Origin of the sequence: Sphingobium ummariense RL-3, from assembly GCF_000447205.1 — a bacterium.
Classification (GTDB): domain Bacteria; phylum Pseudomonadota; class Alphaproteobacteria; order Sphingomonadales; family Sphingomonadaceae; genus Sphingobium; species Sphingobium ummariense.
This window is the reverse complement of the sequence record NZ_AUWY01000019.1, coordinates 111,773-164,043: the sequence shown is the minus strand read 5'-3', so window position 1 is coordinate 164,043 and position 52,271 is coordinate 111,773. Positions and strand designations below refer to the sequence as shown.

Annotated in this window: 44 protein-coding genes (1 of these 44 cut by a window edge); 26 read left to right on the top strand and 18 right to left on the bottom strand. The window is 66.2% G+C overall.

Annotation, left to right across the window (positions count from 1 at the left end; translation table 11 throughout):
* On the bottom strand, positions 1 to 1,012 hold a 1,012-nt coding region (locus tag M529_RS26275; RefSeq protein WP_021316260.1), incomplete at its 3' end, for an MFS transporter.
* A gap of 152 nt (positions 1,013 to 1,164) precedes the next feature.
* Between M529_RS26275 and M529_RS26270 the strand changes: the two genes are divergently transcribed.
* The 5 genes from M529_RS26270 to M529_RS26250 all read left to right on the top strand — a co-directional run bounded on the left by M529_RS26270 (position 1,165) and on the right by M529_RS26250 (position 8,715).
* Complete coding sequence (locus M529_RS26270; protein ID WP_021316259.1) at positions 1,165 to 1,881, top strand: FadR/GntR family transcriptional regulator; 717 nt, start codon at positions 1,165 to 1,167, stop codon at positions 1,879 to 1,881.
* A gap of 71 nt (positions 1,882 to 1,952) precedes the next feature.
* On the top strand, positions 1,953 to 3,683 hold the full coding sequence (locus tag M529_RS26265; protein ID WP_021316258.1) for a PQQ-dependent sugar dehydrogenase: 1,731 nt from the start codon (positions 1,953 to 1,955) through the stop codon (positions 3,681 to 3,683).
* Positions 3,684 to 3,871: 188 nt separating this feature from the next.
* Positions 3,872 to 4,441 (top strand): RNA polymerase sigma factor, encoded by a 570-nt coding sequence (locus M529_RS26260; RefSeq protein ID WP_236617629.1) that lies wholly within the window; start codon positions 3,872 to 3,874, stop codon positions 4,439 to 4,441.
* Positions 4,428 to 5,459, top strand: coding sequence for a FecR family protein (locus tag M529_RS26255; RefSeq protein WP_021316256.1), 1,032 nt, complete (start codon positions 4,428 to 4,430; stop codon positions 5,457 to 5,459). The genes M529_RS26260 and M529_RS26255 overlap by 14 nt, the downstream gene beginning before the upstream one ends.
* 64 nt (positions 5,460 to 5,523) lie before the next feature.
* The gene (locus M529_RS26250; protein WP_084490747.1) at positions 5,524 to 8,715 is read left to right on the top strand and encodes a TonB-dependent receptor; all 3,192 of its coding nucleotides are present in this window, start codon (positions 5,524 to 5,526) and stop codon (positions 8,713 to 8,715) included.
* A 33-nt stretch (positions 8,716 to 8,748) separates the two neighbouring features.
* Here M529_RS26250 and M529_RS26245 read toward each other — a convergent pair whose 3' ends face one another.
* A complete protein-coding gene (locus M529_RS26245; protein ID WP_021316254.1) occupies positions 8,749 to 10,440 on the bottom strand; it encodes a carboxylesterase/lipase family protein in 1,692 nt (563 codons plus the stop codon).
* A gap of 33 nt (positions 10,441 to 10,473) precedes the next feature.
* Positions 10,474 to 11,787, bottom strand: coding sequence for an MFS transporter (locus M529_RS26240; RefSeq protein WP_021316253.1), 1,314 nt, complete (start codon positions 11,785 to 11,787; stop codon positions 10,474 to 10,476).
* A 437-nt stretch (positions 11,788 to 12,224) separates the two neighbouring features.
* Between M529_RS26240 and M529_RS26235 the strand changes: the two genes are divergently transcribed.
* Positions 12,225 to 15,119: a TonB-dependent receptor gene (locus M529_RS26235; RefSeq protein ID WP_236617628.1), complete on the top strand. Its 2,895-nt coding sequence runs from the start codon at positions 12,225 to 12,227 to the stop codon at positions 15,117 to 15,119.
* Between the two features lie 14 nt (positions 15,120 to 15,133).
* Positions 15,134 to 16,372, top strand: coding sequence for a mandelate racemase/muconate lactonizing enzyme family protein (locus M529_RS26230; RefSeq protein ID WP_021316251.1), 1,239 nt, complete (start codon positions 15,134 to 15,136; stop codon positions 16,370 to 16,372).
* A gap of 123 nt (positions 16,373 to 16,495) precedes the next feature.
* On the opposite strand, the gene M529_RS26225 is transcribed toward M529_RS26230, so the two are convergent.
* Positions 16,496 to 18,376, bottom strand: a complete 1,881-nt coding sequence (locus M529_RS26225; protein ID WP_021316250.1) for a patatin-like phospholipase family protein — start codon at positions 18,374 to 18,376, stop codon at positions 16,496 to 16,498.
* A 41-nt stretch (positions 18,377 to 18,417) separates the two neighbouring features.
* Here M529_RS26225 and M529_RS26220 point away from each other — a divergent pair, with 41 nt between their 5' ends.
* Positions 18,418 to 18,612 carry a hypothetical protein gene (locus tag M529_RS26220; protein WP_021316249.1) on the top strand — a complete coding sequence of 65 codons (195 nt, stop codon included), beginning with the start codon at positions 18,418 to 18,420 and terminating at the stop codon, positions 18,610 to 18,612.
* Positions 18,605 to 19,558 (top strand): prolyl aminopeptidase, encoded by a 954-nt coding sequence (pip, locus tag M529_RS26215; protein ID WP_021316248.1) that lies wholly within the window; start codon positions 18,605 to 18,607, stop codon positions 19,556 to 19,558. Before M529_RS26220 ends, pip begins: the two co-directional genes overlap by 8 nt.
* Positions 19,559 to 19,635: 77 nt before the next feature.
* Here the strand turns inward: pip and M529_RS26210 are convergent, their stop codons facing one another.
* Complete coding sequence (locus tag M529_RS26210; RefSeq protein WP_021316247.1) at positions 19,636 to 21,531, bottom strand: NPCBM/NEW2 domain-containing protein; 1,896 nt, start codon at positions 21,529 to 21,531, stop codon at positions 19,636 to 19,638.
* Positions 21,528 to 23,864: a glycoside hydrolase family 95 protein gene (locus M529_RS26205; RefSeq protein WP_021316246.1), complete on the bottom strand. Its 2,337-nt coding sequence runs from the start codon at positions 23,862 to 23,864 to the stop codon at positions 21,528 to 21,530. The genes M529_RS26210 and M529_RS26205 overlap by 4 nt, the downstream gene beginning before the upstream one ends.
* Positions 23,865 to 24,113: 249 nt before the next feature.
* Here M529_RS26205 and M529_RS26200 point away from each other — a divergent pair, with 249 nt between their 5' ends.
* Positions 24,114 to 25,637 (top strand): tryptophan halogenase family protein, encoded by a 1,524-nt coding sequence (locus M529_RS26200; RefSeq protein ID WP_021316245.1) that lies wholly within the window; start codon positions 24,114 to 24,116, stop codon positions 25,635 to 25,637.
* A gap of 79 nt (positions 25,638 to 25,716) precedes the next feature.
* On the opposite strand, the gene M529_RS26195 is transcribed toward M529_RS26200, so the two are convergent.
* Complete coding sequence (locus tag M529_RS26195; RefSeq protein ID WP_021316244.1) at positions 25,717 to 27,078, bottom strand: cation:proton antiporter; 1,362 nt, start codon at positions 27,076 to 27,078, stop codon at positions 25,717 to 25,719.
* 215 nt (positions 27,079 to 27,293) lie between these two features.
* On the opposite strand from M529_RS26195, the gene M529_RS26190 reads away from it, so the two are divergent.
* The 3 genes from M529_RS26190 (at position 27,294) to M529_RS48910 (ending at position 28,521) form a co-directional block, all read left to right on the top strand.
* On the top strand, positions 27,294 to 27,506 hold the full coding sequence (locus M529_RS26190; RefSeq protein ID WP_021316243.1) for a type II toxin-antitoxin system Phd/YefM family antitoxin: 213 nt from the start codon (positions 27,294 to 27,296) through the stop codon (positions 27,504 to 27,506).
* A complete protein-coding gene (locus M529_RS26185) occupies positions 27,506 to 28,003 on the top strand; it encodes a PIN domain-containing protein (RefSeq protein ID WP_021316242.1) in 498 nt (165 codons plus the stop codon). Before M529_RS26190 ends, M529_RS26185 begins: the two co-directional genes overlap by 1 nt.
* A 113-nt stretch (positions 28,004 to 28,116) precedes the next feature.
* Entirely contained in the window at positions 28,117 to 28,521 is a 405-nt protein-coding gene (locus M529_RS48910) for a hypothetical protein (RefSeq protein WP_152522501.1), read from the top strand.
* Positions 28,522 to 28,674: 153 nt separating this feature from the next.
* Here M529_RS48910 and ubiG read toward each other — a convergent pair whose 3' ends face one another.
* Together ubiG and M529_RS26170 are read right to left on the bottom strand one after the other, a co-directional pair.
* Entirely contained in the window at positions 28,675 to 29,409 is a 735-nt protein-coding gene (ubiG, locus tag M529_RS26175) for a bifunctional 2-polyprenyl-6-hydroxyphenol methylase/3-demethylubiquinol 3-O-methyltransferase UbiG (protein ID WP_021316240.1), read from the bottom strand.
* Between the two features lie 54 nt (positions 29,410 to 29,463).
* Positions 29,464 to 29,655, bottom strand: a complete 192-nt coding sequence (locus M529_RS26170) for a hypothetical protein (protein WP_236617627.1) — start codon at positions 29,653 to 29,655, stop codon at positions 29,464 to 29,466.
* Between the two features lie 161 nt (positions 29,656 to 29,816).
* Here M529_RS26170 and M529_RS26165 point away from each other — a divergent pair, with 161 nt between their 5' ends.
* Together M529_RS26165 and M529_RS26160 are read left to right on the top strand one after the other, a co-directional pair.
* Positions 29,817 to 31,082: an aspartate kinase gene (locus tag M529_RS26165; RefSeq protein ID WP_021316238.1), complete on the top strand. Its 1,266-nt coding sequence runs from the start codon at positions 29,817 to 29,819 to the stop codon at positions 31,080 to 31,082.
* 104 nt (positions 31,083 to 31,186) lie between these two features.
* On the top strand, positions 31,187 to 32,200 hold the full coding sequence (locus tag M529_RS26160) for an NAD(P)H-dependent flavin oxidoreductase (protein WP_031294052.1): 1,014 nt from the start codon (positions 31,187 to 31,189) through the stop codon (positions 32,198 to 32,200).
* A 54-nt stretch (positions 32,201 to 32,254) separates the two neighbouring features.
* Here the strand turns inward: M529_RS26160 and M529_RS49605 are convergent, their stop codons facing one another.
* Entirely contained in the window at positions 32,255 to 32,410 is a 156-nt protein-coding gene (locus M529_RS49605) for a hypothetical protein (protein WP_161626313.1), read from the bottom strand.
* Between M529_RS49605 and M529_RS0123990 the strand changes: the two genes are divergently transcribed.
* Positions 32,409 to 33,068 (top strand): hypothetical protein, encoded by a 660-nt coding sequence (locus M529_RS0123990; protein ID WP_161626312.1) that lies wholly within the window; start codon positions 32,409 to 32,411, stop codon positions 33,066 to 33,068. The two genes, M529_RS49605 and M529_RS0123990, sit on opposite strands and share 2 nt — an antisense overlap.
* Before the next feature lie 36 nt (positions 33,069 to 33,104).
* On the opposite strand, the gene M529_RS26155 is transcribed toward M529_RS0123990, so the two are convergent.
* The gene (locus tag M529_RS26155; RefSeq protein ID WP_031294045.1) at positions 33,105 to 33,536 is read right to left on the bottom strand and encodes a winged helix-turn-helix transcriptional regulator; all 432 of its coding nucleotides are present in this window, start codon (positions 33,534 to 33,536) and stop codon (positions 33,105 to 33,107) included.
* A gap of 107 nt (positions 33,537 to 33,643) precedes the next feature.
* Between M529_RS26155 and M529_RS26150 the strand changes: the two genes are divergently transcribed.
* Entirely contained in the window at positions 33,644 to 34,387 is a 744-nt protein-coding gene (locus tag M529_RS26150) for an SDR family oxidoreductase (protein WP_021316233.1), read from the top strand.
* On the opposite strand, the gene M529_RS26145 is transcribed toward M529_RS26150, so the two are convergent.
* Complete coding sequence (locus M529_RS26145) at positions 34,368 to 35,042, bottom strand: winged helix-turn-helix transcriptional regulator (RefSeq protein WP_021316232.1); 675 nt, start codon at positions 35,040 to 35,042, stop codon at positions 34,368 to 34,370. The two genes, M529_RS26150 and M529_RS26145, sit on opposite strands and share 20 nt — an antisense overlap.
* A gap of 127 nt (positions 35,043 to 35,169) precedes the next feature.
* On the opposite strand from M529_RS26145, the gene M529_RS26140 reads away from it, so the two are divergent.
* The 4 genes from M529_RS26140 to M529_RS26125 all read left to right on the top strand — a co-directional run bounded on the left by M529_RS26140 (position 35,170) and on the right by M529_RS26125 (position 37,430).
* Positions 35,170 to 35,616, top strand: a complete 447-nt coding sequence (locus tag M529_RS26140) for a VOC family protein (protein WP_152522499.1) — start codon at positions 35,170 to 35,172, stop codon at positions 35,614 to 35,616.
* Positions 35,617 to 35,649: 33 nt separating this feature from the next.
* The gene (locus M529_RS26135) at positions 35,650 to 36,009 is read left to right on the top strand and encodes a DUF1428 domain-containing protein (RefSeq protein ID WP_021316230.1); all 360 of its coding nucleotides are present in this window, start codon (positions 35,650 to 35,652) and stop codon (positions 36,007 to 36,009) included.
* Between the two features lie 93 nt (positions 36,010 to 36,102).
* Positions 36,103 to 36,900: a VOC family protein gene (locus M529_RS26130; RefSeq protein WP_021316229.1), complete on the top strand. Its 798-nt coding sequence runs from the start codon at positions 36,103 to 36,105 to the stop codon at positions 36,898 to 36,900.
* Positions 36,901 to 36,932: 32 nt separating this feature from the next.
* A complete protein-coding gene (locus M529_RS26125) occupies positions 36,933 to 37,430 on the top strand; it encodes a VOC family protein (RefSeq protein ID WP_021316228.1) in 498 nt (165 codons plus the stop codon).
* A gap of 112 nt (positions 37,431 to 37,542) precedes the next feature.
* On the opposite strand, the gene ftsH is transcribed toward M529_RS26125, so the two are convergent.
* The 6 genes from ftsH to ptsP form a co-directional block, all read right to left on the bottom strand.
* On the bottom strand, positions 37,543 to 39,489 hold the full coding sequence (gene ftsH / locus M529_RS26120) for an ATP-dependent zinc metalloprotease FtsH (protein ID WP_021316227.1): 1,947 nt from the start codon (positions 39,487 to 39,489) through the stop codon (positions 37,543 to 37,545).
* A gap of 60 nt (positions 39,490 to 39,549) precedes the next feature.
* Positions 39,550 to 39,738 (bottom strand): hypothetical protein, encoded by a 189-nt coding sequence (locus tag M529_RS26115; RefSeq protein WP_021316226.1) that lies wholly within the window; start codon positions 39,736 to 39,738, stop codon positions 39,550 to 39,552.
* Between the two features lie 131 nt (positions 39,739 to 39,869).
* Positions 39,870 to 40,832, bottom strand: a complete 963-nt coding sequence (tilS, locus tag M529_RS26110; RefSeq protein WP_021316225.1) for a tRNA lysidine(34) synthetase TilS — start codon at positions 40,830 to 40,832, stop codon at positions 39,870 to 39,872.
* Positions 40,832 to 41,794 (bottom strand): tol-pal system YbgF family protein, encoded by a 963-nt coding sequence (locus tag M529_RS26105; protein ID WP_031294040.1) that lies wholly within the window; start codon positions 41,792 to 41,794, stop codon positions 40,832 to 40,834. Before M529_RS26105 ends, tilS begins: the two co-directional genes overlap by 1 nt.
* A 94-nt stretch (positions 41,795 to 41,888) precedes the next feature.
* Complete coding sequence (locus tag M529_RS26100; protein WP_021316223.1) at positions 41,889 to 42,845, bottom strand: helix-turn-helix domain-containing protein; 957 nt, start codon at positions 42,843 to 42,845, stop codon at positions 41,889 to 41,891.
* A gap of 72 nt (positions 42,846 to 42,917) precedes the next feature.
* Complete coding sequence (gene ptsP, locus M529_RS26095; protein WP_021316222.1) at positions 42,918 to 45,191, bottom strand: phosphoenolpyruvate--protein phosphotransferase; 2,274 nt, start codon at positions 45,189 to 45,191, stop codon at positions 42,918 to 42,920.
* A gap of 160 nt (positions 45,192 to 45,351) precedes the next feature.
* On the opposite strand from ptsP, the gene M529_RS26090 reads away from it, so the two are divergent.
* From M529_RS26090 to M529_RS26070, 5 genes are all read left to right on the top strand, one after another.
* Positions 45,352 to 46,509 (top strand): pyridoxal phosphate-dependent aminotransferase, encoded by a 1,158-nt coding sequence (locus tag M529_RS26090; RefSeq protein WP_021316221.1) that lies wholly within the window; start codon positions 45,352 to 45,354, stop codon positions 46,507 to 46,509.
* Positions 46,510 to 46,645: 136 nt separating this feature from the next.
* Positions 46,646 to 47,812: a pyridoxal phosphate-dependent aminotransferase gene (locus M529_RS26085; RefSeq protein WP_031294036.1), complete on the top strand. Its 1,167-nt coding sequence runs from the start codon at positions 46,646 to 46,648 to the stop codon at positions 47,810 to 47,812.
* 609 nt (positions 47,813 to 48,421) lie between these two features.
* The gene (locus M529_RS26080) at positions 48,422 to 50,140 is read left to right on the top strand and encodes a histidine kinase famiy protein (RefSeq protein WP_021316219.1); all 1,719 of its coding nucleotides are present in this window, start codon (positions 48,422 to 48,424) and stop codon (positions 50,138 to 50,140) included.
* A gap of 266 nt (positions 50,141 to 50,406) precedes the next feature.
* The gene (gene guaB, locus M529_RS26075) at positions 50,407 to 51,864 is read left to right on the top strand and encodes an IMP dehydrogenase (protein WP_021316218.1); all 1,458 of its coding nucleotides are present in this window, start codon (positions 50,407 to 50,409) and stop codon (positions 51,862 to 51,864) included.
* Positions 51,865 to 51,876: 12 nt separating this feature from the next.
* Positions 51,877 to 52,271: the 5' portion of an RsmB/NOP family class I SAM-dependent RNA methyltransferase gene (locus M529_RS26070; RefSeq protein ID WP_021316217.1), read on the top strand. The gene runs 781 nt beyond the window's last position; only the first 395 of its 1,176 coding nucleotides appear in the window; it begins with the start codon at positions 51,877 to 51,879; its stop codon lies beyond the right edge, outside the window.

The window sequence follows — 52,271 nt, the reverse complement described above, 5'->3', positions numbered from 1 at the left end:
TCTGCTGGCCGAAGAAGGCGAGGCTGAAGATGGCGATGACCGCGGCGACCGATCCGGTCGCGGGGGCCAGCATCACCCAGGGCATGCAGGCGGCGCTGAGGCCGAGCGCGATCTTGCGCGCGGCGTTGACGCTGCGCCCGCCGCGCAGCAGCGCGCTGGACAGCCAGCCGCCGCACAGGCTGCCGACGCCGGACGCCGCATAGGGTATCCAGCCGATGGTCGCGGCCAGCTTCAGGTCGAAGCCATGCGCCTCGAACAGATATTTGGGCAGCCAGAAGAGGTAGAAATACCAGGCGCCGTCGCTCAGGAACTTGGCGCCGACGGTGGCGCGGACCTCGCGCCGGGCGAGCAGGGTGCCGATCGCGATCTTCGGGTTGGCCTGTCCCGCCGTCGGTTCGGCCGCGCCGTCGGCCGGGACATGATAGGTCGCGAACCACCAGAGCGCCCAGAGCAGGCCGAGCCCGCCGGTCACGAAGAAGACCCAGCGCCAGCTCGCCAGCCCCAGCCAGCCGCCCTGCGCGAGGATCAGCGCGATGAGCGGCGGGGCGACGACGGCGCCGACCGCCGTCCCGGCATTGACCAGCCCCATGGCGGCGGCGCGGTCCTGCGGCCGGAACCATTCGGCGATGGCGCGGGTGGCAGCCGGAAAACCGCCCCCTTCGCCCACGCCCAACAGCAGCCGGCTGAGCGCCAGCGCGAGCACGCCGCCGGCGAGGCCATGGCTGGCGCAGGCGAGCGACCAGAAGGTCATGATGACGAGGAAGCCGCGCCGCGTCCCGATGCGATCGAGCAGCCAGCCGCCGCCCAGATACATGAGGCCATATGTCGCGAGGAAGGCGGAATCGAGGAACGCCTTGGTCTGGTTGCCGATCGGGATGTCGGCTTCGATGAACTTGATCGCCCAGGGGAGCGTCTGGCGGTCGAGATAGCTGATCGCGATCGCCGCCGCGATCATCGCGGCGATCAGCCACCGGCCCTGCGGCCCTTTCCCTGCTTCCCCGGCGAATCCCATCCGACACAACGCTGTAGATTAATTTCTCGTACTAGATTAGCGCGTCGGGCGATGAAGTAAACCCGCCTTCGCCACCCGTTCCGTCCTGGGCCAAGCGCCGGGCGGGGCGGTTGTCGCTTGACGCGCGGAAGGCTCTGGCCCCACCTGACCGGGTGAGCCATTCCGAAACCTTCCCCCTCGCGCGCGTTCCGCGCAGCGTGCACGACCGGATCGCGCACAAGCTGGGCAAGGCGATCGTGTCGGGGGAGTTGCAGCCGGGAGAGGCGCTCCCCGGAGAGGAGCGATACAGCGCGGAGCAGGGCGTGTCGCGCACCGCCTATCGCGAGGCGATCCGCATGCTGGCCGCCAAGGGGCTGGTGTTCAGCCGGACCAAGAGCGGCACGCGGGTCAGCGAGCGCCGGCAGTGGAGCATGCTGGACCTGGACATCATCGCCTGGATGTTCGAGACCGGGCCGTCGCCGGAATTCCTGAGAGGGATCTTCGAGTTGCGCATGGCGGTGGAGCCTTCCGCGGCGGCGCTGGCGGCCGCACGGCGGACGTCGCAGGACATCGCGGCCATGGGCCATGCGCTGGAGGAGATGCGGCGGCACGGATTGATGACGCCGGAGGGGCGGGCGGCAGACCGGTCCTTTCACCACATGATCCTGGAGGCGACACGCAACGAGCCGCTGATGTCGCTGTCCTCCTCGATCGCCGCGGTCGTCGCGTGGACCACGCGCTTCGCGCGCGAGGAGCGCGGCGAATCCCGCAATCCGATGCCCGATCATGACGCGGTGTTCGACGCCATCGTGGCCGGGGACGGGGCCAAGGCGCATACCGCCATGCTGGCGCTGGTCCGCAACGCATCCCGGGACGCGGGAATGTTGTAGCGGCCGCATTGTATCATTTCTCATACCAGATTAGAAAGCGTCGATCGTCCTGGTACCCGGAGTCCACGCCCATGGTTTTTCCGCTCTCCCCAAGGCTTCCCGTCGCGCTCGCATTCGGTGTCGCCACGCTCGCGCTGGCAGGGTGCGGCACCAAGCAAGGCGAGGGCCAGCAGCAGGAGGCCCAGGCCTGCGCCGGCGACAATGGAGGCCTGTCGCTGCCGCCCGGCTTCTGTTCGTCGGTGTTCGCCGACGGATTGGGGCATGTCCGCCACCTGGTGGTCGCCCCGGACGGGGTGGTCTATGCCAACAGCCAGCCCGGCAATGAGGAGGGGGACGCGGCCGCGTCCGGCCTGATCGTGCTGCGCGACACCGATGGCGACGGCAAGGCGGACGAAGTGAAGCGGCCCCATGCGGGGGAGAAGGGCGGCACGGGCGTGGCGCTGCGCGACGGTCAAGTCTATCTGGAGGATGGCGACCGGATCATGCGCTACCCGCTCGATCCGGCTTCCCACCTGCCCACGGGCAAGGGCGAGGTGGTCCTGACCGGCCTTGCGACCGAGGGCGACCACCGGTCCCATTCGATCGTCATCGCGCAGGATGGTGCGCTCTACGTCAATTCGGGCAGCGCGACCAATGCCTGCCAGAAGGAAAACCGCCAGGCCGGGTCGCCGGGCGAAACGCCCTGCGAGGAAAAGGCCCTGCGGGCGGGCATCTGGCGCTATGAGGCGGGGAAGCTGGGCCAGGCCTTCTCGCCCGCCGGGCGCTACGCCAGCGGCATCCGCAACGCGGTGGGGCTGGCGCTTGACGGCAGCGGGCGCCTCTTCGCCACGCAGCATGGGCGCGACCAGCTGCATGAGAACTGGGGCGCGCTCTATGACGCCGATCAGGGGCAGAACCTGCCGGCCGAGGAGCTGGTGGAGGTGACCAAGGGCAGCGATTATGGCTGGCCCGAATGCTATTATGATTCGAACCAGAAGAAGCTGGTGCTGGCCCCCGAATATGGCGGCGATGGCGGCCGGAAGGTCGAGCAGTGCGCTCAGCGCAAGGCGCCGGTCGCGGCCTTCCCGGCGCACTGGGCGCCCAATGCGCTGGCGATCTATGAGGGCAGCCAGTTCCCCCCAGCCTATCGCGGCGGCGCCTTCATCGCCTTCCACGGTTCGTGGAATCGCGCGCCGGGGCCGCAGGGCGGCTTCAACATCGTCTTCCAGCCGATGAAGGAGGGGCAGGCGTCGGGCTCCTATGTGATCTTCGCCGACGGCTTTGCCGGACCGGGCAAGGAATCGGGCGATGCGGAGCATCGTCCGGCAGGCTTGGCGGTCGGGCCGGACGGCGCGCTCTACATCAGCGACGACAAGGCGGGACGCATCTGGAAGGTCACCTATTCGGGCGACCCGGCGGCCGCCGTCACCGGGGCGGAGGAAGTGGTCGTCGCCAAGCCGAAGGACGTGCCCGCCAAACCGAGCGAGACGCCCGGCGACACGCCCAGCGCTCTGCCGCCTGGTGTCACCGCAGCGATGGTGGAGCGGGGCCGCCTGATCTATTCGGGCGCGCAGGGCAGCGCGACCTGCTCAGGCTGCCACGGCCCCAATGGCGAGGGATCGGAGATCGCACCGAAGCTCGCCGACCAGCAATGGCTGTGGGGCAAGGGCGAGCTGGCGGACATCCGCAACATCATCGTCAAGGGCGTGCCCCAGCCCAAGCGCCACGCGGCGCCCATGCCGCCCTATGGCGGTGCGGAGATGACGCCCGAGGAGGTCGATGCGGTGGCTGCCTATGTCTGGTCGCTGTCGCACCGACGCTAGGGCGTTGGCGCTTAATGTCGGAGTAAACACTGCCGCTGCGAGCGGGGAGGGCTGGCCGCCCTTTGACGTGCTTTTTCGAGGCAATCGGCCAGGCGGGTTGCGCGCCGTCGATTTTTTATCGCGGTCCCTACGGATCGGCTCGCGTTACGCATCTCATCCTACAAAAGATAAATGACATGGGAGGGCCGGTGGACGAGGACAACCGCCTGAAGGTCATGGAGTGGGTGGCCAAGGAGGTGCTCGTGCACGAAGCGCCTCTCAGGTCGTGGCTGAAGCGGATCGTCGACGGCAGCGAAGTCGAAGACATCGTCCAGGAAAGCTATTGCCGCATCGCGGGCCTGACGGATGTGTCGCATATTCGCAGTGGGCGTGCCTATCTGTTCACCACCGCCAGGATGCTGGTGCTGGAACGGATCAGGCGGGCGCGCATCGTGAATATCGACACGGCGCTGGAGCTGGAGAAGATGGACGTGGCCGCAGAGGTGCCGTCGCCTGAGCAGGTTGCGGCGGGGCGGCTGGAGTTGCAGAGGATCAGGCGGCTGGTGGACGGATTGCCCGAGCGCTGCCGCAAGGTCTTCAGCATGCGCAAGGTCGAGGGCCTGTCGCAGCGGGAAGTCGCCGCGACGCTCGGGCTGTCTGAGCATACGGTGGAAAATGACGTGGCGAAGGGCCTGAAGTTGATACTGAAGGCCATCGCTGATGGGGATCAGCAGGCGGAAGCCGCCTTTATCGGTATGGGAAAGCATGGATCGGCGTGACGAATCTGGGATGGTGAACGACCGGGCGGCCGAATGGGTCGCGCGGATCGACGCCGCTCCGCTGGACGCCGCCGCCCAGGCCGAGCTGGACCAATGGCTGGCCAGCGACGACCGGCATCGCGGTGCGTTCCTGCGCGCTTCCGCCGCCTGGCATTTGTGCGATCAGGCGACGGCCTTGGGGGGTCATTTGCGGGATGCGGCCCATGCCGGTTCTCCCGCCTTCGTGACGCGGTCCGTGGTTGAGGCGCAGGACGCGCCCGGCGATGTGCCGGAAGCGGGGCGGCCGCACGCCCTGTCGCGGCGCGGCATGCTGTGGGGCGGCGGCGCGCTGGCGGCTTCGCTGCTGGCGGCGGCCGGGCTGGGCTTCTGGAAGGGCGGGGGCGAGCAGGTCGAGACGGCGCTGGGCGAGATCCGCCGGGTGCCGTTTCCCGACGGATCTATGGCGTCCATCAACACCGCGACCCGGCTGAAGATCGACTTCGCCGCGGACGTGCGGATGGTCGAGCTGGACAGGGGTGAAGCTTGGTTCAAGGTCGCGAAGAACAAGAATCGGCCCTTCATCGTCGCCGCGGGCGAAGCACGGGTGCGGGCCGTGGGCACCGCCTTTTCCGTGCAGCGGCTGGATAGCGGGGCCGATGTGCAGGTGACCGAGGGAGTGGTCGAGATCTGGGCCACGCCGCGCACGGCCGACCGCATCCTGGTGAAAGCGGGAGAGCGGGCGTTCATCCGCTATGATGCCGGCCCGCAGGCGCCGGTGCGCGACGCCGCCGGGATCGCCCGCAAACTGGCCTGGCGCGACGGCGCGCTGAAGTTCGAGGGCACGACGCTGCAGGAGGCAGCGGCGGAGTTCAACCGCTACAACGGCATGAAGATCGAGGTCGACCCAGCCCTGGCCCAGGAAAGGATCGTCGGCCGGTTCCGTACCGATGAGCCCGACGCCTTCGCCCGATCTGCATCGGCCATGCTTGATGCTCGCTTCGAAATGTCGGACAAGAGAATTCTCATCGCGAAAAATTAGCCTATACTGCTCCCATGGACAGGCGGGGGTCGCCCCGACAAGATAAGTCCGATGGGGAGGAGAGATGCGGGCTGCGGTCCCTACAGCGCTGAGGGCGTTGGCGATTGCTGCCGCGGTCGCCGGGACGCCTGCATGGGCGCAGGTACGGGACTTCAACATTCCGTCCCAGCCGGCCCCGCGGGGCATCCCCGAACTCGCTCGGCAGGCGGACGTCCAGATACTGGTGAGCGAACGCGCGGCGAGGGGGCAGCGCACTGCCGCGGTCAGAGGCAGGATGTCGGTCGAGGAAGCGATCCGCCGGCTGCTGCGCGACACCGACCTGCGGATCAAGTCGAGCGACGGACGCACCTATCTGCTTGCACCGCAGCCGGAAGTGCCGCTGGCGCGCGCGGCCGCCATGGCGCCCCAGCCCGACGGCAACGCGCTCCCGCCGCTGCCGGCAGCGAGGGACGAAGAGATCGTCGTCACCGGCTTCCGCTGGAGCCTCGCCACTGCGCTGATGGAGAAGAAGCGCCACTCCGCAGCCGTCGACATGATCCTGGCAGAAGATATCGGCAAATTCCCGGACGCCAATCTGGCCGAATCCATGCAGCGCCTGCCCGGCATTTCCCTGACGCGAGGAGATGGCGGGGAGGGCCGCAATATCACCGTCCGGGGGCTGGCCGCCGAGTTCACCCGCGTGCGCATCAACGGCATGGAAAGCACGTCCCAGACCGGCGCGTCCGACGCCTATGGTGGCAGCAATGACAGCCGCAGCTTCGACTTCAACGTCTTTCCATCGGAGATCTTCTCGTCCCTAGCGGTACGCAAGACCGCCACGGCCGATGTGGAGGAGGGATCGCTGGGCGCGACCATCGATCTCAACACGCCGCATCCGCTGGACTATCGGTCGGACTTCGTCCTGAGCGGCACCGCGCGCGGGCTGCGCAATTCCGTTGCGGAGCGAGTCGACCCGCGCCTGTCGGCGCTGATTTCCAGGAAATTCGCGGACGGCACATTCGGGGTCCTTGCCTCCGCAAGCTATGGCCGACGGCATACGCGGGATGTGGGATATTCCGCGGTGCTGGCCCTTCCGGCCTGGGTGAATGGTAATTTCTGCTCGCCACTTGGCGTCAAGCCGCTCAACCCCGCCCCCAATCCCGTCAAGGGCACGGACGCGCTGAACTGCTCGAACGGCAATCCGCGCACGGGATCGGTGGCGGCATGGAACGAGGTTCAGGGCAGGCTGGGGCCGCAGGGCCAGCCCGGGGGCGGCGCCTTCTTCCCCCGCCTGCCGCGCTATCTCGATTCCCAGCAGGATGCGGAGCGCTATGGCGGCTCGCTCGGCTTTCAGTGGAAGCCGGACGACGACACCTCCGTCAGCCTGGACGGGGTCTATTCCCGGTTCGACGTCAGCCGCGCCGACAGCTATATCTCCGGCCTGTCCTTCGCCCGATCGGCCAGCAACAACGGCCAGCCGATGACGTCGATCCGCGATATCGCGATCAACGACGGAGGGTCGGTAACCTATGGGCTGTTCGACGGGGTCGACATACGCTCCGAACGATGGATCGATCTGTTCAGCACCACGCTGAAGCAGGCCACGCTGGAGGGCAGCCGGCGGTTGAGCGACACAGTGAAGATACATGGGCTGGCCGGCCTTTCGACCAGCATCCTCAATAGCCCCTATCGCGGCTGGGTGAACATCGATGCCGTCGACACGGACGGCTTCTCCTTCGATTTCCGCGACGATGCGACCTTTCCGACGATCGGCTTCGGGATCGACGTGGCGGATCCGGCCAATTTCGCCTATGCGCCGGGGCTGCCCGACGGCACGGTACGCGGCACATGGAGTGCGCGGCAGCTGCGCCGGACCACGCGGAACCGGACCTTTGCGTTGGACCTGGACTGGGAGATCGCGCCGCTGTTCACCCTGCGCATCGGCACCCAGTATCGCGAGAGCGACTATCGGTCGACGGTCCACAATCTCGACCCGGCCAAGCAGGCGACGCAGCAGTTGCCGGCCGGCACGACGCTGGCTGATATCGGGCTGCAGATCCGGGGACTCGACAAGCTGCTGGGCCATGGCGCGCCGGCGAGCTGGGTGGCGGTCGATCATGACAGGTTCCGCGAAGCCGTCGGCTATGACGACAGCTGGTTCTGCGGCATCGAGTGCGGCGCGCCCGACGCGCGCGTGCGGGAGAGGATCAAGAGCGGTTACGCCATGATCGTCTTTCGGACGGACGAGGTGCTGCCCTTCACCATCCGTGGCGACGTGGGGATGCGCTATGCCCATAGCGGGCAATATTCGATGGGCTATATCCCGAGCGCAGCGCCGGCAGGCGCCCCCTTTCCCGTCGTGGGCCAGAGGCTGACGGCGCGGCGCAGCTACGAGGACTGGCTTCCCTCGATGAACCTGGCGGTCGAGCTGGCGTCGGACATGGTCCTGCGCCTTTCCGCCGCGCGGGTGATGTCGCGTCCCCAGCTGGCGCCGTTGATCCCAGGGGCGACCATCGATGCCGTGGGACGGCGGGGGTCAATCACCAATCCCTTCCTCGACCCGATCCGCGCGGCGACCTATGACGCGGCCTTGGAATGGTATTTCGCGCCGGGGTCGCTGCTGTCGCTGGCCTATTTCCGCAAGGACATCAGCACCTACATCCAGAGCATCGATTCGCTGATCCCGTTCAACCAGCTGGGACTGCCCGAAAGCCTGCTGATCAATTCGCAGACACAACCGGAAGAGCTATTCATCATCAACCGCCTGGCCAACACACCGGGCGGACGGCTGACCGGCCTGGAAATCAACGCGCAGGCGCCCCTGCGCTTCCTGCCCGGCTGGCTCGGCAATTTCGGCATCCTGGCGAGCGCGACCTTCGTCCGGTCGAAGATCGATTATATCCTGCAGAGCGTCGACGGCATGCCGACGCTGTCGTCCACCGCTGACCTGATCGGCCTGTCGCGGCGGACGGCCAGCGGCACCTTCTACTATGAGGACAAGGGCTTCAGCGCGCGCATCACCGGCAATTACCGGTCGGGTTTCATCCGCACCATCCCATCGGGCGCGGCCGACAGCGACTATATCGGCAACAAGCCGACCTTCTTCATGGATTTTTCGGCGTCGGTGGGAGTGAGGCCAGGGGTGCGCATCCTGTTCGAGGCGCAGAACCTCACTAACGAGAAGAATGTCCAATATATCGACAGCGTCCGGCAGGATTCGCTGTTCGCGCTGAAAAACGGGCGCACCTTCACCCTGGGCGCGACGTTCCGGATGTAGGGGCGCACGGCGCACCGCGCGCCCCTTGCTCCATCAGGTCAGCAGGATGCGGCGCACAGCGCCTTCGGGGTCGTCCTCCATCCGGCAGCGATTGTCGAAGACCATCGTCTGGCAGCGGGTCGGGTCGCTGGGCGTCCAGGCCAGGCCCGGCTGACTGGGATCGCCCGTCCGCGCGAAAGCGGCGAAGGCCCGCGCGCATTTCGTCGCCAGCGCTCGCGCCTCCGGCGTGTCGCCGGTCCCCTGTTCGCAGCGCTTGGTATTGTCGAAGAAGAAGGCCAGCTCCGCCGTGTGCCAGGCGCCTGCAACCCCGTCGAGCTGGGGCGACTGCCACTGGAAGTGATATTGATAGACCGGTGCGCCCTTCTGCTCATATTTGAGCTTCACCATGCGCTGGACATTGTTGCGCATGGTGAGGCCCTGCACGCCGTAGGACAGGGTGCGGATGGCCTTTTCCGGGTGCGCCTTCTTCATCGCGTCGACCAGCATGCCGGCCTTCTGCGCGCCCATGGTCTTGGCCAGCTGCTCGCGCCATTCCGCCTCGGTCGGGTTCTGGCTGTAGCGCGTGCCTTCCTCGCTGGTGCCGCCGATCATCACCGGAATGTCCTTCGACACCGGGGACACCGCGTCATAATAGGAGCGCAGCGTGATGATCCGGCCGTCCAGGGTCGGACCCCAGCCGACGCGCGGCATGGGCGGCGGCGGGGCGCCGGGGCCGGGGAAGCCGGTGGCCGGGCCGTTGATCTCCGCCGCGACCGCGTTGCCGGTCTCGAACAGCTTGGCCCATTCCATCTTCTGCAGCGCATCGAGCGCCGCAGCGCCGGTGCCGATGCCCAGGCGACGCACGACCTGGCGCGAAAATTCGCGCGTCTGGTCGCCGCTGGGGATGTTGCCGCCGCCGCCGGACATGACGATGGCGCGGTGGTAGAGACCGGCCGCCCGTTCCATGCCGAGCAGGGTGGTCACCTTCGACCCGCCGCCCGACTGGCCGTAGATCAGCACCTTGTTGGGATCGCCGCCGAAATTCGCGATATTCTCGCGAACCCATTTCAGCGCGGCGACCAGGTCGGTCATGCCGACATTGACCGAATCCTCGTAAGCCGCGCCGCCGACCTCGGCCAGGTCGAAGAAGCCCAGCACGTTGAGGCGATGGTTGACCGACACCTGCACGATGTCGTGGTTGCGCGCCATCTGCGCGCCTTCATGCGATGGCAGTTCGTAGGAGGAGCCGAAGCTGAAGCCGCCGCCGTGGAAATAGACCATGACCGGGCGGCTGCCGCTGAGCGAGGGCGTCCACACGTTCAGCTTCAGCATGTCCTCGCCCAGGAAGCCGTCATCCCAGTCCTGCAGGAAGGTATGCTCGATCGAGCGGAAATTGTGCAGCGTCTGGGGGCAGTTCGCGCCATAGACGAGGGCGAGATATTCGTCGGCCCAGGGCTGGGGCGGCTTGGCCGGAAGCCAGCGGTTGGCGCCGCCGGTATCCTGCCCGTAGGGAATGCCCTTGAAATGGAAGACGTCGCCGGCGACGAAGCCGCGGACCTTGCCATATTGGGTCTTCGCCACCGCCGATTTGGGCGTGGAGCATCCTCCCGGTCCGGTATGCGCGGCGGTCTTCACGCTGTCGGACGCCGCCGAAGTGCCCCCCATGGCAAGGCCGAACCCCGCTGTGGCGGACGCGAATAGCGCCGCTCGCCGGTTCAACAGGATATTGTTGCCTTCTTCTTCCATTATACCTCTCCCGCTAGAATATCGTTGTTTGGGTCAGACGGCCTCCGCCGGGGCGCCGGGAACCAGCTCGGCATGCGGATCGATCAGCACCCAGCAGGTCGCGCCAACCAGAGCGGCGCCCGCAGCCACGAGGAACGAGGCCGTCCAGCCATAGGATTCCGCGATGATCGGAGTGATCTGCGCGACCGCGGCGCCACCCAGCTGGCATCCCATGTTCATGACGCCTGAGAGGGTCCCGGCCGAGGATTTGCCCATGTCCGCGCTGAGCGTCCAAAAAGCACTTTGCGACAGGTAGATCGAGCCCGAGCCGAGGGCGAGGACGACCGCGGCGAGGCGCGCGTCCACCACCTGGGTCGCCAGCGCCACGCAGAGTGCGGAGAGCGCCATGCCGACCGCCGCGGGGCCGCAGCGGCCGATCCGCTTGCCATAGCGTGCGGCGAGCTTGTCCGACGCCCAGCCGCCGAACGCGCAGGCGACCGACATGGCGATGAAGGGCAGCATGCCGTAGAGGCCGCTCGATTTGAGGTCCAGGTCGCGAACGGTCGACAAATAGGTGAAGAACCAGGTGAAGAAGATGAAGACCGTGTAGCCGAAGCAGAAATAGCTGAGCGTCAGCAGCGCAACGTGGCGGTTCCCGAAAATCTCGCCCCAGGACAGGGGGGGGGCGGCGGGCGCGCCAGCGGCCGCCTTCCCCTGGCCGAGCGAGGTTTCAATATATTCAAGCTCGGGCTGGCGGATGAAGCGGTGCATGCCCGGCCGCTCGCGCGCCAGCCACAGCCACACCGCCAGCACCACGAGCCCGATCAGCGCGCTCATCCAGAAGGCCGCGCGCCAGCCGTCTGCCAGCATGATGAAGGTGATGAGCGGCGGCGCGACGCCCGCGCCGAAGCCCACGCCGGCGAAGATCAGGCCGTTGGCGAGGCCACGCTCATGCGGCGGAATCCAGTTGGCGACGAGGCGGTTGCTGGCGGGGTAGATAACCGATTCGCCGATGCCCAGCAGCACACGAACCACGATCATCAGCGCGAAGGCCCCGCCGAAGGCCGAGGGGACGGAGGCGGTGACCGCCGTCAGCACGCTCCACCACACAATGCCCCATGCGATGACGCGAAAAGCGCCGAAGCGGTCGGCGAGGCGGCCGGCGATCGGCTGCGCCAGCGCATAGCCGAGGATGAAGGCGGTCAGCACGGTGCCCAGCTGAACCTGGGTGATCGCGAATTCCTCGCGGATGTGCTGCGCGGCGATGGAGATGTTGGTGCGATCGAGATAGGATACCGCCGACACGACGAATATCAGCCATATCATCAGCCATCTGACACGGCCCCGGCCTGCGGCGGCTTCCGTCATTCTCTTCCTCCCCGGCGCCGCATTTTGGCGGCCCATGTTGAACGCCGGTTCTCGGCGATCTTTCTTGTCCGACATTATGGACGGATTTGCCCATCTCTTTCAAGGATGGCCGAGCGCCGTCGATCCGTAACTTTCGCGCGATTATCCGCCCCCCAATGGGCTCCAGCGCACGCCACTTTCCCGGAAAGATACAGGGAAAATGTCATGCCGGTTACGGAACCCGCTTCGCCGACCATCATGGGGGTAGGAGCATTCGAAAATTTGGAATGATGTAATCGGGCATGACGCCCCGAATAGGATCCCTGTATCCTTTCGGAATCGGGGCGGCATGTCCATGGTGAAGTAAAACAAGGTCTGGAAAAATCGGGGAGGATGACGTGGCCTTTGCAAAGATCACGACGGGCGGAGCTGTATCATTATTTTCCTTGGGGATAGCCTTGTCTTGGACACAGGCAGCATTTGCCCAGCAGGAACCGCAACAGGCGGAGCAGCAAGCCGGCGAGCAGCCAGCCTCGCCGGACATCATCGTCACGGGATTCCGCACCAGCCTGGCCAATGCGCTCGCGGAGAAGCGGGTCGAGGCGGCGGCCGTCGACACCATCCTGGCGGAGGATATCGGGAAGTTCCCCGACGCCAACCTGGCCGAATCGATGCAGCGCCTGCCAGGCGTGTCGCTGACCCGCGGCGATGGCGGCGAGGGCAAGAACATCACCGTGCGCGGCCTGGCTGCGGAATTCACCCGCGTCCGCATCAACGGCATGGAAGGATCGTCGCAGACCGGCGCGTCCGATGCCTATGGCGGCAGCAATAACGGCCGCAGCTTCGACTTCAGCGTCTTCCCGTCGGAAATCTTCACTTCGCTGACCGTGCGCAAGACGCCGTCGGCCAACATCGAGGAAGGGTCGCTGGGCGCGACCGTCGACCTGGCGGCGCCGCATCCGCTCGACAGCAAGAAGGATTTCGTGGTGACCGCGACTGCGCGCGGCATCTACAATTCGGTCGCGAAGGAAGTCGATCCGCGTATTTCCGGCCTGATTTCCAAGACCTTCGCTGACGGCACCTTCGGCATTCTGGCTTCCGGCTCCTATGGCCGCCGGCATACGCGCGACGTCGGCTATTCGGCCGTGCTGGTGCTGCCGCCGTCGGTCAATGGCGGGTTCTGCTCGCCGATCGGCGTCACGCCGATCAACCCCAATCCCGCAACCAATGCCAGCCGTGGCACCACAGCCACCATGTGCAGCACGGACAACCCGCGCACCGGATCGGTCGAGGCCTGGAACGAGGTGATGTCGCGCCGCGGCGGACCCAACAACCTGCCGGGCGAGGGTGCATTCTTCCCCCGCCTGCCGCGCTACCTCGATTCCCAGCAGGATGCCAAGCGCTATGGCGGATCGCTGAGCTTCCAGTGGCAGCCTGACGAGAACACCAATGTGATCCTGGACGGCCTCTATTCGAAATTCGACGTGCTGCGGTACGACAGCTATATTTCCGGCCTGTCCTTCGCGCGATCGGCGAGCAACAGCGGCCAGCCGATGGTGTCGATCCGCGATGTGGAGATCAACGACAAGGGATCGGTGCTCTACGGCCTCTATGATGGCGTCGATATCCGGTCCGAGCGGTGGATGGACGACTTCTCCACCACCTTCAAGCAGGCGAACCTGAGCTTCGAGCACCGCTTTTCCGACAGCTTCAAGCTGAGCGGCCTGGCCGGCATCTCCCGGTCGAAGCTCGACCAGCGGTTTCGTGGCTGGGTGAACCTCGATTCCAACGACGCCGACGGCTTCTCGGTCGACTTCCGCGACAACCGGACATTCCCGACGATCGGCTTCGGCATCGACGTCGCCAATCCCAACAATTTCACCTATGCGCCGGGGCTGGCCAACGGCACGGTGTTCGGCACCTGGGGCGGCAGCAAGCTCGATCGCACCACGACCAACAAGACCGTCGGCCTGGACGCCGAATGGGACGTGACCGACGGGTTCAAGGTCACGGTCGGCGGCCAGTGGCGGGTGAGTGACTATCATGCCGATGCGCTGGCGATCGACCCGGCGCTCCGTGGGACGCAGCAGCTGCCCGCGGGCACCTCGGTCGCCGACATCTCGATGCAGATCAAGGGCCTCGACAAGCTGCTGGGCTATGGCGCGCCAGCCAGCTGGGCCGCGGCGGACATCGACAAATGGCGCAAGGCGGTTGGCTATGACGATGTCGCCTGGTGGTGCGGCGCGGAATGCGGATCGGGTGACTCCGGCGTCAAGGAGACGATCAAGAGCGCCTATGGCATGGTCACCTTCAACACGCAGGACGTGCTGCCCTTCACCATCCGGGGCGATGCGGGCGTGCGCTATGTGCATACCGATCAATATTCCTTCGGCCGCATCCCGGTGAACGCGCCGCCGGGATCGCGATATCCCACGATCGGCCAGCTGGCCGAGGCGGACCGCAGCTATGACGACTGGCTGCCATCGGTGAACGTCGTCGCGGAACTGACCACGGACCTGCAGTTGCGCCTGTCGGCGGCGCGGGTGATGTCCCGCCCGCAGCTTGCCCCGCTGATCCCCAGCAGCGGCGTGGATGCGGTGGGTCGTCGCGGATCGATCAACAACCCCTTCCTCGATCCGATCCGGGCATCGACCTATGACGCGGCGCTGGAATGGTATTTCGCGTCCGGATCGCTGTTGTCGGTCGCTTATTTCCGCAAGAATATCGAAACCTACATCCAGTCGATCAGCTCGCTGATCCCCTTCAACGAGCTGGGGCTGCCCGACAGCCTGCTGGCCAATTCCAACACCCGGCCGGAGGAGCTGTTCACGATCAACCGGCTGACCAACACGCCGGGCGGCACGCTGGAGGGCGTCGAGGTCAACGCGCAGGCGCCGCTGCGCTTCCTGCCCGGGTTCCTGAGCAATTTCGGCGTGCTGGGCAGCGTCACCCTGGTCAAGTCGTCGATCAACTATGTGCTGGAGAGCACCAACGGCGTGCCCACGCTGACGTCGAACGACGATCTGGTCGGCCTGTCGCGCAAGTCGATCAGCGGCACGCTCTATTATGAGGACAGCAAGTTCAGCGCGCGCGTCACGGGCAATTACCGGTCGAGTTTCATCCGCACGATCCCGTCGGGCGCGCTCTACAGCGACTATATCGGCAACGAACCGACCTTCTTCATGGACTTCTCCGCCTCCTACCAGATCACGCCGCAGGTGCGTTTCCTGGTCGAGGCGCAGAACCTGACCGACGAGACCAACGTCCAGTATATCGATAGCGAGCGCCGCGATTCCCTGTTCGCGCTGCGCAACGGGCGCACGATCACGCTCGGCGTCAATTTCCGGCTTTGATGAGAGGGGCCAGCATGAACACTCTGGACAGACGCACGATCCTGAAGGGCGCGGGCGCCATGGCGGCGGCGGGGCTCTGGATGCCGACCGGGGCGAACGCGCTGGGCTTGCCGACCAATGACAAGATCAAGGCCATTCATTATTATGCCGGACCCGGCGCCCAGCCGATGGTCAACCAGTCCGCCAACGTCATCATGATCGAAACGGAAAGCGGCCTGCGCGGCATAGGCGAAGGTGGCGAGCCGCGCACCATGGAGGAGTGCGCCAACTCGCTGATCGGACTCGATCCCTTCCGCATCGATGCGCACTGGCAGCGGATGGTGCGGGGCATGCATTATGTGGCGGGCCGCGAGAAACTGCACTCGCTGGGCGGCCTCGATCTGGCCCTGTGGGACTTGAAGGCGAAGGCGCTGGGCGTGCCCGTCTGGCAATTGCTGGGCGGCAAGTCGCGCGACCATGTCGAACTCTATTCCACGGGCTTTCGCGGCCCGCAGGGCGGGTCGATCGTCGATGCGGCCAAGGCGTGCAAGGAAGCAGGCTTCCGCGTCTATCGCTTCTCCACTGACAATCGCACAGGGCTGGTCGATCGCTTCAAGCTGGTGCGCGACACCTATGAACGCTGCCTGCAGGTGCAGGAGGCCGTGGGTGACGGATACTGGTCCATCGATTTCCATACGGAGTTCGATCCGGCCGACGCCGTGCGCCTCGCCTCCATGATCGACAAGGCGGACCTCCACCCCTATTTCGTGGAGGATCTGATCCGCAGCGAAAATCCCGGCGCCTACAGGACCATTCGCCAGCTCACCAAGGTGCCGATCGCGGTTGGCGAGCAGTTCGGTTACCGCTGGGACATGAACATGCTGATGGAGGAAGGTCTCATCAATTATATCCGCGTGATGCTGCCCAACTGCGGCGGCCTCACCGAATATATGAAGATCGCGGCGATGGCCGAGACCCACTATATCGGCCTCATCCCCCATTTCACCGGCCCGATCGCGGAGGCGGCGCTGGTGCATGCGTGCACCGCCACCTCGATCCCCGCTCTGATGGAGATGCTGGGCGATGGCAGCCGCACCTACGCGCATCTGCCCAAGTGCTACGACTTCAGGAACGGCAAGCTCTGGCCCAACGACAGGCCGGGCCTCGGCGTCGAAGTGGATTTCACGAAGCTGACCAAGATCGCCGAGTATAACAAGTACAGCATGGGGATGCCGCTCAACAAGCGGCCGGACGGTTCCTATACCCAGTGGTGAGCCAGGGGTTTCTTCCTTCAGGTCCGAAGCAAAGACACTCATCCAACTGCGCCTAGCCAGCAAGCTGGCTAGGCTTCGTATCCTTCTCCCGCGCGCGGGAGAAGGAACGGCAGTGCCGATCCTTCAGAAGATGGGTACCACGCGCAGTTGGGGCAGGGGGCGGGGGGCGCCTTCGGTGAGATCGACGGGCGCGTCCTTCCACAGGCTCGCCTCGGCGCGGATGCGTTCCAGCCGGCCCACCGCCTCTTCCGCCTGCGCCTTGCTGAAGCGGTAGGAGCCAGCGGTGCCCCTTTCCTTGCTCCACATCCGGTCATGGGCCTGCGCATTGTCGGGGGTCAGGGGCGGCTGGAGGCCGTCGCCGAAGCTGATGGTGAAGCGCTCGATCGCGGACGCGGCGTTGCGGTAGCGGACCCAGAAATGGTTGTCGAAGCTGAAGTCGTCGACGAGCTTCCTGCCCGCGGCGGCGCCTTTCGCGGCGACGGCCCTGAGCGTGGTTTCGGGCATGTCGAGGTTCATGCCGCCCTCGTCGGCGTCGAGCGCGATACGGACGATCCGGTCGCGATGCCCAGGCGCGCGCCCTTGCAGCAGATCGCGCCAGTTCTGCATCGTGCCGATGATGCCGAAGAAGAAAGCCATGAGATCGCGCAGCGGCCCTTGGCCGGTGATCGCCTGATAGCGCGGCCTGACCGCCGCATTGTTGTGGGGCGGAAGGAAGATGGGTTCGGCGAGCGCGCCGGTGCCGTCATAGACGAGGTCGATCGCGAAGGTGGGCCAGCGCGGCAGTGGCGCATCGAACAGATGGATCGGGAAGTTGCTGCTGACGCCGCCGTCGGTGAACCAGCAGGGGCGGAAGGGCACTCCGGAGCCCGCCGCATCGGTTGTCGCTCCGGAGGCCAGGGCATCGGCGCTTTCGGCGAGGCGGGGCCGCTCTCCCTTGCGGGCCGTGCCCGCACCCTCCGCGCCGGTGGGAGGAACTGCCCTGCCGAAGTCGAGTTCGTGGAGCGGAACAGCGCTGATCAGCAGCGGGAAGCTGAGGCTCATCCGGGCTGCGACGACGATCGGCAGATGCTCGCCATCGGGAAGGTGGTGGTAGGTTCCGTCCGGGTCCTGGCGGAACCCCGGACTATGCGTCACCATCCAGTCGACAACCGGCTTGGGGAAGAGGCGCCTGAACTGATCCTCGCGAAAATAGAGGCCGCCGCCGGCAAAGGGCAGGGTGCGCGGTTCGGAATGGGAGACGTCGGTCGTGATGATCTCCAGGTTCAGGCGCTTCGCGCCCGCCGGTTCATCCGCATAGGCGGGCGCATTCCAGAGGTCACCGAAGGTGACGGGGCGCTCCTCGGCATCCGTCTGGCCGCTGAGCGTGCGGATTGTCCGGTGCATCCAGTCGGTGAGCGCTGGATCGCGATAGCCCGGCTGGGTGAGGCCGGGGCAGAGGCCGAGGAAGCCGTCGCCTGCGGCTCGCGCGGTCGCCAGCACCGAACGAACCATGCCCCAGGCGACCGCGCAGGCGAGTGCCGGCAGAAGCGCGGCGAGGACGCCGTTCCATCCTGCCGCGATGTGGCCGATGCCAAGCAGGACCAGCAGGAGCAGCGCCATGCTGACGGCCGCCATGCGCACCAGCGCCAGCGCTATTTCCCCCAGGACGGAAAGCAGGGGCGGTTTCGCGGCGAGCTGGACCAGCAGGCGGTAGGCCGGGCGGGCGGCAGCGGTCGGCTGGAAAAGCGCGTAGATGAACCCCTTGCTCGTAAGGGCGGCCGCCACCTGGTCGAGGCCCTCCATACCGGTTCCGGGCGGACAGGGTGACTCGGTCTGCTGGCTCAGCCTCCGCTCGCCCAGCGCGGCCGCGGCGGACATGGCGGCGGCGATCGCGCCGGCCGAAGTGCCGCCGATATTCTTGAACCGATAGACCTTCGCAAGTTCCAGCACCGCCTGTGGATAGACAAGGCCGCTGGTGATCCCGCCCTTCATCACGAGATCGCAATATTTGGTGGGATGACGCATGCGAATCCTCCTCCAGCCGGGAAGCAAGGTACAGGATTTTCGTGTCTGCGCTTGCGTTAACGCTGGACGGCTTCCGCCGGTGGCGCGCCGGCGGCTGCCTTGCTCAGATCCATCTCGATCCGGGCGGCATAATGGCGCAGATTGTCGTCGAGGGACTGGAGGCGGTGAGCGAGGCGGCCAGTTACGAGAGGCTGGACCTGGCGTCGCGCAGGCTGCATCAGGGCGCCTATGACTGAGCTTCGCACCTTCTATCCGCCCATCGAACCCTATGAGACCGGCATGATCGATGTCGGGGACGGCCATCGCCTCTATTATGAGCGCAGCGGCACGCCGGGCGCCAAGCCCGCGGTGTTCCTGCACGGCGGGCCGGGTGGCGGCATCTCGCCGCGCCATCGCCAGCTCTTCCACCCCGAGCTTTACGACGTGATGCTGTTCGACCAGCGCGGCTGCGGGCGTTCCACTCCCCATGCGGGGCTGGACGCCAACACCACCTGGCACCTGGTCGCCGATATGGAGAAGTTGCGCGCGCTGATGGGCGTGGAGCAATGGCTCGTCTTTGGCGGGAGTTGGGGCTCCGCCTTGGCGCTCGCCTATGCCGAAACCCATCCTGCGCATGTCAGCGAACTGGTGCTGCGCGGCATCTTCACCGTGCGGGAGTCGGAGCTCGACTGGTATTATCAGTTCGGCGCTTCGGAGGTGCATCCCGAGAAATGGGCTGCATTCCTCGCGCCGATCCCGCCCGAGGAGCGGGGCGACCTGCGCGCCGCCTATCGCAAGCGGCTGACCGGCAGCGACGAGGCCGCGCGGCTGGAAGCGGCGCAGGCCTGGTCGCTGTGGGAGGGCCGCACCCTGACCCTTCTACCGGACCCGGACACCTCCGCGGGCTTTGGCGACCCGCATTTCGCTCTCGCCTTCGCGCGGATCGAAAATCATTATTTCGTCCACAAGGGCTGGCTGCGCGACAACCAGTTGATCGACGATGCGCACCGGCTGCGCGGCATCCCCGGCACCATCGTCCAAGGCCGCTACGACATGGCCTGTCCGACGCGCACCGCCTGGGAATTGCACCAGGCCTGGCCGGAAGCCGAGTTCCACCTGATCGAAGGGGCGGGACATGCCTTTTCCGAGCCGGGTATCCTCGATCGGCTGATCCGCGCGACCGACCAATATGCCGGCCTCTGAACGCCGTGAGCGCGGCGGCAAAGGTCGCCGCGCCCGACGGCCTGACGTCACCGCGTCGCTGAACTGACGGTGTCTGCTCAGCGCAGCAGCGCCGCATCCCCCCAGGTGACGGGTACGGCATTTGCCTTCACGCCGTCGGCCCGCGCCACCAGCTCGATCAGCTTGACCCCCTTCACATCGGCGGCGAGCGGCCGGGCGGGGTCGCCCCGGCGCATGGGCGGGGTGCTGGCGAGCGGCTTGCCGTCGCCATAGAGGAAGAAGCGCACCGGCTGGTCGGGGGTAAGGGCGCTGTCGTCGACGCCAACCTGCGCCGCAAAGCGGGAAAAGTCGTTATTGCGGACCTCCATCCGGCTGTTGGCGAGGATGCCGATGCCCGAGGTGAAGGTCTTGCCCGCGATCACGAGCGGCTGGTTATAGGGGGTGAAGTCCGCCATCGCGCCGCCATATCCCGCGTACATGGGCCGTTCGCCGATCCCCCGCGTTCCGCGCCAGTTGGGAATGGAGCGGTAGATGGTGGGATCGGGTTCGGGCTGCACGACGCCGTCCGCCGCCGGGTTCACCATGCCGGGCTGTTCGGAAAGATAGAGGCCGTCGGCGAGGGTGCGGTCGCCCTTGGCACGGAACACCGCCGTCTCTCGCGGCGCGACCGTCAGTTTCATGTCCTTGGTGAAGCTGCTCTTCTCTCCGGTCCAGAGATTGGCGAGCGCGACGGGGCGATCATCCCGGAACTTCAGGTGATCGGCGGTCAGGATCGCGTTGACCGGCGCGAGGCCGCGGTTGAACAGCGCCACCGCCTTGTCGCCATTGGCGAGCGTCTTGACGAGGATCTGGAAGCCGTCGGCATCGAAGGCCATCACCGCCTGATTGCCCGCCGGATCCTGGTTGAGCGCGATGATGTCGGCATTGCCGAAGACATCGATCAGCGCCTGCGGCGTGGTGCGCAGGTCCGCGCCGATCAGCAGCGGCGCGTTCATCATCGCCCAGAGCGAGAAATGCGAGCGGGCCTCGGTCAGATGATTCTCGTCGAAATCGCCCTTGCCGATGAACAGCATGTCGGGGTCGTTCCAGCCGCCCGGATGCGCATAGAGTGCGCGCCGTGCGGCGCTGTCGTAATTGGTCAGCATCCGCCCCCAGTCGGGCGAGATGTCGTCGCTGGTGCGCGAGATGTTGCCGACATCCTTGCCCCAGCTGCGGACATTGGCGCTGCCCCAGATGCAGAGCGAGAGCATATAATCGCCGTCGGGATTATATTTTGCGAGCGACTGGTTGATGTCGGCGAACAGCGCCTTGACCGCCGGGATGTTCGACCGGCTGATGCTGTGCTGGTCGATCAACGGGGCGAGCGCGCGATACTGGCCGCTGGTCACGCGAGGAGCGTCGGCGGCATAGGCGCGGATGCCGCAGCCATCGACCTTGATCGCGTCGAAGCCCCAGTCGGCGAAGAACAGGCGGATGTCCTGGTCGGTGTGGCCGTAGAGGCCGACTTCCCGCTCCGCCACGCTGCCTTCGGGAAGCTGCTCGCTGCCGTCGGCATAGGCCTGCGAACAGATGTTGCGGCCGAGGTCCGAATAGATGCCCGCCTTGAACCCCATGGCATGAAGCTTGTCGGTCAGTGGACGGAAGCTGGGGTCGCCCTTCACCTTGGCGGAGGGAAATTTATCAGTGCGGATCATCAGCTTGTTGTCGCTCGTGCGGCGCTTGATCCACCAGCCGTCGTCGATGTTGATGTAGCGATAGCCCTTCTGCGCGAGCCCGCTGCTGCGGATGCGCTCGGCCGAGCCCATGAGCTTTTCCTCATCGACATGGGTGAAGAAGGCGTTCCAGCTGTTCCAGCCCATCGGCGGCGTTTGCGCGCTGCCGCCCTGATAGGCGCTCCAGCGGCCGGTCGGGGCGAGCGGGTCGGCGGTCTGCGCCGACAGGCTGGTGCTGGCGCAGAGGGCAACGAGAGGCAGGAGGCAGCGGCGCAGGGTCATGCGAAATCCTTGGGAGTCAGAACGACCGGCGTGCCGGCCTTGAGGGTGAGGGTGCGCTGGGCCTTGCCCAGACGCAGGGTGCGAGTTCCGTCCAGTTCGGGCCGTAGTGTGGCGCGGGCCAACTGGCCGCCGCGCCAGACGAGATCGACCCCGCAGCGCCCGCGCGCCCGCAGGCCGGTCAGGCTGCCGTCCGGCCAGGCGGAGGGCAGGGCGGGAAGCAGGTCGATCACGTCGCCATGGCTGTAGAGCAGCATTTCGACGATGCCGGCCGCACCGCCGAAATTCCCGTCGATCTGGAACGGGGGATGGGCGTCGAACATGTTGGGATAGGTGCGTTCCGGCCCCAGAAGGAAGCGCAGGATGGCGTGGGCGTGGTCGCCCTCGCGCAGCCGCGCCCACAGGTTGATGCGCCAGGCGGTCGCCCAGCCGGTTGCGCGATCTCCGCGGATTTCGAGCGTGCGCCGGGCCGCGGCGGCCAGATCGGGCGTGCCGTCGACGCTGATCTGGTGCGAGGGATAGAGCCCGTAGAGGTGCGAGACGTGCCGGTGGTTCTGCTCCGGCGCGTCGGCGTCCCAATCCTGCTGCCATTCCTGGAGCTGGCCCTGCCGGCCGATCTTGTAGGGGGCGAGTTTGTCGCGCGCCGCGCGCATCTCTCCGACCAACGCGGTATCGGTGCCGAGGATGGTCGCGGCCTCCATCGTCTGGGTGAAGAGGTCGCGCAGGATCCCCATGTCCATCGTCGGCCCGGCGCAGATGGTGCCGCCATGGCCGTGCGGATTTTCGGGGCTCATCGACGGGTTGGTGACGAGGAAGCCGGTCGCGGGGTCGGTCTGCAGCGTGTCGAGGAAGAAGCGCGCCGCGCCCGCCATCAGCGGGTAGATATCGGCCAGATAGGCGCGGTCCCGGTGATAGTCATAATGATCCCACAGATGGGTGCAGAGCCACGCGCCGCCGGTCGGCCAGAGCCCATATTGCGCGCCGTCGATCGGCGCGGTGGCGCGCCACAGGTCGGTATTATGATGGGCGACCCAGCCGCGCGCGCCGTACATCGTCCGCGCGGTGCGCGCCCCGGTGACGGAGAGGTCGCGCACCATCGCCACCAGCGGTGCGACGCATTCGCGCAGGTTGGTGGGCTCGGCGGGCCAGTAGTTCATCTCGGTATTGATGTTGATCGTGTATTTGGAGCCCCATGGCGGCTTCAGGCTGTCGTTCCACAGGCCCTGAAGGTTCGCGGGCTGGCCGTCGGGCCGCGAGGAGGAGATCAGCAGATAGCGGCCATAGTGGAAATAGAGCGCGGCCAGCGCCGGGTCATCGCTGGTCTGTGATGCGGCGATGCGCTCGTCGGTGGGCAGCGCGGCCGCCGCCGAAGTGCCAAGGTCGATGGCGACGCGGCGGAACAGCCGCTGGTGGGCGGCGCTGGCGTCCGCCGCGATGCGCGCGAAGGGCCGGGCGCGTGCCTTTCCAATGGTCGCGGTGGTCAGCGCGACCGGATCGCCGCTGACATCGTCGAAGCGACGGAAGCTGGTCGCCATGGCGATGAGCAGGGTCACCGCGTTCGCGCCGCGGATGTTGAGCTTGCCGTCTGCCCCTGCTGCGATCCGGCCGCCTTCGACCTGCGCGGTCAGGCGGGCAGCGAAGCTCAGACCGCCCTCCACCCCCTGCGAGGCGCTGTTGCGGCCAGTCATCAGCAGGCCCGTCGATCCGTCGGGCGCCACCGTCACGCCCGGCTGCGGCGAGGCGAGGCCGACATCGACGTCGAGCCGCCCCTTGGGCGCGGTCAGGCGGACGGCGATGACCTGATCGCCGGGCGATGCGATCACCCGGCGGCTGTGTTCCCCGCCGCCGGCGGTGAAGCGGGTGGTCGCCATCGCGCTGTCGAGATCGAGGTCGCGGCGATACTCGCTTGCGTCTCCAAGGCCAGGGAAGTCGAGCGTCAGGTCGCCCAGCGTCTGATAGGGCATCTGCCCCGAAGGCTTGGCGAGCAGGTCGCGATTGGCGAGCGCCTCGGCCTCCTCGATCCGGCCGGCGAAGATCAGCTCGCGAACCTTGGGCAGCGCGTTCTTCGCCGCCGGATTGACGGGGTCATAGGGCTTGCCCGCCCAGAGCGTGCTTTCGTTGAGCTGGAGCCGTTCCTGCGCGATGCCGCCGAAGATCATGGCGCCGATCCGGCCGTTGCCGACGGGCAGCGCCTCCGTCCATTCGGTCGCCGGCTGGCGATACCAGAGGGCGATCGGCGCGGGGGGCGGCGGTGTCAGGGCACCGCTTCGCCCGACCGACAGGGCCGCCGTGCCGGCCGCCATGGCAGCCACGGTTTCGCGACGACTGAACTTCATAGATGAGGGCTCCCGTGCCTATGAACAGCATCCAGGGCGTGAAGCGGTGCGCTGGCCGTTCATCACCTTCCCGTCGCCAGACGCAGCCCGAACCTCCCCTGATCAGCCCATGCTTATCGTCACCCGGCGCTGTTGCGAAGGAAAATCCGCGGCTTGCGGTCAAAGACCCGCCGCCGATCCCGGAACGGTATGCGTCCCGTTGTCCGTCCACCGTTCACCTGGGCACCGGCTTGCGCTACGATAGGGCGCATGACCTGCACGCGTAGAATCCTGATCGTCGGCGGCGGCACCGCCGGGTGGCTGACGGCGGCCTATCTCGCCCGCTTTTTCAGCCTGGCGGGTCATGGCGGAATCGAGATCACCCTGCTCGAATCCCCCGAGCTGGGCATCATCGGCGTGGGGGAGGGCACATTCCCCACCATCCGCGCGACACTGAGCTTCCTGGGGATCGACGAGACGCAATTCCTGCGCGCGACGTCGGCGACCTTCAAGCAGGGCATCCGCTTCGACGACTGGCTTCATGCGCCCGCGCCGGATGGGACCCGCCATCATTATCTCCATCCGTTCGAGGCGCCGCTCTACACCGACGACGCCAATCTCGTGTCCTGCTGGCTGCACAAGGACTCGGAATCCCGCCCGCGCTTCGCCGAGGCGGTCACGATCCAGCATGGTGTCGCGGAAAGCCGCCGCGCGCCCAAGAAGTTCGATGAAGGGGCCTTTTCCGGACCGCTCAACTATGCCTATCATTTCGACGCGTCTGGCTTCGCGCGCGTGCTGCGGGACCGCGCGGTGGAGCTGGGGGTGCGGCACGTCACCGGGCTGCTGACGGGCGTGGAGCCGGATGCTGACGGCGGCATCGCCCGCGTCCTCACGCGCGAGCATGGGGCGCTGGAAGCCGACCTCTTCGTCGACTGTTCCGGCTTTCGCGCCGAACTGATCAAGAAGGCGCTGGGCGCGCCCCTCAAGTCCGTGAGGCACCTGCTGTTCACCGATCGCGCGCTGGCCTGCAAGATCCCCTATGCCGCGCCCGACGCGCCGATAGAAAGCTTCACCATCGCGACCGCCCATGCGGCGGGCTGGACCTGGGACATCGGGCTGGAGAGCGCGCGGGGCATAGGCTGCGTCTATTCATCGACCCATATGACCGATGACGAGGCGGCGGAGGTGCTGCGCGGCTATATCGGCCACGATGCCTACAAGGCGCGCATCATCCCGTTCGAGCCCGGCTATCGCGAGACGCAATGGGTGAAGAACTGTGTCGCGGTCGGCCTGTCGGGCGGTTTCCTGGAGCCGCTGGAATCCACCGGCGTCCTGCTGATCGAGGCTGCGGTCGCCATGCTGGCCGAGCTTTTTCCGCTCGCCGGTCCCATCGATGCGCCCGCCAAGCGCTTCAATGAGCTGATCGTCGGCCGCTATGAGAGGATCATCGACTTTCTGAAGCTGCATTATTGCCTGAGCCGGCGCGACGAACCCTTCTGGCGGGACAATGCCGATCCGGCCTCGATACCCGAGACATTGCAGGAACTGCTGCGGCAGTGGCGCTATCGGCCGCCGAACCGCTTCGACTTCCTGCTCGACCTGGAGAGCTTCGCCTTCTTCAACTATCAGTATATCCTGTACGGCATGGATTTCCGGACGACGCTGGGCGAGAGGGCAGACGAGCTCCCGTCGGCGGCGGCGGACAGGCTGTTCGCCCGCATCCGCGGTTTCAGCCTGCAGGCGACCCGGGAACTGCCCACCAACCGGGCGCTGATGCGGCAGATCAACGCCTAAGGGCCATTATAGCTTTCATCGAGGGCATTCTCCGGAAATGCCCGCTCCGGCACGGTGCCGGAGCGGGCAGGGGGGAGCCTCAGGCGGTGGCGAGCCTTGCGTCGCGCGGGTCGAGCTCTCCGGTCTGGCGCGCCTTGCGGCCGTAGACCGCCTCGAACAGCGGGGTCGCCATGACGGTGGTGACGATCGCCATCAGCACCAGCATCGAGAACAGGGTCGGTCCGATGATGCCCTTCTGCAGGCCGATATTGATGATGATGAGTTCCATCAGCCCGCGCGAGTTCATCAGCGCGCCGATGCCGAGCGCGGTGCGGTTGTCCTCGCCCGTCAGCCGGGCGGCGGCGTAGCAGGCACCGAACTTGGCGAGGATGGAGACTGCCAGGATGCCCAGCGCGACCAGCAGCAGGCCGACGGAATTCACCATGTCCATTCGAGTGTTGAGCCCCGAATAGGTGAAGAACATCGGCAGCAGCAGCACGACCGCGACCGGTTCCACCTTCTGCTTCAGTTCTTCCACGAACAGGCCGCGCGGCATGCAGGCGCCCATCAGGAAGCCGCCGAAAATGGCGTGGATGCCGATCGCGTCCATCAGGAAGGCGGAGAGGCAGAACAGCATCAGGGTGATGGCGAGGATCTGGGTGCTCATCTCGCCCCGCCGTTCGACGGCGCGGCCGAGCGGCGCGAGGAGCCGGCGTCCGAACAGCAGCATGAAGGCGACATAGAGAAGGCCGCCGCCGATCGCGACTATGGCGACGCCCGGGCCGGCGCCGAAGGTCGCGAGCACGATCGCCAGCACGCACCAGGACGCGGCGTCATCGAACGCGCCCGCAGTCAGGCTGAGCGTGCCGAGCGCCGAATTGGCGAGCCCGTTCTCGTTGATGATGCGCGCCAGCATCGGGAAGGCCGTCAACGCGATGCAGGCGCCCATGAACAGCGTTGCGTTCGCCTGGCTGATGCCGGGCGTGAAGAGGCCGGGAACGCCGATCAGCATCGGGGTAATCAATATTGCAAGCAGGAAGGGCGCGATGATGCCGGCCGCCGACACGGTGGCGGCGCTCTTCGCCTTCGACCGGAAATGGTCGAGGCGCAGCGTCAGGCCGACCATGAACATGTAGAGGCCGACGCCCAGCTGCGCGCCGACATAAAGGATGTTGCGGGTTTCCTTCGGAAAGATCGCGTTCTGGAGATCGGGGAAGAACAGGCCCAGGAGCGAGGGGCCGAGCACCACGCCAGCGATCATCTCGCCGACCACCTGGGGCTGCTTCAGCAGCCGCTGGCCGAGCCAGCCGACAACGCGGCAGGTGAGGATGATCACGGCAAGCTGGAGGAAGAAGTGAACGCTGAAATCCGACGGCGAATAGCTTTTGGCCGCGCTCACGGCCGGGCCGTGGGGATTGAGCACGTCGGCCAATGTCGACCATGCTTCGCCCAGGATATTCATTCGCTGTTCCTCCCCCGACATTCGTCCGCCCGGCCGTCAGGGCCTGTCGCGCATGGTCAGGGAGCGATGGAATGGCGGGCGGCGCAATGGGAAATCGCGACGCCCGTGAATTTTTCAGGGCCGCTGGCGGCAGCTGTTGCATCAATCGCACATAGTAGTAACGTACCTATAAGGTAGCGCAATCATTATAGCTATGTAGGTACAAAATGCGAGTGATGACGAGCCGGGAATTCAATCAGGATGTGAGCGCTGCAAAGCGAATCGCGCGGATGGAGCCGCTGTTCGTCACCGACCGGGGCAAGCCTACCCATGTGCTCATGAGCATCGATCAGTTTCGTCAGCTGACGGGAGAGCAGCACAATATCGTCGATCTTCTTGCCGTTCCGGCGGATTCACCCCCCTTGGATCTGACGCCGGGGCGCTGGTGATGTTCCTGCTCGACACCCCGATCGTGCTGGAGCTGCGCCAGGCGGGGAGGCGAGACGCCGAAGCAGGGGTGATCGCATGGGCATCCAAGGTGGCGCGAGACCGGCTGTTCATCTCCGCGCTGACCGTCGCGGCATTGGGAGAGCTGTGTGTCCGTGTGGCCCGCCAGGACAAGGCCGGCGGTGCGGCGCTGCAAGGCTGGATCAGCCAGCAACTCGTGCCTGCCTTCGAAGGCCATATCCTGCCGGTCGATGCGGCGGTCGCGCTGCGGCGGGGCGAGGTGGACGTCGACGGCGAGCGCAATGCGCTGATCGCGGCCACTGCGCTGGAACATGGCCTGACGCTGGTCACGTTCGACAAGGCCAAGTTCAAGCGGGCGCGCATCCGGCTGCTCGACCCGCGCGCCTATGACGAGGAGGAGGCGGGCGAAGAGGCGGACTGGCGGGCCGCCAGCCGCAGCCGCCCGCTGTGGCTGCGCGGGCTGTTCATCCGCGGCTGAGGGGCGCGACACTTCAAGATCGTTGGGATCGGGTTCGGTGCTGGACAGGCGGGCAGGGTGGTGCCGGCCGGCAGCATCCTGTTCAGTGACACCTTCGGCATCCTGGCCGACGCATGTACACGCGCCACGGCACGCAGAGCGATCGCGTCTATGTCGCGGCTGGATCGCCCAGAATTTTGCGCCCTGCCGGATCGCCGGATCCCGCCTGCTCAGCGCCCGGCGCCCTTGCCGCCAGCAACAAGACTATCGTCGGCTGGTTCAACCAGAACAACCTGCGCATCGTGGATCTCGGCGAGAATGGCGCGATCATCGATTTCATCCAGCCGGGCGTGTCGCAGGCCCGACCTCGATGCCAACAACGGCTACGACATCAGCCAGACCAACCAAGCCGGTCTGAACGTCAAGCGGGACGCGACGGAGAATCTGACGTTCGTGGCGACGCCTCCTGTGCGAAGAGCTGGCTCAACCCGAATGGCAAGGGACGATTTCACGATCAAGTTCGGCGGCAACTATATTGACAACCGCTATATCTGACGCGCTGGGGTTCGGAACCCGCAACTTCTGCCAAGCCTATGCGGGCTATGGTCCTTTCGGTCAGACCAAGGACGGTCGGCGTGAAGATGGACCCCGGTGGACTGCTCCTGGGCCGCCGCCTGAAGCCGGCGAAGCGTTCATGACCGATGCCGGGCCGTCACCAGATAGTTGATCGCCTTGTTTCCCGACAGCGTGAAGCCCGTGCGCGGATCGAAGGAAAGGCCGGTTACGTCGAAAACCTCCAGCCCCGCGCCCTCCAGCAGGCCGGTCAGTTCCTCCGGCGTCAGGAAGCGGTTCCAGTCATGGGTGCCCTTGGGGATGCCGCCCACGCCTTCACCCACCGTGATCATCGCCAGCCGCGATAGCGGCGTGCGGTTGGGAGTCGACAAGATCAGCAGGCCCTCTGGAGCCAGATTGCGCGCCAGCGCCGCGACGAACGCCGCCGGATCGGCGACATGCTCTATCACCTCCATCGCGGTGACGAGGTCGAAGGGCGGAAGGTCCAGCGCCTCCACCGGCGTGGCGCGATAATCGATCGGCAGGCCCTGCGACGTCGCATGGGCGCGGGCCACGGCGATATTCTCCTCTGCCGCGTCCAGTCCCGTCACTGCGGCGCCCATTCGCGCAAGCGGCTCTGCCAGCAGACCGGCGCCGCATCCCACATCGATCGCGCGCTTCCCCGTCAGCGGTGTGAAGCCGCGCTCGTCAGTGCCCCAGTGCCTGTTCACGGCATCGCGGATATAGCGCAACCGCACCGGGTTGAGCTTGTGCAGCATGGCGCTGCTGCCGTTCGGATCCCACCAGTCGGCCGCCATGGCGCCGAAATGCGCTGCTTCGCGCGGGTCGATGGTGGCAGTCGCTGTGTCAGTCATGCCCGCCTGCTACCAGCCTGGCGCGATCCGCACCAGACCCCGCCGGGCGATCCGTCAGTGCGGTTCGCGATCGCCTGCCGTATCCTCGGCATTCAGGTCGCGGCGGAGTTCGCGCGTCGCTGCCTCCGTCTGGGCCACTTCGCGGGGGTTCCTGTGCCGCCGGTTGCTCAGAATCACGAATATCAGCACGCCCGCGAGCAGGACCGGCCCGCCGATCGTGACCAGAGTCCAGATGCTTCCGTCCATCCCATCCTCCATTGTTGCGTTGTCCATGGGGAATGACCGGGGGGGCGATGGGGTTCCTTGTCGCTCGCCTTGCTTGCCATATCCGCCGCTGCTGCTAAGAGGGCGCCGTTCTTGCCCTCCGGGACATTTTCTTTCTTTGCAACAGGCAGGCTCGACAACAAATGGCGCGTATCGTGATGAAATTCGGTGGCACCTCGATGGCGGGGATGGAGCGAATTCGCAACGTTGCCGCCCGCGTGAAGCATGTCGTCGAGCAGGGGCACGAGGTCGCCGTCGTCGTTTCCGCCATGGCAGGGGAAACCGACCGGCTGGTGGGCTTCTGCAAGGAAGCCTCGCCGCTCTACGACCCGGCCGAATATGACGTGGTCGTCGCGTCGGGCGAGCAGGTGACGAGCGGGCTGCTGGCGATGACGCTGAAGGCCATGGGGGTGGAGGCGCGCAGCTGGCTCGGCTGGCAGCTTCCCATCCGCACCGAGGAAGCCCATGCCAAGGCGCGGATCACCGATATCGGCACGCTAGACCTGATGGCGGCGATGCGGTCCGGCCAGGTCGCGGTCATTCCGGGATTCCAGGGGGTGATGGCCGACGGCCGCATCTCCACCCTGGGCCGCGGCGGCTCCGACACCTCCGCCGTCGCCGTGGCGGCGGCGGTCAAGGCCGATCGCTGCGACATCTACACCGACGTCGACGGCGTCTACACCACCGACCCGCGCATCGTTGCCCGGGCGCGCAAGCTGAACCTCGTCACCTATGAGGAGATGCTGGAGTTGGCCTCGGTCGGCGCCAAGGTGCTCCAGACCCGATCGGTCGGCCTCGCCATGAAGGAAGGCGTGGTCGTGCAGGTGCTTTCCTCCTTCGACGACCCCACCCAGGACGACCTCCCCGGTACGCTGATCGTCAGCGAGGAGGAACTGGAAGCCAAGCTCAAGGAAGACCAGATGGAACGTCAGCTCATCACCGGCATCGCTCATGACAAGAACGAGGCGAAGATCATCGTGACTCGCGTGCCCGACAAGCCGGGCGCGGTCGCCAGCATCTTCAGCCCGCTGGCCGAGGCGAGCATCAATGTCGACATGATCATCCAGAACGACAGCAAGGAGAAGGAGGAGACCGACGTCACCTTCACCGTGCCGCGCGCCGACCTGGCCCGCAGCGTCGACCTGCTGGAAAGCCGCAAGGACCAGATCGGCTTCCGTCGCATCATCACCGATGCGGAAGTGGCGAAGATCAGTGTCGTGGGCGTGGGCATGCGCAGCCATGCCGGCGTCGCGGCGACGATGTTCAAGACACTGGGCGATCGCGGCATCAATATCGAGGCGATCTCGACCAGCGAAATCAAGGTCAGCGTGCTGATCGACGAGGACGAGACCGAGCTTGCGGTCCGCGTTCTCCACACCGCCTATGGCCTCGACGCGCCGGTGGCGTGACATCCCTTTCCCTGCCCGCTGAAGGGCAGGCGCAAACGGAACGAGCCGATCCCGCAAACACCCCCTCCCTTGCAAGGGAGGGGGTTTTGATTCATGGGACCGGCATGACCCACGCGAAACTCACTTCCCTCATGGCCCGCGGCACCGAATTCCTGGGCTGCGACACAGCGATCCTCTGTGGCGCGATGAGCTGGGTGTCGGAACGGAACCTCGTTTCCGCCATCTCGAATGCCGGCGGCTTCGGCGTGATCGCCTGCGGCGCGATGACGCCTGCGCTGCTCGACGCCGAGATCGCGGCGACGAAGGCGCTGACCGACCGCCCCTTCGGCGTCAACCTCATCACCATGCATCCTCAGCTGTTCGAGCTGATCGAAGTGTGCGCAGCGCATGACGTCGGCCATGTGGTGCTGGCGGGAGGATTGCCGCCCAAGGGCAGCATCGAGGCGATCAAGGCGAAGGGGGCGAAGCTCCTCTGCTTTGCGCCCGCCCTGGCGCTGGCGAAGAAGCTCGCCCGCTCGGGCGTCGATGCCCTCATCATCGAGGGGCATGAGGCCGGCGGCCATATCGGGCCGGTCTCGACCAGCGTGCTGGCGCAGGAAATCCTGCCCGAGATGGCATCGCAGCTGCCGGTGTTCGTGGCGGGCGGCATCGGCCGGGGTGAGCTGATCGCCGGCTATCTGGAAATGGGGGCCTCGGGCGTGCAGCTCGGCACCCGCTTCGCCTGCGCGACCGAGAGCATCGCCCATCCCGCGTTCAAGAAGGCCTTTTTTCGCGCCTCGGCGCGCGATGCGGTCGCCAGCGTGCAGCTCGACCCGCGCCTTCCCGTCATCCCCGTGCGCGCGCTGCGCAATGCCGGGACGGAAAGCTTCACGGCCAAGCAGCGCGAAGTCGCCAACCTGCTGGATTCAGGGGCTATCGAAATGGTGGAAGCCCAGTTGCAGATCGAGCATTATTGGGCCGGGGCGCTGCGGCGCGCAGTGATCGACGGCGATGTGGAAGGCGGGTCGCTGATGGCTGGCCAATCGGTCGGCATGGTGACGAAGGAAGAGCCGGTCGCCGCTATCATCGCACAGCTGATGGACGAGGCTGCCGCCGCGCTCAAGCGACGGGCCGCCTGACCTGATGCGGCGATCCGTGCGCGGCCCGGTTTCCTCGACGGCTTTTTCAGGGCATCACAGGTGCCCGATATCGTTGGAGAATTTGATGTTGTCGCTGCGCCGTTTGCCTGCGCGTCTCTCGCTCGCCGCCGTCATTGCGGTCGCCGCCTGCACCACGCCGCCGCCTCCACCGCCGCCCACGCCGCCGCCGCCCGTGGTGCCCACCATCATGCCCACGCCCCCGGACGGCGCCGCGCCGGACATGGACCTGCCCGACAAGGCGGCGGACGGCACCTACCTGACCCCCAATCGCGGGATGCAGGGACAGCAGGCGTTGTGGCACGTGCGCATGGCGCTCAATGTGGCGGCGCTGTCCTGTCACGGCCAGGGCGAGCAGGCGCTGATCCAGTATAACCGCATGCTCAAGATTCATGTCATTCCGCTCAAGCAGGCGAATGACGCGATCGAGGCGCTGTACCAGGGGCGATACACGTCCAACTTCCTCGAGGCGCGCGAGCGGCTCAACACGACGGTCTACAACTTCTTCGCTTTGCCGCCGGTGCAGCCGGCCTTCTGTGCCCAGTCGGTGGCGGTGCTGACTATCATCAACGGGATGACGGCGCAGCAGTTGCTGGCCTATGCGCCCCAGGCGTTGCACGACCTGGAAAAGCCGTTCCAGGATTTCTATGAAGCCTATGCGGACTATCTGCGGCGGCTGGAGGAATGGCGCCGCCGTTTCGGCGCAACGGTGACCTTGCTGGGGCCCGATCCCAACCAGAGCGAGCCCGCGCCGCCTCCGCCGCCCGAGGCGCCGCTCCCTGATCTGCCGCTGAACATCCCGTCGACGCCGCCCGTCGCGCCGTCGCAGACGATCACGCCGCCCCAGTAATTCGGGCTGCTTCCTCCGGGATCGGGAGAAGGTTCGCTAGAGCGCGTCGAACCGGGCGCGGGCTTCCTCCACGGCAGCCAGATGGCGTTCGGCCCAGATCCATACGCCGCAGAAGGCGGCGCTCAGGCTGTTGCCCAGCGGGGTGAGCGCATAGTCGACGCGCGGCGGCACCACCGGATGCACGGTGCGCGTCGCCAGCCCGTCTCGCTCCATCTGGCGCAGCGTCTGGGTCAGCATCTTCTGGCTGATGCCCTCCACCTGCCGGCCGATTTCAGTGAAGCGCAGCGTGCCCTTCTCCTCCAGCAGTTCCAGGATCAGCATCGTCCACTTGTCCGCCACCCGGCCGATCAGTTCGTTGACGAGTCGTTCGACTCGCGGGTCAGACTCTGCGGGCGGCGTACCGTCCAACCAAGCCTTGGGATCGGGAATTTCCGCTTTTGAAAAGCCTCTCTGTCCTTGATTTTCCATTTCTTACCTTTCGGTGTCTATAGCACTTTCTGGTGCCTTCTTTCCAAAAGAGAGCATGGAATTATCTTGCCGGTCAAGCACCACGCTTGACCAGGAAAGGACATCCCATGCAGCAGAGCGGCAACACCATCCTCATCACCGGCGGCGGAACCGGCATCGGCGCTGCGCTGGCCCATGAATTCCACCAGGCCGGCAACCAGGTCATCATCGCCGGCCGTCGGCAGGCGGCGCTGGACGCCGTCGCGGCCGATCATCCCGGCATGGCGACCCGGACCGTCGACATGGAGGATCCCGCTGCCATCGCCGCGTTCGCGTCGCAGCTCATCACCGACTTCCCGACGCTCGATGCAGTGATCCACAATGCGGGCATTATGGTCGCGGAGGACCGCATCGACCTAGCCACGGCGGAGGCGACGATCGCCACCAACCTGCTGGGTCCCATCCGCCTCACCCACGCCCTGCTGCCGCATTTCCTGACGCGGCCCTCGGCGGCGATCCTCACCGTTTCGTCCGGCCTCGCCTTCGTGCCTCTGGCAGCAACGCCGACCTATGGCGCGACCAAGGCGGCGATCCACAGCTGGACCCTGTCCCTGCGCGAACAGCTTCGGGACAGCGCGGTCGAGGTGATCGAGATCGTGCCGCCCGGCGTCCAGACCGACCTGATGCCCGGCCATGCCGAAAACCCGATGATGATGCCGCTTGACGCGTTCATCGCGGAAATGATGGGCCTGTTGCGGCAGCAGCCCACGCCCCCGGAAATCTGCGTCGAGCGGGTCGGCTTCCTGCGCTATGCCGAGCGGCAGGGCACGTTCGATCAGGTGTTTGCGGGGCTCAATCGGCAGCAGCACTGACGGTAGAGGGCGCCTTGGGGGGCAGGGGGAACAGGCGGACGAACCGTTCCGCCAGCCTCCGGTCCCCCTCGACCTTCAATGCGTCCTCGACATCCTCGAAGCGGGCGCCGCCATAGATCACCGCGGCCAGCGCATTCTGGTCGCCCGTCAGCGTCGCATCGGCATCGGCGGCATCCTCGCGCACGACCATGAAGTCGCCGCCTCGCACCACGGCGCGGAACGCCTCTTCGCCGAAATACATGGCGATCACGCCGTTCATGTCGCCGATCCGCCCCCGGTCGATCATCGTGCGCATCGACAGGATCACCGACGCGCTGCTCATCGGCATACCAGGCTGCATCGTCGGCGACCGGCACGCCCATCGACCCAGCACCTGGAACAGGATTTCCGACTCGCGGCCCCAGTCGGTCAGGGCATAGACCTGGCTGGCGGCCGGCGGGGGCAGGCGGCGCCGGACCAGCACGCTCGCTGCCTCCAACTCCTCCAGCCGCTGCGTCAGCACATTGGCGCTGATTCCGGGCAGGCTGGCCCGCAGATCGGTGAAGCGCTTGGGCCCAAGCAGCAATTCCCGCATGATCGGCATCGCCCAGCGATCGCCGATGATGTCCAGCGCATGGGCGACCGCGCAGCCGTCCTGATAGGCTCTTTTCTTCATTTTGGAGTCGTTGGTTATCTTTTCTAACTTTGGCGTTGCAAAACATAATCTGTGACGGCACACAGTTCAAGTCGCTGAGTCGCATAAGGACGGCCGTAGGGAGCGACACGAACCTGCAATTGGGAGAGTGACGATGGCCTTGGCCCCAAAAATGATCTTCGTGAACCTGCCGGTGACGGACCTGCCGGCTTCCATCGCCTTCTACGAGGCGGTGGGTGCGGTGCGGAACGACAATTTCGCCGACGAGCAGGCGCAGATGCTGAGCTTCTCGGAAGCGATCCATGTGATGCTGTTGACGCATGCGCGCTTCGCCGGCTTTACGCCGCGCCGGATTCCCGACGCGGGGGAAACCGCCCAGATGTTGCTGGCGCTGTCCGCCGGAAGCCGGGCGGAGGTCGACGAGATCGCCGACAAGGCGCTGGCGGCCGGGGGCACCCAGCCCAATCCTGTACAGGACCACGGCTTCATGTATGGCCGCAACTTCGCCGATCCGGACGGCCATATCTGGGAAGTCGCCTGGATGGACATGGAAGCCATGCCCGGTGCCGGTCAGGAAGAGCCCGCTATCGCCTGACCTGTTGGAACAGCGAGCCCAAGGAGAGATGCAATGACCTATGTCGACGGTTTCCTGGTGCCGGTGCCCAAGGAGAAGAAGGACGCCTATATCGCGCTGGCGGAGAAGGCGGCGCCGATCTGGATGGAATATGGCGCGCTCCATTACATGGAGTGCTGGGGCGATGACATCGCCCCAGGCAAGACCAATGATTTCCGCACCGCGGTGATCGCCGAGGAAGGGGAGGAGGTCGTCTTCTCCTGGGTCGTCTGGCCCTCCAAGGAGGTGCGCGACGCCGGCAATGCGAAGATCATGAGCGACGAGCGCCTGAAGATGGAGGGGGAAGAAATGCCCTTCTCCGGCGCGCGCATGATCTATGGCGGCTTCTCGCCGGTCGTCGAGCGCAAGGCCTGACATCCACCGCCAGCGTTGCGGTTCCCCGCCGTCCTCCGCGCGCCATCCGCTGGCGCGCGGAGCCGTCGAACGGCATTCACAGGAGTTATCGGCATGACCGACTTCAACGGAAAATTCTTCTGGTATGAGTTGATGACCAGCGATCCGGAGGCGGCGATCGCCTTCTATGGCGATGTCGTCGGCTGGACGACCACACCTTTCGGCGATGCGCAGCAGGGACATGTCTATCATGTCGTCTCGGGCAGCGCCGGCCAGCTCGGCGGGATCATGGCGATCCCGGACGAAGCGAAGGATTGCGGCATGACGCCCTGGTGGGGCGGCTATGTCGGATCGGCCGACGTCGATGCCGACGCCGCGCGCCTGACCGCGGCTGGCGGCAGCGTGAAGCGGCCACCGGCGGACATACCGGGGGTCGGCCGCTTCGCCGTCGTCGGCGATCCCGGCGGCGCGACCTTCATGCTGCTGAAGGGCTCCAGCCCGGAAGGGATGGAGGCAGCCCCGCCGATGGCGACCGGTCATGTCGGCTGGCATGAGCTCTACAGCGGGGACTTCGCTGCTGACCTCGCCTTCTACACCGGCCAGTTCGGCTGGAGCACCGGTGACGCCATGGATATGGGCGAAATGGGCAGCTATCAGCTCATTTCGCAGACCGGCGGCGCGGATTTCCAGGCGATGACCGGCGGCATCATGCCGATCCCGAAGGAAATGCCGGCTCCTCTGTGGCTGTTCTATTTCGTCGTCGACGACATCGACGCCGCGCTGGAGCGGGTGAAGGCGGGTGGCGGCACGCTGCTCAACGGCCCGATGGAGGTGCCGGGCGGCGCCTGGATCATCCAGGCCACGGACCCCCAGGGCGCGATGTTCGCGCTGGTGGGCATGCGCGGCGTCTGATCGTCGCGCGGCTCCCATCGAGGAGAAGGATCATGACCACCCCCATCGCCACCTGCCTATGGTTCGACGGCCAGGCCGAAGAGGCGGCGCAATTCTACATCTCTGCCCTGGGTGAAGGTTCGATCGACAGCATCACGCCCTATCCGCAGGATTCGCCTTTTCCCTCTCCCTTTCCGGGTGGATATCCCATGCTGGTGGAATTCACCCTGATGGGGCAGCGATTCCAGGGCCTCAACGGCGGTCCGATGTTTCCCTTCACGGAGGCTGTGTCGATCTCCGTCACCTGCAAGGATCAGTCGGAACTCGACCGGCGTTACGACGCCCTTACCGCCGACGGTGGCGCGCCGGGACCTTGCGGCTGGCTCAAGGACCGGTTCGGCCTGTCCTGGCAGCTGGTGCCCGAGGAACTGATTGCCCTGCAGAAGAGCGGCAATGCCGCCGGTATCACCCGTATGTCGGCGGCCATGTTGCAGATGCAGCGGCTCGACATTGCGGCTCTCCGCGCCGCTTTCGAGGGAAAGGTGGAATAGGCGAGCCGGCCACGGCACCGGGAGGGCTTGTCCCCTCCGCTACCTTTGGATTCATACGAAGAGGGGCGCGACCGATTGTCGCGCCCCTCCATTTCACGTGTGCGTGCCGCGATCAGGCGCCAGCCGGCCGGGGTTCGCCAAAGGGGCCGGTACGCTTGCGCGTCTTGGGGATTGAGGAACCCGCGGCCGGGATCGTCGAGGGCTTGATCGTCGTGCCGTCGTCGCGGGTGATCTCGCCCTTGTCGAGCAGCGTCTTGATTTCCTCGCCGCTCAGCGTCTCATATTCGAGCAGCGCATTGGCGAGCAGGTGCAACTGGTCTTCATGGCCCTTCAGCACGTCCTGCGCCCGGGCATAGCCCTGCTCGACCAGACCGCGGATTTCCTTGTCGATAAGCTTGGCCGTCTCATCCGACATGTGGACGCGCTGGCTCTGCGAATAGCCGAGGAAGGTTTCGCCCTGCTGCTCCTCATATTGCAGTGGACCGAGCTTGTCGGACATGCCCCACTGGGTAACCATGTCACGCGCCAGGCGGGTGGCGTACTGGATGTCGCCCGATGCGCCGCTCGACACCTTGTCATAGCCGAAGATGATCTCTTCGGCGACGCGCCCGCCCATGGCGACGGCCATGTTGGCGTGCATCTTGTCACGGTGATAGCTGTAGCTGTCACGCTCCGGCAGGCGCATCACCATGCCCAGCGCCCGGCCGCGCGGGATGATCGTCGCCTTGTGGATCGGATCGGACGCTGGTTCGTGAACCGCGACGATGGCGTGGCCGGCCTCATGATAGGCGGTCATCTTCTTTTCGTCGTCGGTCATGACCATGGAGCGGCGCTCGCTGCCCATCATGACCTTGTCCTTCGCCGCCTCGAACTCGTCCATGGCGACGAGGCGCTTGCCCCGGCGCGCTGCCATCAGCGCCGCTTCGTTGACGAGGTTGGCGAGGTCCGCGCCGGAGAAACCCGGCGTGCCGCGCGCGATGGTGCGGGGGTTGACGTCCGGCGCCAGCGGCACCTTCTTCATGTGAACGGCGAGGATCTTCTCCCGGCCCTCGATGTCGGGGCGCGGCACCACGACCTGCCGGTCGAAGCGGCCTGGGCGCAGCAAAGCGGGGTCCAGCACGTCGGGGCGGTTGGTGGCCGCGACGATGATGATGCCCTCATTGGCCTCGAATCCGTCCATCTCGACCAGCAGCTGGTTCAGCGTCTGCTCGCGCTCGTCATTGCCGTTGCCCAGGCCCGCGCCGCGATGGCGGCCGACCGCGTCGATCTCGTCGATGAAGACGATGCAGGGGGCGTTCTTCTTCGCCTGCTCGAACATGTCGCGCACACGGCTGGCACCCACGCCGACGAACATCTCGACGAAGTCGGAGCCGGAAATGGTGAAGAAGGGCACGCCCGCCTCACCCGCAATGGCGCGGGCGAGCAGCGTCTTGCCGGTGCCGGGCGAACCGACCAGCAGCGCGCCCTTGGGAATCTTGCCGCCCAGCCGCGCGAACTTGCTCGGGTCCTTCAGGAACTCGACGATTTCCTGGAGCTCCTCGCGCGCCTCGTCGATTCCGGCGACATCGTCGAAGGTCACCTTGCCGTGCTTTTCGGTCAGCAGCTTCGCCTTGGACTTGCCGAAGCCCATCGCGCCGCCCGCGCCGCCGCCCTTCTGCATCTGGCGCAGCACGAAGAAGGCAATGCCAAGGATCAGGAGGAACGGCAGCGACTGATAGATGAGGATCATCCAGAAGCTCGGCTGCTCCTCGGGCTGGCCGGAATATTTGACGTTATAGTCGTCGAGCAGGCCAGTGAGGCCCGGATCGTTGACGGGGATCGTGCTGAACTTCTGCCCGCTGGACAGGGTGCCGGAAATCCGGTCGGGCGCGATCGCCACGTCCTTGACCTGGCCCTCCTGCACCTTCGAGCGGAACTCGGAATAGGCGATGGCCGATCCGGCGGTCGTGGCCGGGCGGTCGAACATGGACACGAAGAGAAGCAGGGCGATGATGACGCCTGCCCAAATCATCGCGCTCTTGATCCAGGGGTTGCCCTGCGGTTCCTTGTCGTCGTTCATGTCACTCTCTTTCACCCGGCAAGATAGGATGCTGCCGGAAAAGCGCAAGCTGGCGCTACGTCAGCTGCCCATCAGCGAGAAGGCGACATAGGCGAGCGCCAGCGCGATGCCCGCCGAAAGGCCGCATAGCAGATAGCCGGTGTAGAGCAGCATCGGCGGATGCGGCTTGGCAAGCTTGCGGTTGCGATTGGCCGCGGAGAGAATGACACTGGCCAGCAGACCATAGGTCAGCGCCGCAAATTCCATCATCGTGTGAAGTTCCTGTCCGGAGTTGTCGGCAGAATAGACGGACGAGCCTTTAAGGAAAGGTCATCAGGGCCAAAAAAAGCGATCAGCTGTGGAAGGACCGCGATGATCCGTGGAACCTTTCCGAAACGACTTCAATGTCGCCTGAGTGGAGCGGCTTCCATGGTCCAGCAAGTGCCACCCTTCAGCAGCCATCGGCCGAGGCTCGTCTGGCGTCCCGCCTGGGCCAGGGCGATTGCCCGATCCAGCGTTTCGCCGCGGGGCGCGGATGCGCCGGGGTCGGCCTGCGCCAGCATGTGCAGCAGCAGGCGTCGCAGCAGCTCGCGGGGCAGGTCTGTGCGATCGAGCAGCCATGCCTCGCCGCTTTGCCGGACATGCGCCGCCGCAAGGTCGCCAACCATCCACTGGAGCGCTTCTTCGGCCGCTGCCAATGCAGCCGCACTCCTGCCTGCTGCGCGGACGTCGAGCCAGCCCGCCTCTGCCAGAGCGCTCCGCATCCGCGTCCGGTCGAACCGCGTGTCGGCATTGGACGGGTCGAGGGCAAAGGGTAATTCACGCGCCCGCGCATAGGCTAGAAGGTCCGCCTTACGCATGTCCAGCAGCGGGCGGATGACGCATCCGGCCCTTGCCCGGACGCCGGCCAACCCACCAACCCCCGAGCCGCGGTTGAGCCGCATCAGCAGCGTTTCCGCTTGATCGTCGGCATGATGGGCGGTCATCAGCCAGTCCAGCCCCTCCGCCTGCCGCCAGGCCTCCAGCGCCGCATAGCGCTGCTCTCTCGCCCAGGCGTGGACATTGCCCTCCGGTGGAAGGGAAGGGCGCAGAATCGCATGCGCGATGTCCCGCGCTTCGCACCAATGCGCCACCATCGCGGCCTCGCTGGCCGATTCCGTCCTAAGCCCATGGTCCATAGTGGCGGCCGCGACCCGTCCCGGGAAACCGCGCGCAGCAAGGTCCAGCAGTGCCATGCTGTCGGGCCCGCCTGACACGGCGATGCCGAAGCGGCCTTCGCCTTTGCCCACCAGCTCTCCAGTCGCCCGGACGAAGAGAGCCAGAAGCCCGTTGGCGTCACCCTCCCGCGTGCCCGCGGCAGGCATCAGCTACACTGGGCTTTGGCCTTGCCCTTGTCCATCATGGTGCGCAGGCTGGCGGACAGGCTTTCGCCATAGACCTGCTCCAGTTCCGCATAGACCTTGCAGGCGTCGGCCGGCTTCTTGAGCTGGATCAGGGCCTCGCCGAGCCAGGCGAGGCTGTCGGCCGCGCGGTCGCCGCGCGGGCGTTTCTGATAATTCTCGTAAAAGGCGACGGACGCCAGCGCCGGCTTGCCCTCGTCCAGATAGGCACGGCCCAGCAGATTCTGCGCGCGGCTTGCCACCGAGCTGCTGCCGTACTGGTCGACCGTCGCCTTCAGCTGCGCCTGCGCTTCGGGATAGAATTTCGCGTCCCACAGGCGGAAGCCATAGGTGTAGGCATCGTTAGCCGCGTCGCCCGTATCGGGCTTCTCGATCGCCGCGACGGCTGCCTTGCGCGCCTCGCTGGCGGCAGGCGCCGGGGCGGGCTTGGCCGCTGCAGGGCGCGCGGGCGCAGGCTTCGCCGAAGCGGGATCGGTCGCCGCTATGGGTGCAGACACCGTGGGTCGAACGGCCGGCGGTTCCTGCGGCTGCACTTGCGCCTGCTGCTGGGACAGACGGCTGTCCGTCTCCGCCTTGTAGCGGTTGAACGCCTCTTCCAGTTGCCGGAGTTTGTAGCTGTTCTCCTCGACCTGCCCGGTCATCGAGGCGAGCTGCGATTCCAGCGCGCCGACGCGGGCGGTCAGATCAGCGAGCGGGGTCGATGCGGGCGATCCGGGCACCACGGCCGGTGCCGCGGGGCGTGTCACCTCCGCCTCGATCGGGGCGCCGGCCGGAAACACCTTCCGCTGCACGGCGCGCATTTCCTTTTCAAGCCGATCCACCCGCGTATCGATCGGAACATTCTGCGCGGCGGCAGGAACTGCCACCGCCAGGACCGCCGGCATCCCCAATGCCAGAGCGGAAACCGCGGAAAATACGTGACGCATGATGATCCCCGACGCAAACTCTCGCGCTTAACCATAAGGGGATATTCTGCGCCGTAAAGCGGCACTTTACCTTCCGGCGCCGCGCCCGGCCGTGTCAGTCGGCCGGTGTTGCGGTTCCCGTCGTGACCTGCGCTGGCGCAGAGGGCTGCGCCTCGTCGGCGGATGCGGGCGATTCGCCGCCCGTGGCCGCACCGGGCGCAGCGCGGCGCGGGGCGGGACGGCCCCCCGCAGCGGGAAGCGCGGCCGGTGCCTGGGTGGACGCAGCTCGCGCCAGAAGCGCCGTCGCGCTGACTGGTACGTCGGCGATCGTGCGATCCGCCGCGCCCAGCGGCGCGATCGCCTTGCCGCCTACCGCGACGGCGAGCGCTTGCGGCCGGCCCGTCAGGATCATCGGGTTGCGGGCGTCAGCAGGCAGGGTGAACACCTCGCCCTTCTTCATCAGCCCGTCCTTCAGCCGCTCGCCGGCCTCGTCATAGATACGCAGCCACACATCGTCGACCGCGGTGAAGGTGACCGTCTGGTCGACGGGCCGGGCAGGTGCCGCCGTGGCTGGGCCGCCGCGGGAGGGGGGCGCCTCCTCCTGCTTCGCGATCTCCTCGCCTGTCGGCGGAGTCAGCAGCTGCGTCCGCCACAGAGCGAAGCCGGCGACCACGACGATCGCGATCAATGCGGCGGTCCAGGCGAGCATGCGGGAAGGAACCCGGGCGGGATCGGCCGGCTCGAAGGCTTCGTACCGGTTCGCGCCCAGATCAGACTGGTTGACCGCGTGGCGCACGTCGGCCGCGATCGCGACTTCGTCCATCCCCACGGTGCGCGCATAGGCCCGCGCGAAGCCCACGGCATAGGGGATACCCGGCAGCGCGGCATAATCGTCATTCTCGATCGCCTCCAGCTGACGCTGGGCGATCCGGGTCCGGGTGGCGATGTCCTGGATGGACATGCCCCGCGCCTCGCGCGCGGCGCGCAACTTCGCGCCCGGCGTGTCCGGGGCGATGGGCTGTTCGGCAGGCGCGCTTTCCACGCCCGTTTCCAGTTCCGGTTCGTCTGACATGCTGCTCCGCGACCCTTTGGGTGGCGGCCTTGTCTCATTGCTGCACGGCCGTTGTCAACGGCGGGACGCGTTTCAGTTCAGTTCGATATCGCGATCTTCGGCCCAGGCGGTGAGCTGGCTTCGAATATCGGAAACGCCCGTTTCCAGCAGCCCTTTGAGGAAGCGCTCCAGCTCCGTCGCCTCGACCGCGCGGATCATCGCCTTGACCGGCCCGACTGATGCCGGCGTGATCGACAGGCGGCGCACGCCCAGCCCGATCAGCGCCATGGCCTCCAGCGTCCGCCCGCCCATCTCGCCGCAGACGCCGACCGGCACCTCATGCGCGTGGCAGGTCGACACGACACGTGCCAGGAAGCGCAGGATCGCGATGCTGAGCCAGTCGTAGCGCTCCGCCAGGCGGGGATGAGCGCGGTCGGCGGCGAACAGGAACTGGGTGAGGTCGTTGGTGCCGATCGACAGGAAATCGAGCCGGGGCAGCAGGATGTCCAGCACTTCGGCCAGTGCCGGCACTTCCAGCATGGCGCCGTAGCGGATCGCCACGGGCAGCTTCTTGCGCTGCGACTGGAGCCACTGACGCTGATGCTCCACCAGGGCCTTCGCCTGGTCGTACTCCCAGGGTTCCGACACCATCGGGAACATGATGTGGAGCACCTTGCCCGAGGCCGCCTCCAGCAGGGCCCTGGCCTGCGCCTTCATCAGCCCGTCGCGGTCGAGCGCCAGCCGCAGCGCGCGCCAGCCCATGGCGGGATTGTCCTCCAGCTCTTCCTCGTCCCGCTGCATGTACGGCAGCGCCTTGTCGCCGCCAATGTCGACGGTGCGGAAGATCACCGGCCGGTCGCCGGCTGCGTCCAGCACGTCCTTGTAGAGCCGCTGCTGCTTTTCGCGCTGGGGCAGGGTGGCGGACACCAGGAACTGGAACTCGGTGCGGAACAGGCCGATGCCGTCCGCGCCGACCAGGTCGAGCGCCTGAGCGTCCTCGCGCAGGCCCGCATTGACCATCAGCTCGATCCGTTGTCCATCCAGCGTCACCGACGGCAGGTCGCGCAGCGCGGCGAATTCGGCGCGGCGCCGCTGGGTGATGTGCAGCTTGTTCTCGAACGCTTCGTCCATGTCCGGCGTGGGCCGGACAAGCAGCGCATTCGCGGCCACGTCCATCAGGATGAGGTCGCCTTCATTCACCTGATGGCGGATGTCCCGCACCCGGCCCAGCACCGGCACGCCCATGGCGCGGGCGACGATGGTGACATGCGCGGTCAGCGATCCTTCCTCCAGGATCACGCCCTTCAGCCGCCTGCGATCATATTCCAGCAGTTCGGCCGGTCCCAGATTGCGGGCGATCAGGATCGCGTCCTGCCGCAGTCCCAACTGCGCTGCGGTCCCCAGCTGTCCCGACACGATCCGCAGCAGGCGGTTCGCCATGTCCTCCAGGTCGTGCATCCGGTCCTGCAGCAGCGGGTCGTCGATCTGGCGCATGCGCATGCGGGTGCGCTGCTGCACGCGCTCGATCGCCGCCTCGGCGGTGAGGCCGCTGTCGATCGCCTCGTTGATCCGGCGGATCCAGCCTTCGTCATAGGCGAACATCTTGTAGGTCTCGAGCACCTCCTGATGTTCGCCTTCGGTGCCGAATTCCGCTGTGCCCGTCATGCGGTCGATCTGCTCGCGCATCTTGGCGAAGGCGGAGATGACGCGTTGGCGCTCCGCTTCCGTGTCCTCGGCGACGGTATGTTCGATATGCACGCGGGGCTGGTGGAAGACGGCATGACCGCGCGCCATGCCCATCACCAGCTGCAGGCCGTGCAGGACGCTGGTGCCGGTGTCCTGGACCCGGGAATCCATCGGGCCGTCGTCGGCCAGTTCGGCATTGGCGATCAGTTCCGACAGCACCATCGCCACCGTCTGCAGCGCCTCTATCTCCACTTCCTCGTACCGGCGCGGCTCGACATGTTGCACGCACAATACGCCCAGTGCGCGCTCGCGCCGGACGATCGGCACGCCCGCGAAGCTGTGGAACAGCTCCTCCCCCGTTTCGGGCCGGTAGGAGAAGTCGGGATGCGACGCCGCCTCGTCCAGGTTCAGGGTTTCCACATTGGTCGCGATCAGGCCCACCAGTCCTTCGCCCATCGCCATGCGGGTGACGTGGACGGCTTCCTGCTTCAGGCCGCGCGTCGCGAACAGCTCGAGCACGCCCTCGCGCACCAGGTAGATGGAGCAGACCTCGCTCGACAGCGACTCCCCGATGATTTCCACCACCTTGTTGAGCTTGGCCTGGGCGCTGGTGCGGGCGGCCATGACTTCCTGCAAGCGGATGAGGATCTGGCGGGCGGCGGCGGCGGGCGTGCTGAGCATATGCCAGCGCTATCAGATAGCCCCGCCGCTTTCCAAGGTGATTCATGTGCGATACAGTAGATGCCAATTCGCAAGCACTGGCCCTGTGCGTGGCGGAACGGCCAGACATGTTCGTTTACAATGCACAGGAGTGTGCATTCTGCCTGTCAGGGAGACCATCATGGCGACAATTCTCGATAAGGACTTCGAAAAGGATCTGATCGACCGCGGCTATTCGCGCCGTCATCTGGGCAAGGTGGCCGCGCTGCTCGGCGCAGGCGCCGTGGCCATGCGGGTGACCGGCGCCGCGGCGCAGCAGGCTGCCAAGCCGGTGGCCGGCGCCGTGCGCATCGGCGCCAATGAATGCTGGACCGGCCCTTTCCCGGTTGCCGCCGAGGCCGCCTACAAGCTCGTCAACGAGGGCAACCGCTACGAGCCCGACAATGAGCATCAGAAGCTGTTCGACGCCGTCGCATCGGTGGAAGGCGTTCCGGCCGATCGCGTCCTTGCCTGGCCCGGCTCCAGCGATCCGCTGAGCCGCGTGGCGGTCGCCTATGCTTCGCCGACACGCGGCATCGTCACCGCGGATCCGACCTATGAGGCGATCTGGCGGACCGGCGACTGGCTGGGCGCCAAGGTGACCAAGGTGCCGCTGACCAGCGACTATCGCCACGATGTGAAGGCGATGCTGGCGGCCGACCCCAATGCCGGCGTCTATTATATCTGCTCGCCCAACAACCCGACCGGCACGGTGACGCCGCTGGCCGACATCCAGTGGCTGGCCGACAACAAGCCCAAGGATTCGATCCTGGTCGTCGATGAGGCCTATATCCACTGGTATGACGGCCCCAACGCGGCGAAGCTGGCGGGAAGCCGCGACGACGTGCTGGTGCTGCGCACCTTCTCCAAGCTGTTCGGCATGGCGGGGATGCGTCTGGGCCTGACGCTTGCCGGTCCGACGCTCATGGAAAAGATGATGCGCTATGACGGCGGCCAGGTCACGGCGATGCTGCCGATGACCGCGGTGGCCTGCGGCACCACATCGCTGACCCAGGCCGCCCTGATCAAGGCGCGTCGGGCGGAAATGGTCGCGAACCGCGAGATGGCGATCGCCTATCTCAAGAAGAAGGGGCTGAAGGTCGTCCCCGGCAGCCATGCCAATATGTTCATGGTGGATTGGGGCAAGCCCGCCAAGCCGATGATGGAAGCGCTGCTGGCGCAGAATGTGCAGATCGGCCGCAGCTGGTCGATCTGGCCCAATGTGTCGCGCGTTTCCGTCGGCTCCGCCCAGGAAATGGACGCCTTCTGCAAGGCGGTGGACAAGGTGCTGACCGCCTGACCCACATCTGAGACCGGAAAAAGGGGGCGGCCGGCGCGGGAATCTGCGCCGGCCGCCCTTTCCTATTGCGGATTTGCCGGGCTGCTTCGTCCTTCTTCCCGGAACACGGCATCTTGCTACAGAGGGGACGGACGACATGACCTTGCTATTGGAAAAGGACGCTACGGAAGACCTGCTGGATCGCGGCTATTCGCGTCGCCAGATCGGCAAGGTTGCCGCGCTCATGGGTGTCGGCGCCGCTGCCAACCAGATGCTGCTCGCCCCCGCCTTCGCGCAGCAGCAGGCCGCCCGCGGCGTGAAGGGTGCTGTGCGCATCGGCGCCAATGAGTGCTGGACCGGCCCGTTCCCGTCGGGCGTGGACGCGATCGCCCGGGCGGGCTCCTTCGGCAACTGGTACGATCCCGACAACTACAAGGGCGACCTGGTCAAGACCGTCGCGTCGGTCGAGGGCATTCCGGAAGCCAATGTCGCCATCTGGCCGGGCTCTGGCGGCCCGCTGGTCAGCATCGTCGCGGCCTATTGCTCGCCCACCAAGGGCCTGGTCACCGCCGACCCGACGTTCGAATCCGCCTGGCGCACCGCCGACTATCTGAAGGCGCCGCTCGCCAAGGCGCCGCAGGCGCCCGGCAAGGGCACCGACGTCAAGGCGATGCTGGCCGCGAACCCGAATGCCGGGCTCTACTATATCTGCACGCCCAACAACCCGACCGGCACGGTGACGCCGCTGGCCGACATCAAGTGGCTGCTGGACAACAAGCCGGCCGACGCGATGCTGCTGGTGGACGAAGCCTATATCCACTTCTCCGAAGCGCCGAGCGCCGTCGCGCTGATGGCGGGCCGCAAGGACATCATCGTCATGCGGACCTTCTCCAAGCTGTTCGGCATGGCCGGTGTCCGCCTGGGCCTGACCTTCGCCGATCCGGAAGTGCAGAAGCGCATCATGCTGTTCGGCCCGTCGGCCGGCGGCATCTCGATCACCGCCATGGCGTGCGGCAACGCGGTCTATACCGAGACCGCGCTGATCAAGGCACGCCGCAACGAGATGATCGCGAACCGCGAGGAAACGATCGCCTGGCTCACGAAGAAGGGCCTCGCGGTCCAGCCCGGCAGCCAGGCCAATATGTTCATGGTCGACTGGAAGAAGCCGGCCAAGGAGATGCAGGCCGCGCTGATCGCGTCTCCCGAGAAGGTGCAGATCGGCCGCAGCTGGGCGATCTGGCCGACCGTGTCGCGCGTCACCGTCGGTTCCTCCGACGACATGGCGAAGTTCCGCTCGGCGGTCGAGAAGGTTTACACCGCTTAATCCCCTGATTTCTTCTCCCAGGGGAAGGGGCGTCCGGCGAGCCGGGCGCCCTTTTTCTTTGGGCGGCCGAGGGGACTTGCAGACACATGCCCGCCGGGGAAGCGGTTGGTCGACGCCCACTGCGGAGCGGTTCCGACGCGACAGGCTTGCGCCAGGGCGAAGTTCACAGCGTCGTGAGCCGTTTCGGACGAAAAATTGCGCAAAAGTCCCTGCGAGGCGACGGTTGGGCCACAGCGGCGCGACACAGACGCGTCAACGACGCGACAGTTGGGTAACGCCAAGGTCACAGCGACGCGACAGTCAGGCGACAGATGTGAAGGGGCGGGGCGCCTGCAAAGCGGCGTTTGCCAAACGCGATTCTGGCATAGGGAGCGATGGATTCCATCCCCATGGTAGACCATGGGAAATCCTACATTGGAAGGATCGTTGTGGGGTGGCTGGGCTGCACAACAGGGGCGGTTTGCCCAAGCGGCGAGCGATGGGTGCCCTGCAGCCGCGATAAGGGTTCTGGCCCGTCAACGGCCAAGGACGACCCTAATCTCGATTGCTTCCGCAACCAGATGGCCGATGGAGATTTATTGCGATGTTGAAACTGATCTGAGGTAATTCGTGGCCGACCAGGATGGCGCAAAACCGCCCGTCAACCCCAACGAAGCGACCGGTGAGCCAGCCGGCGATCTGGAAGACACCAGTTCCTATAGTCCGACGGGCAACAGAGGAACGCATCACTGGAAGCGATCGACTGTGGCGGAGCCTGGGCTCGACCAGCGCGGTACGGTGTTCTTTGCCGCGTTGCAGATGACGCGGATGCCGATGATCCTTACCGATCCGCGCCAGGACGACAATCCAATCGTCTTCGCCAACAAGGCGTTTCTTGACCTGACAGGCTATGAGGAAAGCGAAATCGTCGGGCGCAATTGCCGTTTCCTGCAGGGACCCGACACCGACAGGGAGACCGTTCGGGCCCTTCGCGAAGCCGTCGGCGCGCAGGAAGCGATTTCGACGGAAATCCTGAATTATCGTCGCGACGGCAGTCCCTTCTGGAACGCGGTTTTCGTAGCACCAGTCTATGATGACGACGGCACGCTCATCTATTTCTTCGCCAGCCAGCTTGATGTCACGCGTCGGCGCTCTTCTGAACAAGCCTTTCGTCAGGCGCAAAAGATGGAGGCGATCGGACAGCTGACTGCCGGCCTGGCGCACGATTTCAACAACCTGCTGCAGGTGGTGACCGGCAATCTCGACATCGTGCTCGGGGACGATCTGAGCGATGCTCAGCGACGGATGCTGGGCAATGCCGCGCGGGCCGCCGAACGGGGGGCGCGGCTGACGCGCCAATTGCTTGCCTTCGCCCGCAAGACCAGGCTCGAACCCCGCCGGATCAATATGAACGACCTGATCCACGAATTTGGCGATCTGATCGACAATACCGTGGGGGCGCAGATCCGGCTGGTCACCGCGCTGGAGCGTCGGCTGCCACCGGTGCAGATCGATCCCACGCATCTCGAGATGGCGGTGCTCAACATCCTGATCAATGCCCGCGACGCCATGCCGGGCGGCGGCACCGTGACGATCGCGACCGAGCTTTGGAAGCTGAACGGGAACGCAGCGGCACATGGCCTTCCCGAAGGGGACTATGTCGTGTTGAGCATCCGCGACGAAGGACATGGCATGAGCCCCGAAGTTCGCCAACGCGCCACCGAGCCGTTCTTCAGCACCAAAGGCAAGGACCGCGGCACCGGCCTCGGTCTGGCAATGGTCCACGGCTTTGTGCAGCAGTCGCTCGGCCGTCTCGAAATCGATTCTGAGCCGGGGCAGGGAACGACGATGCGGCTGCTGTTTCCCGTTGCGCCGCCCGAAGAGGCTGTGGCCGGCGCCGTGCAGCATATATCAACCCAAGCGATATCGAGCCCCGGCGGAGGACAGACGATCCTGCTGGTCGAAGATAGCGACGATGTCCGTGCGCTTGCGAGCGAGCAGCTGGCTGCGATCGGATACAAGGTCGTTCCCGCCGCAAGCGGCGAGGAAGCCCTCCTGAAGCTCGATAAGATCAAGGTCGATCTGCTCTTCACCGATATCGTCATGCCCGGTGGTATGAGCGGCCTCGAACTGGTCGAGAAGTTCAACGAATTGCATCCGGAAACACCCGTCCTTCTGACCACGGGCTATAATGAGGATCTGGTCGCCGATATACCGCGTGGGACGCGGTTCGATGTGATCGGCAAGCCTTATCGTCGCGAGGAGCTGGCCGATCGCGTAAAGACAGCTCTGTCACGTCACACGGCCGTCCGGCGGGAGGAAAGTCCATTCGGCGCCAAGGAGGGGTGATGGACGGGGCGCACAGCTTCGCCCCTCTCGACTTTCGCGTGCCGTACCTTGGCTGCAACTATTTCGGTACGTCGCTGCCCAAATGGCTGCGGGCGCCACCAGGCGGTCGCCGCCCTGACGGAGATCGCCGCCCGCCCGGCGTAAGGGGAGCGGTGCCGCCCATAAAATCCCCGCGAAGGGTCTGGCCGTTTGGGGGGGAAGTGGTTACATGGGCCGCCACGAATCCCCCTGGGACTCCCCGGTCCCGCAGCAGAAAGTGGCTTTCCATGGACATCCGCCTCGGCCTCACCTTTGACGACGTGCTGCTGCAGCCCGCCGAATCCGACGTGCTGCCGAGCCAGGCCGACACCAGCACCCAGGTGACCCGCGCGATCAGGCTGAACATTCCGATCCTCTCGTCCGCCATGGACACGGTGACGGAGGCCGACATGGCGATCGTGATGGCGCAGATGGGCGGGATCGGCGTCCTGCACCGCAACCTGTCGGTCGAGGAGCAGGCGGACGCGGTGCGGGCGGTCAAGCGCTTCGAGAGCGGCATGGTGGTGAACCCGATCACCATCCTGCCGAGCGCGACGCTGGCGGACGCGCAGATGTTGATGCAGCGCCACAAGATCAGCGGCATTCCCGTAGTGGAGCCGTCGGGCAAGCTGGTCGGCATCCTGACCCATCGCGACGTGCGCTTTGCCGAGAACCCGGCCCAGCCGGTCAGCGAACTGATGACCAGGGAGAATCTGGCGACGGTCAAGCTGGGGGTTGGCCAGGAAGAGGCGCAGCGCCTGCTGCACCAGCGCCGGATCGAGAAGCTGCTGGTGGTCGACGACGATTATCACTGCGTCGGCCTGATCACCGTCAAGGATATCGAAAAGGCCGTGACCTATCCGCAGGCGACCAAGGACGCGTCCGGCCGCCTGCGCGTGGCGGCGGCGACCACGGTCGGCGACAAGGGGCTGGAACGCAGCGAGGCGCTGATCGACGCGGAATGCGACCTGATCGTCATCGACACCGCGCACGGCCATAGCAAGCAGGTGTCGGCCGCGGTCGAGGCGGTGAAGCGGCTGTCCAACCATGTCCAGGTGGTCGCGGGCAATGTGGCGACGGCCGAGGCGACCAAGGCGCTGATCGGCGCGGGCGCGGACTGCGTGAAGGTCGGCATCGGGCCGGGGTCGATCTGCACCACCCGCGTCGTCGCGGGCGTGGGCGTGCCGCAGCTGACCGCCATCATGGATTCGGCCGAGGAAGCCGCAAAGCAGGGCGTGCCGGTGATCGCCGACGGCGGCCTGCGCACGTCGGGCGACGTGGCCAAGGCGCTGGCGGCGGGCGCGGGTTGCGTGATGGTCGGATCGCTGCTGGCGGGCACGGCCGAGGCGCCGGGCGAGACGTTCCTGTACCAGGGCCGCGCCTATAAGAGCTATCGCGGCATGGGCAGCGTCGGCGCCATGGCGCGCGGATCGGCCGACCGCTATTTCCAGGCGGACATCAAGGACCAGATGAAGCTGGTGCCCGAGGGGATCGAAGGGCAGGTGCCGTTCAAGGGGCCGGCCAAGGACGTGATCCACCAGCTGGTCGGCGGCGTGAAGGCGGCGATGGGCTATACCGGCAGCCGCACGATCAAGGACCTGCAGGCGCGCGCCCGCTTCGTCCAGATCACCAATGCGGGCCTGTCCGAAAGCCATGTCCACGACGTGACGATCACCCGCGAGGCGCCCAATTATCCGACGCGCTAAGGATCCCGCGGCATGACGCCTGCCGCCCGCGTTCAGGCCGCGATCGACCTGCTGGACCTGATCATCGGCGCGGCGCGTGACGGCGGGCCGGCGGCGGACACGCTGATCGCGCGCTATTTCAAGGAACGGCGCTACGCCGGGTCGCGCGACCGCCGGGCGGTGCGCGACCTTGTCTATGACGCGATCCGTCGGGCGGCGGAACGGCCGGAAAACGGACGGGCGGCGATGGTGGGACTGGCGCGCGAGCAAGCGGAGCTGGCGGCGCTGTTCGACGGATCGACGCACGGGCCAGCGCCGATCGAGGAGGCGGAGCCGGGCGCGGTGCGCGGCGACGTTCCGGCCTGGCTGGCGCCGCTGTTCGCCGCGCCGGTGGAGCAGGATGCGCTGCTGGGACGGGCGCCGGTCGA

What these genes read in the sequence shown, in the direction of transcription:
- M529_RS26265 (WP_021316258.1), top strand. Translation starts at nt 1,953, where the DNA reads ATGGTTTTTCCGCTCTCCCCAAGGCTTCCCGTCGCGCTCGCATTCGGT.
- M529_RS26255 (WP_021316256.1), top strand. Translation starts at nt 4,428, where the DNA reads ATGGATCGGCGTGACGAATCTGGGATGGTGAACGACCGGGCGGCCGAA.
- M529_RS26250 (WP_084490747.1), top strand. Translation starts at nt 5,524, where the DNA reads ATGCGGGCTGCGGTCCCTACAGCGCTGAGGGCGTTGGCGATTGCTGCC.
- M529_RS26245 (WP_021316254.1), bottom strand. Translation starts at nt 10,440, where the DNA reads ATGGAAGAAGAAGGCAACAATATCCTGTTGAACCGGCGAGCGGCGCTA.
- M529_RS26240 (WP_021316253.1), bottom strand. Translation starts at nt 11,787, where the DNA reads ATGACGGAAGCCGCCGCAGGCCGGGGCCGTGTCAGATGGCTGATGATA.
- M529_RS26230 (WP_021316251.1), top strand. Translation starts at nt 15,134, where the DNA reads ATGAACACTCTGGACAGACGCACGATCCTGAAGGGCGCGGGCGCCATG.
- M529_RS26225 (WP_021316250.1), bottom strand. Translation starts at nt 18,376, where the DNA reads ATGCGTCATCCCACCAAATATTGCGATCTCGTGATGAAGGGCGGGATC.
- pip (WP_021316248.1), top strand. Translation starts at nt 18,605, where the DNA reads ATGACTGAGCTTCGCACCTTCTATCCGCCCATCGAACCCTATGAGACC.
- M529_RS26210 (WP_021316247.1), bottom strand. Translation starts at nt 21,531, where the DNA reads ATGACCCTGCGCCGCTGCCTCCTGCCTCTCGTTGCCCTCTGCGCCAGC.
- M529_RS26205 (WP_021316246.1), bottom strand. Translation starts at nt 23,864, where the DNA reads ATGAAGTTCAGTCGTCGCGAAACCGTGGCTGCCATGGCGGCCGGCACG.
- M529_RS26200 (WP_021316245.1), top strand. Translation starts at nt 24,114, where the DNA reads ATGACCTGCACGCGTAGAATCCTGATCGTCGGCGGCGGCACCGCCGGG.
- M529_RS26195 (WP_021316244.1), bottom strand. Translation starts at nt 27,078, where the DNA reads ATGAATATCCTGGGCGAAGCATGGTCGACATTGGCCGACGTGCTCAAT.
- M529_RS26190 (WP_021316243.1), top strand. Translation starts at nt 27,294, where the DNA reads ATGACGAGCCGGGAATTCAATCAGGATGTGAGCGCTGCAAAGCGAATC.
- M529_RS26185 (WP_021316242.1), top strand. Translation starts at nt 27,506, where the DNA reads ATGTTCCTGCTCGACACCCCGATCGTGCTGGAGCTGCGCCAGGCGGGG.
- M529_RS48910 (WP_152522501.1), top strand. Translation starts at nt 28,117, where the DNA reads ATGTACACGCGCCACGGCACGCAGAGCGATCGCGTCTATGTCGCGGCT.
- ubiG (WP_021316240.1), bottom strand. Translation starts at nt 29,409, where the DNA reads ATGACTGACACAGCGACTGCCACCATCGACCCGCGCGAAGCAGCGCAT.
- M529_RS26170 (WP_236617627.1), bottom strand. Translation starts at nt 29,655, where the DNA reads ATGGACGGAAGCATCTGGACTCTGGTCACGATCGGCGGGCCGGTCCTG.
- M529_RS26165 (WP_021316238.1), top strand. Translation starts at nt 29,817, where the DNA reads ATGGCGCGTATCGTGATGAAATTCGGTGGCACCTCGATGGCGGGGATG.
- M529_RS26160 (WP_031294052.1), top strand. Translation starts at nt 31,187, where the DNA reads ATGACCCACGCGAAACTCACTTCCCTCATGGCCCGCGGCACCGAATTC.
- M529_RS0123990 (WP_161626312.1), top strand. Translation starts at nt 32,409, where the DNA reads ATGCCCACGCCCCCGGACGGCGCCGCGCCGGACATGGACCTGCCCGAC.
- M529_RS49605 (WP_161626313.1), bottom strand. Translation starts at nt 32,410, where the DNA reads ATGATGGTGGGCACCACGGGCGGCGGCGGCGTGGGCGGCGGTGGAGGC.
- M529_RS26155 (WP_031294045.1), bottom strand. Translation starts at nt 33,536, where the DNA reads ATGGAAAATCAAGGACAGAGAGGCTTTTCAAAAGCGGAAATTCCCGAT.
- M529_RS26150 (WP_021316233.1), top strand. Translation starts at nt 33,644, where the DNA reads ATGCAGCAGAGCGGCAACACCATCCTCATCACCGGCGGCGGAACCGGC.
- M529_RS26145 (WP_021316232.1), bottom strand. Translation starts at nt 35,042, where the DNA reads ATGAAGAAAAGAGCCTATCAGGACGGCTGCGCGGTCGCCCATGCGCTG.
- M529_RS26135 (WP_021316230.1), top strand. Translation starts at nt 35,650, where the DNA reads ATGACCTATGTCGACGGTTTCCTGGTGCCGGTGCCCAAGGAGAAGAAG.
- M529_RS26130 (WP_021316229.1), top strand. Translation starts at nt 36,103, where the DNA reads ATGACCGACTTCAACGGAAAATTCTTCTGGTATGAGTTGATGACCAGC.
- M529_RS26125 (WP_021316228.1), top strand. Translation starts at nt 36,933, where the DNA reads ATGACCACCCCCATCGCCACCTGCCTATGGTTCGACGGCCAGGCCGAA.
- ftsH (WP_021316227.1), bottom strand. Translation starts at nt 39,489, where the DNA reads ATGAACGACGACAAGGAACCGCAGGGCAACCCCTGGATCAAGAGCGCG.
- M529_RS26115 (WP_021316226.1), bottom strand. Translation starts at nt 39,738, where the DNA reads ATGATGGAATTTGCGGCGCTGACCTATGGTCTGCTGGCCAGTGTCATT.
- tilS (WP_021316225.1), bottom strand. Translation starts at nt 40,832, where the DNA reads ATGCCTGCCGCGGGCACGCGGGAGGGTGACGCCAACGGGCTTCTGGCT.
- M529_RS26105 (WP_031294040.1), bottom strand. Translation starts at nt 41,794, where the DNA reads ATGCGTCACGTATTTTCCGCGGTTTCCGCTCTGGCATTGGGGATGCCG.
- M529_RS26100 (WP_021316223.1), bottom strand. Translation starts at nt 42,845, where the DNA reads ATGTCAGACGAACCGGAACTGGAAACGGGCGTGGAAAGCGCGCCTGCC.
- ptsP (WP_021316222.1), bottom strand. Translation starts at nt 45,191, where the DNA reads ATGCTCAGCACGCCCGCCGCCGCCGCCCGCCAGATCCTCATCCGCTTG.
- M529_RS26090 (WP_021316221.1), top strand. Translation starts at nt 45,352, where the DNA reads ATGGCGACAATTCTCGATAAGGACTTCGAAAAGGATCTGATCGACCGC.
- M529_RS26085 (WP_031294036.1), top strand. Translation starts at nt 46,646, where the DNA reads ATGACCTTGCTATTGGAAAAGGACGCTACGGAAGACCTGCTGGATCGC.
- guaB (WP_021316218.1), top strand. Translation starts at nt 50,407, where the DNA reads ATGGACATCCGCCTCGGCCTCACCTTTGACGACGTGCTGCTGCAGCCC.